At 69.5% G+C, this 55406-nt stretch carries 50 protein-coding genes and 2 pseudogenes (1 of these 52 only partly in view); 21 read left to right on the top strand and 31 right to left on the bottom strand.

The features are described from left to right. From ACH5AF_RS31250 to ACH5AF_RS31270, 5 genes are all read left to right on the top strand, one after another. Positions 1-1108, top strand: partial view of an XdhC family protein gene (locus ACH5AF_RS31250; RefSeq protein ID WP_398906336.1) — the 3' portion only. 44 nt of this gene lie to the left of the window's left edge; 1108 of the gene's 1152 nt are visible here — the last part of the coding sequence; its start codon lies off the left edge, out of view; it ends in the stop codon at positions 1106-1108. Between the two features lie 140 nt (positions 1109-1248). Further along, positions 1249-1878 carry an RNA polymerase sigma factor gene (locus tag ACH5AF_RS31255; protein WP_398906337.1) on the top strand — a complete coding sequence of 210 codons (630 nt, stop codon included), beginning with the start codon at positions 1249-1251 and terminating at the stop codon, positions 1876-1878. Beyond that, positions 1875-2600 (top strand): hypothetical protein, encoded by a 726-nt coding sequence (locus ACH5AF_RS31260; RefSeq protein ID WP_398906339.1) that lies wholly within the window; start codon positions 1875-1877, stop codon positions 2598-2600. The genes ACH5AF_RS31255 and ACH5AF_RS31260 overlap by 4 nt, the downstream gene beginning before the upstream one ends. 222 nt (positions 2601-2822) lie before the next feature. Further along, positions 2823-3263: a hypothetical protein gene (locus ACH5AF_RS31265; protein ID WP_398906340.1), complete on the top strand. Its 441-nt coding sequence runs from the start codon at positions 2823-2825 to the stop codon at positions 3261-3263. A gap of 119 nt (positions 3264-3382) precedes the next feature. Further along, a complete protein-coding gene (locus ACH5AF_RS31270) occupies positions 3383-4714 on the top strand; it encodes a pyridoxal phosphate-dependent aminotransferase (protein ID WP_398906342.1) in 1332 nt (443 codons plus the stop codon). Between the two features lie 120 nt (positions 4715-4834). On the opposite strand, the gene ACH5AF_RS31275 is transcribed toward ACH5AF_RS31270, so the two are convergent. From ACH5AF_RS31275 to ACH5AF_RS31300, 6 genes and pseudogenes are all read right to left on the bottom strand, one after another. Then, complete coding sequence (locus ACH5AF_RS31275) at positions 4835-6124, bottom strand: acetyl-CoA carboxylase biotin carboxylase subunit family protein (protein ID WP_398906344.1); 1290 nt, start codon at positions 6122-6124, stop codon at positions 4835-4837. Then, the gene (locus ACH5AF_RS31280) at positions 6121-7464 is read right to left on the bottom strand and encodes an MFS transporter (RefSeq protein ID WP_398906346.1); all 1344 of its coding nucleotides are present in this window, start codon (positions 7462-7464) and stop codon (positions 6121-6123) included. The genes ACH5AF_RS31275 and ACH5AF_RS31280 overlap by 4 nt, the downstream gene beginning before the upstream one ends. Before the next feature lie 85 nt (positions 7465-7549). Next, positions 7550-8623 carry an amino acid--tRNA ligase-related protein gene (locus ACH5AF_RS31285; protein ID WP_398906347.1) on the bottom strand — a complete coding sequence of 358 codons (1074 nt, stop codon included), beginning with the start codon at positions 8621-8623 and terminating at the stop codon, positions 7550-7552. A 35-nt stretch (positions 8624-8658) separates the two neighbouring features. Then, positions 8659-9195, bottom strand: coding sequence for a YbaK/EbsC family protein (locus ACH5AF_RS31290; RefSeq protein WP_398906348.1), 537 nt, complete (start codon positions 9193-9195; stop codon positions 8659-8661). 330 nt (positions 9196-9525) lie between these two features. Then, positions 9526-9716: pseudogene (locus tag ACH5AF_RS31295) on the bottom strand (hopanoid C-3 methylase HpnR); the annotation flags it as partial. 294 nt (positions 9717-10010) lie between these two features. After that, positions 10011-10571 carry an NAD(P)H-dependent oxidoreductase gene (locus ACH5AF_RS31300; protein WP_398906350.1) on the bottom strand — a complete coding sequence of 187 codons (561 nt, stop codon included), beginning with the start codon at positions 10569-10571 and terminating at the stop codon, positions 10011-10013. A gap of 116 nt (positions 10572-10687) precedes the next feature. Here ACH5AF_RS31300 and ACH5AF_RS31305 point away from each other — a divergent pair, with 116 nt between their 5' ends. The 3 genes from ACH5AF_RS31305 (at position 10688) to ACH5AF_RS31315 (ending at position 12373) form a co-directional block, all read left to right on the top strand. Then, complete coding sequence (locus tag ACH5AF_RS31305) at positions 10688-11350, top strand: TetR/AcrR family transcriptional regulator (RefSeq protein WP_398906351.1); 663 nt, start codon at positions 10688-10690, stop codon at positions 11348-11350. A gap of 188 nt (positions 11351-11538) precedes the next feature. After that, entirely contained in the window at positions 11539-11874 is a 336-nt protein-coding gene (locus tag ACH5AF_RS31310) for a YnfA family protein (protein ID WP_398906352.1), read from the top strand. Between the two features lie 262 nt (positions 11875-12136). Then, positions 12137-12373, top strand: a complete 237-nt coding sequence (locus ACH5AF_RS31315; protein WP_398906354.1) for a hypothetical protein — start codon at positions 12137-12139, stop codon at positions 12371-12373. A gap of 28 nt (positions 12374-12401) precedes the next feature. Here the strand turns inward: ACH5AF_RS31315 and ACH5AF_RS31320 are convergent, their stop codons facing one another. Continuing rightward, positions 12402-13544 (bottom strand): magnesium and cobalt transport protein CorA, encoded by a 1143-nt coding sequence (locus ACH5AF_RS31320; RefSeq protein WP_398906356.1) that lies wholly within the window; start codon positions 13542-13544, stop codon positions 12402-12404. Between the two features lie 160 nt (positions 13545-13704). On the opposite strand from ACH5AF_RS31320, the gene ACH5AF_RS31325 reads away from it, so the two are divergent. After that, the gene (locus ACH5AF_RS31325; protein ID WP_398906358.1) at positions 13705-14835 is read left to right on the top strand and encodes a winged helix DNA-binding domain-containing protein; all 1131 of its coding nucleotides are present in this window, start codon (positions 13705-13707) and stop codon (positions 14833-14835) included. 166 nt (positions 14836-15001) lie between these two features. Here the strand turns inward: ACH5AF_RS31325 and ACH5AF_RS31330 are convergent, their stop codons facing one another. Continuing rightward, positions 15002-15841 (bottom strand): response regulator transcription factor, encoded by an 840-nt coding sequence (locus ACH5AF_RS31330; protein WP_398906359.1) that lies wholly within the window; start codon positions 15839-15841, stop codon positions 15002-15004. A 163-nt stretch (positions 15842-16004) separates the two neighbouring features. Between ACH5AF_RS31330 and ACH5AF_RS31335 the strand changes: the two are divergent. Beyond that, positions 16005-16361 (top strand): annotated as a pseudogene (locus tag ACH5AF_RS31335) (AMP-dependent synthetase); the annotation flags it as partial. Continuing rightward, positions 16358-17962: an AMP-binding protein gene (locus tag ACH5AF_RS31340; RefSeq protein WP_398906360.1), complete on the top strand. Its 1605-nt coding sequence runs from the start codon at positions 16358-16360 to the stop codon at positions 17960-17962. The pseudogene ACH5AF_RS31335 and the gene ACH5AF_RS31340, both read left to right, overlap by 4 nt. A 75-nt stretch (positions 17963-18037) precedes the next feature. Here ACH5AF_RS31340 and ACH5AF_RS31345 read toward each other — a convergent pair whose 3' ends face one another. Next, on the bottom strand, positions 18038-18817 hold the full coding sequence (locus ACH5AF_RS31345; protein ID WP_398906362.1) for a TIGR04222 domain-containing membrane protein: 780 nt from the start codon (positions 18815-18817) through the stop codon (positions 18038-18040). Between the two features lie 113 nt (positions 18818-18930). Further along, positions 18931-19671 (bottom strand): hypothetical protein, encoded by a 741-nt coding sequence (locus tag ACH5AF_RS31350; protein ID WP_398906418.1) that lies wholly within the window; start codon positions 19669-19671, stop codon positions 18931-18933. A gap of 297 nt (positions 19672-19968) precedes the next feature. On the opposite strand from ACH5AF_RS31350, the gene gcl reads away from it, so the two are divergent. Then, complete coding sequence (gene gcl, locus ACH5AF_RS31355) at positions 19969-21756, top strand: glyoxylate carboligase (RefSeq protein WP_398906363.1); 1788 nt, start codon at positions 19969-19971, stop codon at positions 21754-21756. Positions 21757-21842: 86 nt separating this feature from the next. Then, a complete protein-coding gene (locus ACH5AF_RS31360) occupies positions 21843-22421 on the top strand; it encodes a YdeI family protein (RefSeq protein ID WP_398906365.1) in 579 nt (192 codons plus the stop codon). Between the two features lie 507 nt (positions 22422-22928). Here ACH5AF_RS31360 and ACH5AF_RS31365 read toward each other — a convergent pair. The 3 genes from ACH5AF_RS31365 to ACH5AF_RS31375 form a co-directional block, all read right to left on the bottom strand. Further along, positions 22929-24386, bottom strand: a complete 1458-nt coding sequence (locus ACH5AF_RS31365; protein WP_398906366.1) for a catalase — start codon at positions 24384-24386, stop codon at positions 22929-22931. Between the two features lie 467 nt (positions 24387-24853). Further along, positions 24854-25768 carry a 2-hydroxy-3-oxopropionate reductase gene (locus ACH5AF_RS31370; protein ID WP_398906368.1) on the bottom strand — a complete coding sequence of 305 codons (915 nt, stop codon included), beginning with the start codon at positions 25766-25768 and terminating at the stop codon, positions 24854-24856. A 33-nt stretch (positions 25769-25801) separates the two neighbouring features. Further along, positions 25802-26641: a TIM barrel protein gene (locus tag ACH5AF_RS31375; RefSeq protein ID WP_398906369.1), complete on the bottom strand. Its 840-nt coding sequence runs from the start codon at positions 26639-26641 to the stop codon at positions 25802-25804. A 246-nt stretch (positions 26642-26887) separates the two neighbouring features. On the opposite strand from ACH5AF_RS31375, the gene ACH5AF_RS31380 reads away from it, so the two are divergent. The 3 genes from ACH5AF_RS31380 to ACH5AF_RS31390 are packed head-to-tail and all read left to right on the top strand — an operon-like array spanning position 26888 to position 30516. Then, positions 26888-28102, top strand: a complete 1215-nt coding sequence (locus ACH5AF_RS31380) for a tyrosine-type recombinase/integrase (protein WP_398906371.1) — start codon at positions 26888-26890, stop codon at positions 28100-28102. A 13-nt stretch (positions 28103-28115) separates the two neighbouring features. Continuing rightward, positions 28116-29354 carry a hypothetical protein gene (locus tag ACH5AF_RS31385; RefSeq protein WP_398906372.1) on the top strand — a complete coding sequence of 413 codons (1239 nt, stop codon included), beginning with the start codon at positions 28116-28118 and terminating at the stop codon, positions 29352-29354. Next, positions 29293-30516, top strand: coding sequence for a tyrosine-type recombinase/integrase (locus ACH5AF_RS31390; RefSeq protein WP_398906374.1), 1224 nt, complete (start codon positions 29293-29295; stop codon positions 30514-30516). The genes ACH5AF_RS31385 and ACH5AF_RS31390 overlap by 62 nt, the downstream gene beginning before the upstream one ends. 183 nt (positions 30517-30699) lie before the next feature. Here the strand turns inward: ACH5AF_RS31390 and ACH5AF_RS31395 are convergent, their stop codons facing one another. From ACH5AF_RS31395 to ACH5AF_RS31465, 15 genes are all read right to left on the bottom strand, one after another. Then, on the bottom strand, positions 30700-32094 hold the full coding sequence (locus tag ACH5AF_RS31395) for a Mucin-2 (RefSeq protein WP_398906375.1): 1395 nt from the start codon (positions 32092-32094) through the stop codon (positions 30700-30702). 136 nt (positions 32095-32230) lie between these two features. Beyond that, positions 32231-32452 carry a hypothetical protein gene (locus ACH5AF_RS31400; RefSeq protein WP_398906377.1) on the bottom strand — a complete coding sequence of 74 codons (222 nt, stop codon included), beginning with the start codon at positions 32450-32452 and terminating at the stop codon, positions 32231-32233. Between the two features lie 140 nt (positions 32453-32592). Beyond that, a complete protein-coding gene (locus ACH5AF_RS31405; protein WP_398906378.1) occupies positions 32593-33378 on the bottom strand; it encodes a hypothetical protein in 786 nt (261 codons plus the stop codon). A 46-nt stretch (positions 33379-33424) separates the two neighbouring features. Next, complete coding sequence (locus tag ACH5AF_RS31410) at positions 33425-34201, bottom strand: hypothetical protein (RefSeq protein WP_398906379.1); 777 nt, start codon at positions 34199-34201, stop codon at positions 33425-33427. Next, positions 34198-35469, bottom strand: a complete 1272-nt coding sequence (locus ACH5AF_RS31415) for an MCE family protein (RefSeq protein WP_398906380.1) — start codon at positions 35467-35469, stop codon at positions 34198-34200. Before ACH5AF_RS31415 ends, ACH5AF_RS31410 begins: the two co-directional genes overlap by 4 nt. Continuing rightward, positions 35466-36758, bottom strand: a complete 1293-nt coding sequence (locus ACH5AF_RS31420) for an MCE family protein (protein WP_398906381.1) — start codon at positions 36756-36758, stop codon at positions 35466-35468. Before ACH5AF_RS31420 ends, ACH5AF_RS31415 begins: the two co-directional genes overlap by 4 nt. Beyond that, positions 36755-37912 (bottom strand): MCE family protein, encoded by a 1158-nt coding sequence (locus ACH5AF_RS31425; protein WP_398906383.1) that lies wholly within the window; start codon positions 37910-37912, stop codon positions 36755-36757. Before ACH5AF_RS31425 ends, ACH5AF_RS31420 begins: the two co-directional genes overlap by 4 nt. Next, on the bottom strand, positions 37909-38913 hold the full coding sequence (locus ACH5AF_RS31430; protein ID WP_398906385.1) for an MCE family protein: 1005 nt from the start codon (positions 38911-38913) through the stop codon (positions 37909-37911). Before ACH5AF_RS31430 ends, ACH5AF_RS31425 begins: the two co-directional genes overlap by 4 nt. Further along, entirely contained in the window at positions 38910-39962 is a 1053-nt protein-coding gene (locus ACH5AF_RS31435) for an MCE family protein (protein WP_398906386.1), read from the bottom strand. Before ACH5AF_RS31435 ends, ACH5AF_RS31430 begins: the two co-directional genes overlap by 4 nt. Continuing rightward, a complete protein-coding gene (locus tag ACH5AF_RS31440) occupies positions 39959-41227 on the bottom strand; it encodes an MCE family protein (RefSeq protein WP_398906388.1) in 1269 nt (422 codons plus the stop codon). Before ACH5AF_RS31440 ends, ACH5AF_RS31435 begins: the two co-directional genes overlap by 4 nt. A 6-nt stretch (positions 41228-41233) precedes the next feature. Continuing rightward, a complete protein-coding gene (locus ACH5AF_RS31445; protein ID WP_398906390.1) occupies positions 41234-42052 on the bottom strand; it encodes an MlaE family ABC transporter permease in 819 nt (272 codons plus the stop codon). A gap of 3 nt (positions 42053-42055) precedes the next feature. After that, positions 42056-42826, bottom strand: a complete 771-nt coding sequence (locus ACH5AF_RS31450; protein WP_398906391.1) for an MlaE family ABC transporter permease — start codon at positions 42824-42826, stop codon at positions 42056-42058. Next, entirely contained in the window at positions 42823-43788 is a 966-nt protein-coding gene (locus tag ACH5AF_RS31455; RefSeq protein WP_398906393.1) for an ABC transporter ATP-binding protein, read from the bottom strand. Before ACH5AF_RS31455 ends, ACH5AF_RS31450 begins: the two co-directional genes overlap by 4 nt. A gap of 1139 nt (positions 43789-44927) precedes the next feature. Continuing rightward, positions 44928-45962 (bottom strand): sigma-70 family RNA polymerase sigma factor, encoded by a 1035-nt coding sequence (locus ACH5AF_RS31460; protein ID WP_398906394.1) that lies wholly within the window; start codon positions 45960-45962, stop codon positions 44928-44930. 128 nt (positions 45963-46090) lie between these two features. Further along, positions 46091-47128, bottom strand: coding sequence for a lytic transglycosylase domain-containing protein (locus tag ACH5AF_RS31465; RefSeq protein WP_398906396.1), 1038 nt, complete (start codon positions 47126-47128; stop codon positions 46091-46093). A gap of 845 nt (positions 47129-47973) precedes the next feature. Between ACH5AF_RS31465 and ACH5AF_RS31470 the strand changes: the two genes are divergently transcribed. Together ACH5AF_RS31470 and ACH5AF_RS31475 are read left to right on the top strand one after the other, a co-directional pair. Next, positions 47974-48222, top strand: coding sequence for a hypothetical protein (locus tag ACH5AF_RS31470; protein ID WP_215177421.1), 249 nt, complete (start codon positions 47974-47976; stop codon positions 48220-48222). Then, entirely contained in the window at positions 48219-48617 is a 399-nt protein-coding gene (locus ACH5AF_RS31475; protein ID WP_398906398.1) for a helix-turn-helix domain-containing protein, read from the top strand. The genes ACH5AF_RS31470 and ACH5AF_RS31475 overlap by 4 nt, the downstream gene beginning before the upstream one ends. Before the next feature lie 128 nt (positions 48618-48745). On the opposite strand, the gene ACH5AF_RS31480 is transcribed toward ACH5AF_RS31475, so the two are convergent. The 3 genes from ACH5AF_RS31480 to ACH5AF_RS31490 all read right to left on the bottom strand — a co-directional run bounded on the left by ACH5AF_RS31480 (position 48746) and on the right by ACH5AF_RS31490 (position 52310). Next, a complete protein-coding gene (locus tag ACH5AF_RS31480) occupies positions 48746-49483 on the bottom strand; it encodes a tyrosine-type recombinase/integrase (RefSeq protein ID WP_398906400.1) in 738 nt (245 codons plus the stop codon). A 1197-nt stretch (positions 49484-50680) separates the two neighbouring features. Then, on the bottom strand, positions 50681-51538 hold the full coding sequence (locus ACH5AF_RS31485; protein ID WP_398906401.1) for a helix-turn-helix domain-containing protein: 858 nt from the start codon (positions 51536-51538) through the stop codon (positions 50681-50683). 19 nt (positions 51539-51557) lie between these two features. Further along, complete coding sequence (locus ACH5AF_RS31490) at positions 51558-52310, bottom strand: DUF6879 family protein (protein ID WP_398906403.1); 753 nt, start codon at positions 52308-52310, stop codon at positions 51558-51560. A gap of 172 nt (positions 52311-52482) precedes the next feature. Between ACH5AF_RS31490 and ACH5AF_RS31495 the strand changes: the two genes are divergently transcribed. The 3 genes from ACH5AF_RS31495 to ACH5AF_RS31505 form a co-directional block, all read left to right on the top strand. Then, positions 52483-52698: a hypothetical protein gene (locus tag ACH5AF_RS31495; protein WP_398906405.1), complete on the top strand. Its 216-nt coding sequence runs from the start codon at positions 52483-52485 to the stop codon at positions 52696-52698. Positions 52699-54467: 1769 nt separating this feature from the next. Beyond that, positions 54468-55085 carry a hypothetical protein gene (locus ACH5AF_RS31500; protein ID WP_398906407.1) on the top strand — a complete coding sequence of 206 codons (618 nt, stop codon included), beginning with the start codon at positions 54468-54470 and terminating at the stop codon, positions 55083-55085. A gap of 39 nt (positions 55086-55124) precedes the next feature. After that, the coding region (locus tag ACH5AF_RS31505; RefSeq protein ID WP_398906409.1) for a transposase at positions 55125-55406 on the top strand (282 nt) is incomplete at its 3' end.

Genomic DNA, 55406 nt, shown 5'->3' on the forward strand with positions numbered 1-55406 from the left:
CCGTTCGTTCGCCGTCGCGACCGTCGTCGCCGTCGGGGGCAGCGCGCCGCGCCTGCCCGGCGCCGCGCTCGCCGTCGACAGCGAGGGCACGGCGATCGGCTCGGTCTCCGGAGGCTGTGTGGAGGGCGCGGTGTACGAGCTGTGCCAACAGGCGCTCCAGGACGGCGAAAGCGTCCTGGAAACCTTCGGATACAGCGACGAGGACGCGTTCGCCGTGGGCCTGACCTGCGGCGGCGTCATCGACATCCTCATCACCCCCCTGACTGCGGACGCTCCCGGCCGGGACGTGTTCGTGGCCGCGCTGGCCACCGCCGCCCGTGGGGAGGCGGCGGCGGTCGCGCGGATCACCGACGGCCCCGCCGAACTGGCCGGACGCGCACTGCTCGTGCACCCCGACGGCGGCTTCGACGGCTCCCTCGGCGGCCATCCGGAACTGGATCGCACGGCCGCCGGCGAGGCCGCGGCCATGCTGGAAGCCGGCCGCACGGGGACCGTCGTCATCGGCGAGGACGGCTCGCGCTGCGGCCGGCCCCTGACCCTCCTGGTCGAGTCGAGCGTGCCCGCCCCCCGAATGATCGTCTTCGGTGCCATCGACTTCGCCTCCGCCCTCGTACGGGTGGGCAAGTTCCTCGGCTACCACGTCACCGTCTGCGACGCCCGGCCCGTGTTCGCGACGCCCGCCCGCTTTCCGGACGCGGACGAGATCGTCGTCGCGTGGCCGCACGAGTACCTGTCGCGTACCGAGGTTGACGGACGCACCGTGCTGTGCGTGCTCACCCACGACGCCAAGTTCGACGTGCCGCTGCTGGAACGCGCGCTGCGGATGCCGGTCGCGTACGTTGGCGCCATGGGCTCGCGCCGCACCCACGAGGACCGCAACAGGCGCCTGCGGGACGTCGGGGTCACCGAACTCGAACTGGCCCGGCTGCGTTCCCCGATCGGTCTCGACCTCGGTGCGCGCACGCCGGAGGAGACGGCCCTGTCCATCGGCGCGGAGATCGTGGCGAACCGCCGCGGCGGCAGCGGGGTCTCCCTGACCGGCGCGCACACCCCGATCCACCACGACGGCCCCGACGCCGTCGCGGGCCGGATCGGGTCGGTGGCGTAACCGTCTTTTCGTCCGTCGACCTCACCGACGCCGGCTGTGACGTTTCTGCGAAGCACGGCGCAGAAATGTGTGCGGGGGGCACACTCGCGCGTCATGTCATGGGCATGTCGTGACTGGCGGCGCACGAAGAAGAGGAACGCGTGGGCAAGGAGCGGGGGGACCGACGGGCGCACGCACACGACATGGAACTCGGTGACGCGGTCGCGAGGGCGCAACAGGGCGACGACGCCGCCTTCTCCAGGGCCTACCGGATCGTCCATCCCCCGCTCCTGGGCTTCCTGCGCGGACTCGTCGGCGACGACGCGGAGGACGTCGCCTCCGACGCATGGCTGGAAATCGCCCGCGACATAGGGCGTTTCCGTGGTGACGGCGCCGGCTTCCGTGCCTGGACGGCGAGCATCGCGCGCAACCGGGCCATCGACCATCTGCGACGGCTGGGGAGCCGCCCGCGCGCCACCTGCCTCGAGCACGACCTCGCCGAGATGCCCGCCCGTCAGGACACCGCGCAGGAGGCGTTAGAAGCCGTCTCCACCCAGCAGGCCCTTGCCCTCATCGCCCGACTGCCGCGTCAGCAGGCCGAGGCCGTGCTGCTCCGGACGGTCATCGGACTCGACGGGGTCACCGCCGCTCGGGTGCTCGGCAAGCGGCCCGGCGCGGTCCGTTCCGCCGCCCACCGCGGTCTGAAACACCTGGAGAAGCACCTCACCCCGCTCCGGGGCCGGCGTCGTGTGACAGATTCGGGCCCCCATGCGCTGGGAGGTGCGAGATGACCGAAAACCGATCTGCAGACGCCATGGGCTCCGGAGCCGAGCCGCAGCGGCCCACGACCGCGGCGCTGGACGAGCTGCTGGCGGCCGCCGCGCGCCCGGCGCCCGTCGAGCCGGCGGCTGCCGAACGGGCGCTGGCGGCGTTCCGCGCCGCGCGTGCCGACGGCGCACTCGGCCTGGCCACCCGGCCCGAGGACGACTGGCGTCCCGTCACCCGGCCGAAGACCCGCGCAGGCGCGATCAAGGCAGGCATCGGCGCGGCCGTGGCCGGGGTGTTGCTCGGTGGAGTGGCGATGGCGGCCGGCACGGCACCGTTCACCGACCGGCCGGCCCGGTCGCCGGAACCGGGCGCTTCGTCCGGCACGGGAGAGGACAACCCGGACGCCGTCCGGGACTCCGTCCCGCCCGCCAAGGGCGCGACCGGGGGTCCCGCGGGCGAGCGCCCGCCGGCCGCGAAGGACGAAGCGGCGCACTGCCGCGCGTACGACGGCGCGAAGCGGCGCGACGCCGCCCGGGCCGACGCGATGCGCAAGCGGCTGGAGGAGGCGTTGGGCGGCCCACAGGCCGTCGCGGACTACTGCGCACGGCTGCCGGCCGGGTCCGGCGCGGAGGGGAATGCGGCCGCCGACGCCCCGAAGCCGTCCCACCCACCCGCCGCCGACGCCCCCGCCGCGGCCCCCGGCAAAGCGAGGGACGAGCATCGCCGGCAGCTGCTCAAGGACTGAACACGCCGACCGTTCGTCGGGTGTTGCGGATCCCACGACGCCCGAACGGCGGTGATGGTTGTACGCCCGGGCCCCGGAGTTCTGTGAGAACAGACACCCGACACCGGCCGTGATGCTTTGGCCGCCGATTTCGCTGGGGCAGACGAGCTGTTCATGGCCATGGGTGGGAGGAATCGGATGCCGTTCGAAGGGCATGCAGAACAACTTCCGGACGCAGACGGCATGCAGGAGCATGCCGCAGGCTTCGTCGCCGATATGAGCGAGCGCAGCAGGCTGCCGCTCGACTACACCGTGTCGAGCCTCAGACTCGTGGACTTCGTCGTCGACGGACTCAGACGCGGCGGAACGGACCGCCCAGATGTCGACCGCTTCCTGCAGGGCCTCGGCGCCTACGTCGGCGAGGTGATCGTCCGCCGCGCCGGCGCGCGCTGGGTCGACCTCGACGCGGGCCAGCGCGAGCTGTTCGGCCAGCCCGTCGGCATCCGTATGCCCGACGGCCGGGTCTGGAACCCGCTGGGCAAGGTGGTCAAGCGTTTCGAGCACGGCGCCTCGGAGTCCGTCGAGCGCTTCTACCTGCTGCTGCACGGACGCCGGACGCCCGGCAGGCGCGGCCCTGCGCCCCGGCCCGCCGGCCGCGCGGACCAGCAGAGAGCCGCCTGCTGACCGCGGTACGCCTCCGGCGGGGCGCGACGGCGGTTGGTTGAACACCGGGCGGATCCCTTGCGTACCTGTGGACGGCCGGGCGGATCCGCCCGGCCGCCCACAGGCAGGGGAGGCACGTCTTGGCCGCCGGCAACGTCACCGCGCTGTTCCGCGCGTCCACCGCGCACAGCCCTTCGTACTTCTCCCTGGACCGGGCGGGCGGTGGCACCGGGGAGATCACCGACTTCTGCATCCCCTGCAACCCGTACTTCCCCACGCCCGCCATGTTCGACGAACTCGGCGGACGCCTGCGGGAGATCCTCACCTACTACCCGAGCAGCGCCGACACCATCACCGCCGAGCTCTGCCGGCTGCTCGGTCTCAACCCGCAGACCGTCGCCATGGGCAACGGCTCCACCGAACTGATCACCTGGATCGACCACCTGCTGGTGCGCGAGTCCCTCGCCGTGCCCGTACCGACCTTCGGACGCTGGACCGACCAGCCCATGGAGACCGGCAAACGCGTCGACATGCTGCTCCTGCCCGAGGCCCGCGGATTCGCCCTCGATCCCTCCTCCTTCGTGCAGTTCATCCGGACCAGGGGCTCGCGCGCCGCCGTCATCTGCAACCCGAACAACCCCGACGGCGGACTGCTGACGAAGCAGCAGGTGCTGTCCCTGCTGGACGAGTTGCAGGATCTCGACCTGGTCGTGGTCGACGAGTCCTTCCTCGAATTCGCCGACGGGGGCCAGGAGACGAGCGTCGCTGCCGAGGCCGTTCTGCGGACCAACGTCATCGTGCTGCGCAGCCTCGGAAAGAACTTCGGCCTGCACGGCGTGCGCTTCGGCTACCTGGTCGCCCATCCCGGTCTCGCCGGGCGGATACGCGACGCGCTGCCGAAGTGGAACCTCAACTCCTTCGCGGAGACCGTCGTCTTCATGATGGCCGAACACCGTCACGAGTACGCGCAGAGCCTGCGCCAGGTGGGCCGCGACCGCGAGGAGATGATCTGGCGGCTCTCCCAGGTGCCCGGGATGACCGTCTACCCCTCCCAGGGCAACTTCGTCTACGTGCGCCTGCCGGAAGGCGCGGACGGTTCGGTCCTGCGCGACCGGCTGCTCGCCGAACACGGTGTCCTGATCCGCGAATGCGGCAACAAGATCGGCAGTTCCAGCCGGTTCGTGCGCCTGGTGGTGCGCCCCGAGCCCGATGTGCAGCGGCTCGTGTCGGCGATGGAGCAGGTGCTGTACGGGCGGCAGACGCCGGTCCAGGCGCCCGCGCCCCCGCCGGAGCCGGTGCAGCCGATGCTCGCGCAGGCCGCTCCGCTCGCCCTCGCGCAGCAGCCCGTCGCCGCCCACGGCCTCGCCGCGGCCGACGGCAGAGGCCGCACCGGCCTCCCGGCGCCCCGGGCCATGGACGCCGGGTACACCTCGGGCGCCGCCATCGTCGACCGGCTGATCGCACAGGCGTGATCCCCGCGGGCCCGGGGTTCCGCCACGGGCCCGGAGGCGCGCCACGGGCCACGGGGCCGGAGGCGCGCCATGGGCCCGGAGGCCCCCGCCCGGAGGTCACCCACGGACCTGTGGGTCCGCCTACGCGTAGGTGAACGGCTGGTATTCCGCCAGCAGACGGAAGTCCCGGTACAGCGCGTCGAAGTCCCGGTTCCACACCAGGAACGTGCCGCCCACCGTCACCAGGTCCGACGTCCCCTCGACCCGGTCGCCGGGCCGCACCGTCCACCGCATCTCGTACGAGCTGTCGATCTTCGGCTCCAGCCGGTCGGCGACCACTCCCGCGCGCAGCGGCATGCAGGCGTCGAAGCAGTACACCTGCTCGCCCTGCCACGGACGGCTCGGGACGCCGCTCTCGATGCCGAACGCGACGTTCACCAGGGCCTGGCCGTAGTGGCGCTGCATCGCGGCCAGGCCGGACAGGCCCTTGAAACGCGCACCGACCTCGAGGAACACCAGCTCGTCGTCCCCGGTGAGGAACAGCTCCAGGTGCGAGGCGCCGTCCGGCCTGCCCAGCGCGTCCAGCGCCTCGCCGGCGAAGGCGACCATGCGTGCCACGCGCGGGTCGTCGTCGAGGAGGTTGATGTCGGCGTTGACCCGGCCACCCGCGACGTCCGCCGAGTTCACCAGATACTCCGTGACACCGCCGAAGACCGTCGTGCCCGCCGCCGAGATGATGTTGACGCTGTAGATGCGGCCGTCGATGAACTCCTCGTACTCGTACGCCCGTCCCAGATCGCCGTCCGCGGGAAGCGCGGCGAAGGCGTCGTAGCTCTCGACGGTCACCACGCCGATGGATCCCGCGGAGTCGGTCGGCTTGAGGACGAACGGCAGCCCCACCCGGCCGGTGATGTGCTCGAAGTGGGCGCGCACGCCTGCCCGGTGGCGCTCCGGGTCCCAGGCGCCGAACACCGGGGCACGCACACCGGCGGCCGCGACCCGCTGCTTCATCTCCAGCTTGTCGAGGAAGGGAATCACATCGGCCGGACAGGGCCCCGCGAGTCCCAGGCGCTGCCGGATCTCCGCAGCACCCAGCACGTTCTGCTCCAGATACGTGTGCACGGTCAGCCGGTCCCGGCTCGTGCCCCGCAGCAGGGCGGCGACGACCTCCGTGCCCGCGTCCACGTCGATCTGCGCGATGTTGAGAGGCGACGGGTCCGGCTCCAGCGTCGGTACGACATGCACCTCGTCGAACCAGCCGCGCCAGACGTCGGTGAGGTGGGCGGCGTCGAGCGCGGTGAAGACCCCGACGAGCCGTACGGCCGCCCGGTCCTCGAACAGCGCGGGGTCGAACGCCTCGAGCCCTCGGGTGCCGATGAACACGGCGGTGTGCGGCGCGGCGTGCGCGGGGGCCGGATCGGCGGCGGTCATGCCGTTTCCTCCTTCATGGGGCGCCCCTCGGCAGGGGACGCGGATACGAGCGGACGCGCGGGTACCGCGGTCGCCGGACGGGAGATGAGCGGCTCCGAAGAGCCGGGGGCGGGGCGCCGCCTGCGGCGCCGGGCGGCGTACTCCCAGCACACGACGAGGACCGCGATCACGGACACGTCGATGCCGATGGACCATTCGACGCCGATGGTGTCCATGCCGCGCGAGAAGGCGAAGCCGGACACCGCCATCAGGCTGTAGTACACCGCCGTCAGCAGCCCGACGACCGAGGACACCCGGGAGTCGGGGGAGTGGGAGATCAGCCTCTTGTACTGGTGGGCCCAGACGACCTCACCGGCGAACACCAGCAGCACGAACACCGCGAGCGCGGGCCCGAGGCCGCCCTGCGCCAGCGGAAGCACCGCGTACATGAGGGTCGCGAAGCCGATCAGCGCCACCGTGAGACGCCCCTGCAGGCGCTCCGGCACCTTTCCCCGCCGGCTCAGATACTGGTAGACGAAGACACCCGCGAACACGGCGAGCCACTCGGCGGTGAAGAACACCGCCATGCCCGAACTGCCCATGCCGAACCAGAGTTCCGGCACCGCCGTGATCAGCACCTCGTACGTCGCCTGGAGCGCGGTGACCGCGAGGACGATGTAGAAGAAGGCGGACGAGATGACCGGGCTGCGGGCGATGACGACGGCAGCCGAGCGCAGGTTGGCGACCACGTTCTCCCTCACCCCCTCGCTCTCCCGCCGGGTGGCCTCGATGCGCTGCCGGTCGGGCCGCACCAGGGCGAACAGAGCCGCCGACAACAGGAACGTCGCCACGTCCAGGAGTACGACCGTGCGCAGGTCGACGAGGCCGAGGACGAAGCTCCCCACCGCTCCGGCCGCGGCGATGGCCAGAAACAGGCTGGAGTTGAAGACCGTCGAGTACGTGTCGGTCTGCTCCTCGTCGAAGAACTGCACCAGCGCCTTGACCCGGGCCGCGTTCACCGCGCTGTTGAGCAGAGCACGGGCGAAGACCACACCGACGGCGAGCGGGAACATCCGGGGCGACAGCGCGGCCAGGAACAGCAGCGTGATGGCGGCGGCCACCACGTTGAGCGCCACGAGGAGTCTGCGGGCGTCGGCACGGTCGATGTACCGGGTGGCGAGCAGACCGACGAACAGGTTCGCGATCCAGTCGGCGGCGAAGACGGCCGACGCGAGGGTGGCACTGCCGGTCTCGCCGTAGACGAACGCCACGTACGAGATCATCAGCAGCTTCGAGCCGAACAGCGAGATGAACGACGCGACGTAGGACAGAAGGAAGTTGCGGTTCAGATAGACGCCCATGGCATGGTCCTCGGTATGCGTGCGGACGGGGCCCGCGGCCGTCGGCGCGCTGCGGGCCCCGCTGTTCACACGGTGGAAGCGGCGATCACGGGCGGTGCACGCTCTCGGGCCACTTCTTGTCCTCGTCCACCCGCGACACCAGGGGGACGTCGCGGATGTCGTCGTGGTTGAGGACCCACATCAGGAACCGCTCCAGGCCCATGCCGAAGCCGGAAGTCCGCATGGGGAGTGCCTGCTTCATCTCGGCGTACCAGGCGTAGTCGCGCTCGGGCACCTGGTGCATCGCCAGCGCCTTGCGGATCTGCTCCGCATCGGCGTGGCGCTCGCCGGAGCCGACGACCTCGCCCATGCCGAAGAAGAGGTCCGCGTTGGCCGCGGTGCGCTGCTCCTCGTCGCCGAACGCCTGGTAGAAGGGCACCGAGAGGTGGTCGAAGTGGGTGACCCACATGAACTCGTTGACCATCTCCATCAGCTTGTGCTCACCCCGGCGGGTCAGGGTGCGCCAGCTGCCCTCGTCACGGACGCAGCCGTCATCGCCCTCGAGGAGCGACACGGCCTCCTCGAAGGTGATCCGCGGGAAGTGCCCCTTGTGGTCGACCATGCGGCTGAGGTGCGAAGTGTCGCCGGCCGCCTGCTCGATGCGGTCCCCGTACGTCTCCAGGGCCGCCCCGGCGAGCGCCTTGACGTAACCCTCGACGTAGTCGATCAGGTCGTCGATACCACCCGGGATCTCCGCCTCGCTGTGGCTGTACTGGTTCAGGTGCGTCGTGTCGGGCTCCTCGCCGCGGAACGACGGCATGATGTTGTAGCAGCCGCCGGGGGCGAGACGCATGCCGTACTCGAGCATGAACTGGTTGGAGTCCGGCAGGTAGGTGTCTACCCCGTTCACCGTGACCGGCACGGGCTCGGAGTCGCTGCCGAGGCCCGTCGGGCACGTGATCGTGCGGACCGTCAGCGGCAGGTAGAGCGCCTTGAGCCCGCGCGACGCCGCATACTCGGCGGTGGTGGAATGGATGAGGTCCTGAAGGTCGGCTATGAGCTTGTACCACGGCGATTCGAGCGCTTTAAGAAATGCGCCCGGTTCATTCCCCCACGCATGCGGCGGCCGTACGGCAGCGGGCTTGACGGAGGCAGTCGTCGTCGTGTCCAGAATTGTCATTCTTCCCACTCCAGTTCAATGAAGATCGGAACGGATCAGCGAAGTGCGTCGGCGGCGCTCATGGCGATTGCGGCGATGTGCGGCCGGGTGATGGACACGAAGTCCTCGGAATAAAGTGCGACAGAAAGGTCGAGGCGTGCGGCATTGAAGAAGATCTCCTTCTGCCGCAGCAGTTCCGGATCCACCACCGCTTCCAGGTCGGGGTGGAACGAGAACGGCGTGATCGAGCCGCACACGGCGCCCGCCAGCTCTTCGGCGGTGTCACGCTGGGCGAAGGAGGCGTCCTTGCCGCCGTAGAGCAGCCGTATTCCCTTCAGGTCCACCAGGCGGTCGCCGGGGACGACGGCGAGGACGTACCGGCTGCTCCGCTTGGTGATCTTGACGCGGACGACGATGCACTTGGCCGCCTGGTTCAGCGGATGACCGCGCAGCCGGCTGGCGACATCCGTACGGCCTTCCGGTGCGTGGTGCAGCAGCCGGAAACGTGCTCCCTCGCTTTCGAGGAGTTCCAGAATTCGCGCGCAGACCCCGGTGTCTTTGTTGAGGTCCAGGAGTTCGGATGGCGGAGCCATGTCATTTCCCCCAGCTGGCACACCGAAACGATCAATTGTTTGACCGCCGAGTATGCGAATGACGTTAAGGGGGAGGCCACTTGGCCGAGAATCTGTGCCAGGGGACTTCATCAGGTTTCCGGCGGACGCCGGTCAGGCCCCGGGCGAGCCGCCCGTCCACCCGGTACGCCGCCGGCCTGGAGTTGTTCACCGCAAGCCGCCTCAGGGGGTTTCCGGCTCGGGATCGGTGAGCAAATGCAGGTGTGACAGCGCCTTGGGATGGATGAACAGGTCCTGCCGCACCGGCGGCGCGGCGCGGCCTCGGGCATCGGCAGCTCGTATCGGAGGGGGGCGGGCCGCGGTGTGCCGGCTCGCCGTGCCCGGATACGGCGTCATCACGGTGAGGTGCACGATCTCCGGTACGGAGAGGGCGAATTCACGGTGAGCCCGGAGCCGTCCGCGTCCCAGGCGGGGTCGACGATGGGGTTGATCGCCACGATGACGCCCATGCGGTGGGTCGTCTCCAGGGCCCGGACCTTCTGCCGTCTCGATCCCGCCCCTCGTCGGAGCCACGCCGCCGCCGTCCGGTGAAAGCGGCGGCCGCGCATCGGCGGGCGTTGGTTGACGGGGTCTGCCGTGCACCGGCCGGCGTGCACCGGTGCGCGCTCGCGCGGCCCTTGGGGCCGGGGGTGCCCGTGTGGGGCCGGACCGGGCGCGTCGGCGCCGGACCTCGTCCCGGGCGGGCGGACGGGGACATCGCCTCACGCGGCGGATACGGCGACGGCCCGGCCCGGCGCGGCGATCGTGCCACACCGCGCCGGGCCGGGCCCGGTGAATCAGGCAGCCGCGGGAGCCGCCTGAGCGCTCACCTGCTCGATGACCTCGGTCAGGGAGGCCACCACCTCGGCGTCGTCCGCCGGGTGCGTCGAGGCGAAGCGCGTCACGGAGCCGGGGATGGACAGCTTGACGTCCTCCAGCACTGCGCCGCCGGCGATGCCGGCCGCCTTGCGCGCCTCGTCCTGCGCCCAGACACCGCCGTACTGGCCGAAGGCAGTGCCGACGACGGCGACGGTCTTGCCTGAGATCGCCCCGGCGCCGTAGGGACGGGACAGCCAGTCGATCGCGTTCTTCAGCACGGCCGGCATGGTGCCGTTGTACTCGGGCGAGAACAGCAGGAGAGCGTCGGCGCGGCCGGCGGCCTCGCGCAGCGCCGCGGCGGCGGCCGGTACGGCGCCCTCGACGTCGATGTCCTCGTTGTAGAAGGGCACGTCCGCGAGCCCCTCGAAGAGCTCGACGTCGACGCCCTCGGGAGCGTGCTTGACGGCGGCCTCCGCGAGCTGCCTGTTGTGCGAGCCGGAACGGAGGCTGCCGACGAGGGAGAGGATGCGAACGGACATGGAGAGCTCCTGGGCAGACAGATGGGGAGATGAAACCGGACCGAGGTCCGGTTAAAGTTGTACCACCTATCCGGACCACGGTCCAGTTTCTTTGATTCCCGGGCTACGCTGGATCCATGACCGGCCCCCTCCCGCCCCTGCCCCTGCTGAACCCCGAGCCCGACCGTGTGCCCGGCGCGGCGGATCCGGCCCTCGCTGGGCCCGGCGAACGGCCGGCGCTGCGGGCCGACGCGGCGCGCAACCGCACCCGGCTCCTGGAGGCCGCCTCAGGGCTGGTCGCCGAGTGCGGGGCCGCGAACCTGACCATGGAGGCGCTGGCGTCCGCGGCCGGCGTCGGCAAGGGAACCGTCTTCCGGCGGTTCGGCGACCGGGCCGGTCTGTTCCTGGCCCTGCTCGACCACCGTGAGCAGCAGCTCCAGGCCGCCTTCCTCTCCGGCCCCCCGCCGCTCGGCCCCGGTGCCCCCGCCGAGGAGCGGCTGCACGCCTTCGGGCCGGCCGTGCTGCGCCACGAACGCGACCACCACGGCATCATCCTGGCCGCCCGGACGGACCCGGTCCGCCCGTACAGCGTGCCGGCGGCGCGGCTGCGCCTCACGCATGTCTCGGTGCTGCTGCGCCAGGCCGGCACGCCGGGCGATGTCGAGCTGATCGCGCACACCCTGCTCGGCTACCTCGACACCGCCCTGGTCCACCACCTTCTGGTGGAGCGGGGCCTGCCGCTCGACCGCCTGGAGGCAGGCTGGCACGGGCTCGTCGACCGGCTGGTGACGGCGGGCTGACTTCCCGCGACGCAAGCCGGAACGGAGCGCGCTCACCGCCTTCACCATTCCGCTGTCGGGCGTCGGAGGAGTGGGTCGGGAGCCGGTCGCCTCGGCGCCATGTGGCTACGATTTCGGCCGAACGCCCATGGCGGCCTCCGCGCCCGTGCAGATCATCGGGCCGCCCCACGACCCAAGGACGTACTCCCGTGCTCGTCGCCCGCTCCATCGCCCTGTTCGCCGTCGCGGCAATCCTCGAGATCGGCGGTGCCTGGCTGGTGTGGCAGGGCGTGCGAGAACACCGGGGGTGGCTCTGGGCCGGAGCGGGTGTGATCGCGCTCGGCCTGTACGGATTCTTCGCCACGCTCCAGCCCGACGCACACTTCGGGCGGGTCCTCGCCGCGTACGGCGGCATTTTCGTCGCCGGATCGATCGCCTGGGGGATGGTGGCCGACGGCTACCGGCCCGACCGCTTCGACGTCGCCGGCGCCCTGATCTGCCTCGCCGGAATGGCGGTGATCATGTACACCCCGCGCGGCCACTGACCCCGACCGTCTCTTCTCGCCACGCCGGGCACGATACGGCCCGCCAGCGACCAGGTGACGACCCGCAGGTGGCGACCAGCGGCCAACCCGACGGCGACCGGGACGCCCCTTGTGCACGTCATCCGGTCGGTCGATCCAGGAGGGCGGCAGCGTGGCGGCGACCGTGACGAAGCCGGCGAACCGGCGCGCGCCCGGCCGCACCGCCGCCCGGTCGGCCCGTGCGGGCGGTAGGCCAGCCACTGGTCCGACGGTGCGCGCGTCCGTGGACACTTTCCTGGACTCGGCGAAGACCAAGGGCAACCCGAACACGAAGCGCGCCTACGCCGACGCCCTCGACCGCACCGCCGAGCAACTCGTCCCGCAGCGCCCGCTGCCCGAGGTCACCGACACCGAGGTCGCAGCCGCGCTCACCGCGCTGTGGGCGAGGCGGCGCCCGCGAGGTGGAAAGATTCTCCCCAGGGCCTGGAAACAACCCTCCGGGAGTGTTCGCGAGTGCTGAAATCGATCAACCCATCCGACACTGCTGTCTACAGCCAGTCGCGCCGCTTGAAGACGAAGTACAGGCTCGTGCACACCAACGCCATCAGGCCGATCGCGAACGGATACCCGAACGTCCAGTTCAGCTCCGGCATCGCGTCGAAGTTCATGCCGTAGATCGTTCCCACCAGTGTGGGTGCGAACAGAATCGCCGCCCACGACGAGATCTTCTTGATCTCCTCGTTCTGTTCGAAGCCCGCCTCCGCCAGCGCCCGCATCTCCGCGTTCTGTTGCTGGGTCACAAGCGTCGCGTTCACCGTGAGGATGTCGGCGAGCGCCTGGCGGAAGCCGTCCACGCGTTCGCTGGTGTGCGTGACGTGGTCGGCGACGTCGCGCAGATGGCGCTGGAGTTCCTCCTGCGTGCCGTACTTCGCGAAGCCGGCCATCAGCGCGTGCAGCATCGCGACCAGGGGGCGGGTGGCGCGCTGGAACTCGACCATCTCGCGGGCCAGTTCGTAGATGCGGCGCGAGACCGCCGGGTCGCCGCCGAAGACCTCGGTCTCGATCTCGTCGATGTCGTTCTGGACTCCGGCGATGACCGGGGCGTAGCCGTCGACCACCGCGTCCAGGATCGCGTAGAGCACGGCCTCGGGGCCCAGGGCGAGGAGTTCCGGTGTCTTCTCCATACGGTGGCGCACCGCTGACAGGTCGGGCGCGGCGCCGTGGCGGACCGTGATCAGGAAGTCCTTGCCGACGAAGACGTGCAGTTCGCCGAAGTCGACCTCCTCCTGGGCGTCGAGATAGCGGGCCGCGCGCAGCACGACGAAGAGCGTGTCACCGTAGCGCTCCAGTTTGGGTCGCTGATGGGCTTCGAGTGCGTCCTCGACAGCGAGTTCGTGGAGGTCGAACTCGCCCGCCAGCGAATGCAGTTCCGCCTCGCTCGGGCGGTGCAGGCCGATCCACGCCATGCCGCCCGGGTACCGGCGCAGCTGGCGGAACGTCTCCGCCAGCGACTCGGGGGCCGCCACCCGGCGTCCGTCGCGGTACAGCACGGCCTGCACCACGCTGCCGTGCTCGTCGCGGACGGGAGGGGCCGCGGGCGGCCCGGATCCCGGTGCGGCATCCGCGGGGCGCGTCTCGGCGGGTGGCGCGGGACGGCGGCGCCAGTGGTGCCGCCTGGGGGAACGTGTCATCGAGGATCTCGCCTCCCGCCTCGTCGTACGGCCGCGCTGCTGCGCGCCTGCCCCGGTGCAGGGTATCCGCACCGGATGGCCCGACCGGGTGACGCCCGACGAGGACCATCCAGGACCATCGAGGACAGAAACTGTCCGCAAGGCTCGTTAGCGTACGGGCATGGCGACGAAGACGACGTATCCCCGGCTCGGCACCCGCGCGCTGAACCGCGCCACGCTGGAGCGCCAGCTGCTGCTGCGACGCGCACCACGTTCCGCAATGACGGCCGGAGACGCCGTACGGCATCTCGTAGGACTCCAGGCGCAGAACGTGAAGCCGCCCTACTACGCGCTCGCCGCGCGGCTCGCGGACTTCGACCCCGAGGAGCTGTCGGCGGCCATGGCCGACCGCCGGGTCGCCCGCATGGTGACGATGCGGTCCACCATCCACACGCACACCGCGGACGACTGCATGACGTTGCGGCCTCTGGTGCAGGCCGCGCGGGACCGTGAGCTGGGGCAGTTCAGGACCGGGCTCGCGGGCGTGGACCTCGGGCGGCTCGCGGCCGTGGCGCGCGAGCTCGTGGAGGAGCGGCCGCGGACGATGAAGGACCTGAGGGAGGCGCTGATCGCGCACTGGCCGGACGCCGACGCCTTCGCTCTCGCGGTCGCCGCCCGCTGCACCCTGCCCCTGGTGCAGGTCACCCCGCGCGGCCTGTGGGGAAGGAGCGGCCAGGTCGTGCTGACCACCGCGGAGCACTGGTTCGGCAGGGAGCCGGAGCCTGGACCGGCACCCGACGACACCGTGCTGCGCTACCTCGCGGCCTTCGGGCCCGCCTCGGTCAAGGACTTCCAGACCTGGTCCGGGCTGACCCGCACACGCGAGGTGTTCGACCGGCTGCGACCCGGGCTCCTCGTCTTCCAGGACGAGCACGGCACCGAGCTGTTCGACCTGCCGGAAGCGCCCCGGCCCGACGCGGACACCCCGGCGCCGCCCCGCTTCCTGCCGGAGTTCGACAACCTGCTGCTGTCCCACGCGGACCGGAGCCGGGTCGTGCCCGTGGAGTACCGGACGCGCACCTGGAAGGGGAACCAGGCCCACCGCACCGTCCTCGTGGACGGCTTCCTGGCCGGCGTCTGGCGGCTGGAGGAGACCAAGGACACCACGACGCTGACCGTCCAGCCGTTCGCCCCGCTGACTCGGGCGCAGCGCACCGAAGTGGCCGAGGAGGCAGCCGCGTTGCTCACGGTCATGTTCCCGGCGGCCGCGCACGACGTCCGGCTCGGGGAGGTGGTGGGTGAGGCCGGTTGAGAGCGGGGCAGGGTGGCGCACTCCCCGGCGCTCACGTTGTCCGCGCCAGGACCGGTGACGGCGCCCGCACCCCTCGGTGCTCACGGCGCACACCTGCCCGGCCCCCGCCGTCCCAGGACACTCACGGTGACCACGCGTCCAGAGCCCCGCGGGCCTCAGCCGGGCGTCACGGCAGCAGGCCGTTCCGGCGGGCCGCCGCCACCGCCTCGCCCCTGCTGTGCGCGCCCAGCTTCCGCATCGCCGAGCGCAGATACGCCTTCACCGTCTCCGGTCTGAGCCCCAGCCGCTCCGCCGCCGCCGCGTTCGTCGCCCCCGCAGCCACGCAGCTGAGCACGTCCACCTCCCGGGGCGCGAGCGACACCCCGCCGACGACGCGCGACGCGTCCGGCCCCGCGGCGGTGGCGAGCCGGCCGCAGGCGTCCAGCAGTTCGCCCCGCAGCGCCGGGTCCGCGATCCGCGGCGCCAGGGCCCGCAGCGCGCCGTGTGCCTCGCGTACCGACTCCCATGCCCCGGGCCGGTGCTCCCCGACCGGCGGGCGGGCCTCGGCCAGCAGCCGCTGCACCTCGTCCCGTACGGCCAGTGCCTGCTCCACGTCCCGCGCGGCCGCCACCGCCGCGTCGAGGACGCGGTCGCCCAGCACCAGCGGATGGCGCAGCGCCCCATACAGCACGCCCCGCACCTTGCGCCGTACGACCACGGGCACCGCGACCATCGAGTGCAGGCCCTCCGCCGCCACCGCCGCGTCGTACTCGTGGCTGATGTGCCGGGCAGCCGGATAGTCGGCCACCGCGCATGGCCGCGACAAGGCCATGGACCTGCCGCCGAGGCCGTTGCCACGGCAGATGGCCAGGCCACGCAGCGCACTAGTCGCCGCGCCGTTCAGCTCGGCGATGCGCAGCTGCCGCGTGTCGTGCAGCAGACCGCCGAAGGCCACCGGTAGCCCGGTGGTGCGCCGCAGCCGCAGCAGCGCCGCGCGCATCTCCACGGCTTCGTCGGTTACCGGCATGCCGGCCTCTCCTTCCGGTGTCCCGCGGCTCCTCGGCGGTGTCCCGCGGGGACGACACCCCCGTTCGGGGGTAGTGAGACCCAGGTCACCGATTACACGATGTCCGTGGCCGGTCCCGCAATGAGGAGGAAGCATGACGTCTGGCGGCGCGACGGAGAGGTTCCGGGCTGCCCGGGACTTCAAGGCGTCCGACTACAAGATCTCGCCGTTCGAGCTTGAGAGCGCGCTGCTGGAGCACGAGGCGGTAGCGGAGGCGGCGGTCGTGCCCGCCCCCGACCCGGTGCGGCTCGCCGTGCCGAAGGCGTACGTCGTCCTCGCCGACGGCTGGGAGGCCGGGCCCGACACCGCCAAGGTGCTCTTCGCGCACTCGCGCACGGTCCTCGCCCCGTACAAGCGCATCCGCCGGCTCGAATTCGCCGACCTGCCCAAGACGGTGTCGGGGAAGATCCGCCGGGTGGAGCTGCGCCGGCTCACCGCGGAGGGGTCGGCCGCCGAGAACGTCGAGGGGGACCTGCGATGAATCGGTCCTATGCACACGGTACGAGCGGCACCCCACTGCTGGGCGACACGATCGGCGCGAACCTGGACCGCGCCGTCGCGGCCTGGCCCGACCGGGAGGCGCTGGTCGACGTGCCGTCGGGCCGCCGCTGGACGTACGCCGAACTCGACGCCGCCGTACGCCTGCTGGCGCGCGGCCTGCTCGGCTCCGGGGTCGCCAAGGGCGACCGGGTCGGCATCTGGGCCGTCAACTGCGCGGAGTGGGTGCTGGTCCAGTACGCCACCGCCCGCATCGGCGCGATCATGGTGAACATCAATCCGGCCTACCGCGCCCACGAGCTGGAGTACGTGCTGAACCAGGCCGGGATCTCGGTCCTCGTCGCCTCGCAGACGCACAAGACCAGCGACTACCGGGCCATGGTGGACACCGTACGCTCCTCGTGTCCCGGGCTGCGGTCCGTGCACTACATCGCGGACGCCTCCTGGGACGCGCTGCTCGCCGCAGGGGCGTCCGTCACCGAGGAGCGGCTCGCTGCCCGCGAGGCGGAGCTGTCCTGCGACGACCCGGTCAACGTCCAGTACACGTCGGGGACTACCGGGTTTCCCAAGGGGGCGACCCTCTCCCACCACAACATCCTCAACAACGGGTACTTCGTGGGCGAGATGATCGCCTACTCCGAGCAGGACCGCATCTGCATCCCCGTGCCGTTCTACCACTGCTTCGGCATGGTGATGGGCAACCTCGCGGCCACCTCGCACGGGGCCTGCATGGTCATCCCCGCGCCCTCCTTCGAACCGGCCACGACGCTGCGGGCCGTCGCGGCGGAGCGGTGCACGTCGCTGTACGGGGTGCCGACCATGTTCATAGCGGAGCTGAACCTCCCCGACTTCGCCTCCTACGACCTCGGTTCGCTGCGCACCGGCATCATGGCCGGCTCCCCGTGCCCGGTGGAGGTGATGAAGCGGGTCGTCGCCGAGATGAACATGGCGGAGGTGTCGATCTGCTACGGCATGACGGAGACGTCCCCCGTCTCCACGCAGACGCGCCGCGACGACGACCTCGAACGCCGCACCGGCACGGTCGGCCGCGTCATGCCCCACGTCGAGGTCAAGGTCGTCGACCCGGTCACCGGCGTGACACTGCCGCGCGGAGAGGCGGGTGAGCTCTGCACGCGCGGCTACAGCGTGATGCTGGGCTACTGGGAGGAGCCCGAGAAGACGGCGGAGGCCATCGACGCGGGCCGCTGGATGCACACGGGCGACCTGGCGGTGATGCGCGAGGACGGCTACGTCCAGATCGTGGGCCGCATCAAGGACATGATCATCCGGGGCGGCGAGAACGTGTACCCGCGTGAGATCGAGGAGTTCCTGTACACGCACCCGAAGATCGCCGACGTACAGGTGGTGGGTGTGCCGGACGAACGGTACGGGGAGGAGATCCTGGCGTGCGTGATCCCGCGCGACGCCGATGACGCGCCGACGCCGGAGGAGATCACGGACTTCTGCCGCGAACGGCTGGCGCACTACAAGATCCCGCGCCGGGTGGAGATCGTGCGGGACTTCCCGATGACCGTGAGCGGGAAGGTCCGCAAGGTGGAGCTGCGGCGGCGCTTCGGGCGGTGACGGGCGTCGCGCCGGGGCTGGGAGCACAGCCCCCACCCCCTTGGACAGCCACGTCGTCTCCTGCTGCCCGTGCCCTCAAGGGCCTCCGCAGCTCACGCCGCCCGAGGACGGCTCGGGCGGCGCGATGCCCCCGTCGCGGCGGCGGCCCAGCAGGCCGCCGCCGCGGGCGAAGTGGGGGAGGTGGAGTTCCAGCGCCCTGTCGCCGTGCAGTGCCACCGACATCTGGACCCGTGGCACGCTCGCGCTGCCGCGCAGCGGGCGGTCGGGCAGGGGGTGGGCCTCGTGCAGTGAGGCCAGCAGGCGGCGTGCCGCCGGTGTCTGCCGGGGGACGAACCACAGCGCGACCGCCCCGGCCACCGGCACCGCCGAGGCCATCGTCTGCGGCAGGGAGCCTGGCGTGACCACCAGGCCTGTGGCGACCGTCAGCGGCACCGCGCACAGCAGCGCACGGGCCGTGCGCCAGCGCCGGGCCGGCAGTAGCAGTCCTTCCGCCGCGCACTCTTCGCGCAGGGCCTCCAGCGCGCGCTGCACCCGGGGCACGGTGAGGAGCACCCGTATGCCGGCCGGGCGGCGCAGGGAGGTGCGGACGGCGAGTTGCAGGGGGTCGCGGACCGCCGTCCCCCAGCCGTCGATCCTTACCGTCCCCTTGCGCCCGTTGGTGACGACACCGCGCTGCTGGAGGGCGACCAGCGCCACGGTCACGGCCGCCCGGCGGCCGCCGCGCAGCAGTGCGACGCATTGGGGCGGGGGAGCGGCGGCTGCGCCCGGCCCGGGCTTACCGGCGCGCAGGAGCACCGCCGCCGCCGTGAGCAACGAGCACGCCACGCCCGTGAACCACCACATGTCGAGGGGCATCCCGCCCACCTCCCCCGAGAGGCCGTAGGGGATATCTGCCCAGGTGCGCGGGGCTTCGAAGCCCGAAAGGGCCGATTTTGAGCTTTACTTGAGATTCGGACCGGTTCCGGCACCTACGTACCGATCGTGATCAGTTCGTCCGCGGGTGCGTTGACAGGCTGCGGGCAGCCCGTGAGGTCCATGACGAACAGCGGGATGCCCAGCCTGTCCGCGCGGGCCCGCGCATCGTCCGCGTAGCCCGCCAGGGAGAAGAAGACGCTCTGGGCGGACGCGCTGAGGCCGTTCAGCCACAGGCACTCGACGGCGCGGAGGCCGGTCGCCCGGGTGGACGAGTCGACCTGGGCCACCACGCCCGCCCCACGCAGGTCGATGCCGGACACCGGTCTGGCCTCCGGCTGGACGACGTCGTGGAAGCCGAGCCACCGCAGATACATCGCGGCGGCCGTCACCGCGTCGCGTGCCGTGCGGATGGTGACCGGCCGGAAGGAGGGCCGGGCGGCCGTCGCGGTGCGGGGCAGGGGTATGTGTGCGGGGCGGGACCCGTCCGGACCTCCGCCGGCGACCGGCCCGCCCTCGGCCGTCGGGGCGGCGCCGTCCACGGGGTGCACCAGCATGCGCAGCACGGCCCCGCAGGGGCAGCCCAGCTCGGGCTGCGGCCACTGGTCCCGGCGCTCGCAGGAGAGGCAGCGGACGCTCACCCAGTCGTCGTTCCAGGTGCGGCGGGTGATCGGCTCCGGGGTTGCGTCCCGCATCAGCGGCGGCACGAGCGGCGCGCCGCATGCGCACGGGTACACGGGCGGTGCGTACAGATGCTCGCGCTGGCAGGCCGGGCAGCGCACCGGCACGCTCTCGATCATCACGGCACCTTCCCCTCGCGGCTGCCGTCCATCGTCCATCAATGGCCGGGAGTTGGCGAGCACTTCGCGGACTGCGCCCCCTGTGTTCCGCGGCTGCTCCGGCGCCACCCCGGCGTCCGCCCCTGGTGCCCGCCCCGTACCGGTCCGCCCTTGACGCCGGACCGGAGGCGTTTTACATTGCTTCCGTATAGCAGAACTAGATTTCCGTATTGCGGAATAGAATACACCGACGCGGGACGACGCTCTCAGGTGGCGCGACGGAGCGGATCCCCAAGGCCGGAGCAGGAGCACCCCATGCCTCGTATGACCGCCGCCCGAGCGGCCGTTGAGATCCTCAAGCGTGAAGGCGTCACCCACGCGTTCGGAGTGCCGGGCGCCGCGATCAACCCGTTCTACAGGGCGCTCAAAGAGGGCGGTGGCATCGACCACACGCTCGCGCGTCACGTCGAGGGCGCCTCGCACATGGCCGAGGGCTACACCCGTGCCGACGCGGGCAACATCGGTGTCTGCGTCGGTACCTCCGGCCCGGCCGGCACCGACATGATCACGGGCCTGTACTCCGCGATCGCCGACTCGATCCCGATCCTGTGCATCACCGGCCAGGCGCCGGTCTCGAAGCTCCACAAGGAGGACTTCCAGGCCGTCGACATCGCCGCGATCGCGGGGCCGGTCACCAAGAAGGCCACCACCGTCCTGGAGGCCGCCCAGGTCCCCGGCGTTTTCCAGGAGGCCTTCCACCTGATGCGCTCCGGCCGTCCCGGCCCGGTCCTCGTCGACCTGCCGATCGACGTCCAGCAGACCGAGATCGACTTCGACCCGGAGACGTACGAGCCGCTGCCGGTCTACAAGCCGCAGGCCACCCGCGCCCAGGCCGAGAAGGCCATCCGGTTCCTGCTGGAGTCCGAGCGCCCGCTGATCGTCGCCGGCGGCGGCATCATCAACGCCGACGCCTCCGACCTGCTGGTCGAGTTCGCCGAGCTGACCGGCGTCCCGGTCATCTCCACCCTCATGGGCTGGGGCATCATCCCGGACGACCACGAGCTGAGCGCCGGCATGGTCGGTGTGCAGACCTCGCACCGCTACGGCAACGCGACCTTCCTCGAGTCGGACTTCGTCCTCGGCATCGGCAACCGCTGGGCCAACCGTCACACCGGTTACAACCTCGACGCCTACACCAAGGGCCGGAAGTTCGTCCACGTCGACATCGAGCCCACCCAGATCGGCAAGATCTTCGCCCCGGACTACGGCTTCGCCTCCGACGCCAAGGCCGCCCTGGAGCTCTTCATCGAGGTGGCGAAGGACCTCGAGGCCGAGGGCAGGCTGCCCGACTTCAGCGAGTGGGCCGCCTCCGCGCAGGAGCGCAAGGCCACGCTGCTGCGCCGTACGCACTTCGACAACATCCCCATGAAGCCGCAGCGCGTCTACGAGGAGATGAACAAGGCGTTCGGTCCGGAGACCCGCTACGTCACCACCATCGGCCTCTCCCAGATCGCCGGCGCGCAGATGCTGCACGTCTACAAGCCGCGCCACTGGATCAACTGCGGCCAGGCCGGCCCGCTCGGCTGGACCATCCCGGCCGCTCTGGGCGCCGCCACCGCCGACCCGGAGACCCCGATCGTCGCGCTCTCCGGCGACTACGACTTCCAGTTCATGCTGGAGGAGCTGGCGGTCGGTGCGCAGCACAAGATCCCGTACGTCCACGTCCTGGTGAACAACGCCTACCTGGGCCTGATCCGTCAGGCGCAGATCGGCCTGGACATCAACTTCCAGGTCAACCTGGAGTTCGAGAACATCAACACCCCCGAGATCGGCGTCTACGGCGTCGACCACGTCAAGGTCGTCGAGGGCCTCGGGTGCAAGGCGATCCGCGTCACCGACCCGAACGAGCTGGGCGCCGCCTTCGAGGAGGCCAAGAAGCTCGCCGCCGAATACAGCGTCCCGGTGGTCGTCGAGGCCATCCTGGAGCGCGTCACCAACATCTCGATGAGCAAGACCGTCGACATGAGCGACGTGACCGAGTTCGAGGAGCTCGCCACCGAGCCCGGCCACGCCCCGACCGCGATCAAGCCCCTGAAGGTCTGACCTTCGCCCAGTATCCGCAGTACCGCAGGGCCCGGTCCGCACCGCGCGGACCGGGCCTTGTCGTACCCGGGCGCTAGCGTGACCGGATGGACATGATGGACGGACTGCCGCTGCTCGCGTTCGCCGGGCTGCCGGAGCTGGAGGCGTGGCTGGAGGAGAACCACGGGACGGCGCCCGGCCTCTGGGTCGCGCTCGCGAAGAAGGGGTCCGGGGTGCCCTCCCCGAGCGCGGGCGACGTCAAGGACGCGGCGCTCTGCTTCGGTTGGATCACCGGGCTGCGGCGCTCGTGCGACGAGGTCCGCTATCTGCAGAAGATCACCCCGCGACGGCCGCGGAGCAGCTGGTCCCGGGTGAACGTCAAGCGGGTGGCCGAGCTGACGGCCGCCGGCCGGATGCGGGAGCCGGGGCTCGCGGAGGTCGCCGCGGCCGAGGCGGACGGCCGCTGGGAGGCCGCGTACGCGTCGCAGCGCGAGGCCGAGGTGCCACCCGACCTGGCCGCCGCACTGCGGGAGAACCCGCGGGCCCGCGAGGCCTTCGAGAGCCTCGGCAGGTCGGACAGGTATCAGGTGGTCCTCGGTCTGCTGAAGGCGAGGACGGACCACACTCGCAGGGCCCGCCTGGAGCGGACGGTCGGAGCGCTCGCGGCGGGCGCGAGGGCGGGCTGAGCGCCGGGTGAGAGGGCGAGCTGAGCGCCGGGCGTGCCCGCATGCGGAACAGGGTCCGGCCTCTGTGCGAAGGCCGGACCCTGGTCCCCCAGCGCGTGGTCCGGGACCGTACCGGATCAGGCGCTCCGTCTGTGCAGTTGATGCCGCCCGACGGTGCGAGGTCGGCGCGACAGGACGTTCGCGCCGCCGGGCGGAGTCCGGGTGGGGTCGCAGCCCGAAGCCTGAGCATCAGGGTGCGAGCGCGGCGTCGGGGACGGTCGTTCGCGCCGCCGGGCGGGTCCTTGGGGTTGGCCGGGGACCGCGGTGGGGCGATTGGCCGCCGGCCCTCCTCACGTCAGGTCGGAGAGGGAGACCGGTGCCTTCACCACCGCACTGGCATCGCAAGGCCGCCGCGGTCCTCAAGCTGTCCGCACCGGTGACCACCCCTCATCCGGGCCACCGGTCCGGACCGCGTACCGCCGCCGACATGAGGTCGACCGCGGTACGCCGTCTGTGACCAGTCCTCGACTAGTCCTCGCGCAGGGCGCGGACCGCCTCCTCCACGCGCTTGCCGTAGTCGGCGTCGGCGGCGTGGAAGTGGGCTAGGTTCTTCTCGATCACGTCGTCGCGGGTGACCTGGGACAGGCCGCCGGCGATGTTCGCGACCAGGCGCTGCTTCTCCTCCTCCGACATCAGGCGGTAGAGCTCGCCCGCCTGGAAGAAGTCGTCGTCCTTGACGTGCGCGGGCGCCGCGTGGGTGCCGATCCAGCCGGTGACGGCCAGCGGTGCGGACAGCGCCGCGTCCGTCTGGGCGGGGCCCGCGTACGAATTGGGCTCGTAGTTCTTGTCGTGGCGCGAGCCGTTGCGCGTGGCCATCAGGCCGTCACGGCCGTAGTTCTCCGCCACGGTCGCCTTGGGGGCGTTCACCGGCAGCTGGGTGTGGTTGACGCCGAGACGGTAGCGGTGGGCGTCCGCGTAGGCGAAGAGGCGGCCCTGGAGCATCTTGTCCGGGGACGGGCCGATGCCGGGCACGAAGTTGTTCGGGGAGAACGCGGCCTGCTCGACCTCGGCGAAGACGTTGTCCGGGTTGCGGTCGAGGACGAGACGGCCCACGCGCCGCAGCGGGTAGTCGCTGTGCGGCCAGACCTTGGTCAGGTCGAACGGGTTGAAGCGGTACTCGGCCGCCTCCGCCGCCGGCATGACCTGGACGTAGAGCGTCCACGACGGGTTCACACCGCGCTCGATGGCCTGCAACAGGTCCGTCTGGTGGGAGTTGGCGTCCTGGCCGACCAGCTCGGTAGCCTGCTCGGAGGACAGGCAGCGGATGCCCTGGTTGGTCTTGAAGTGGTACTTCACGAAGAAGGCTTCGCCCGCCTCGTTGGTCCACTGGTAGGTGTGGGAGCCGTAGCCGTTCATGTGACGGTACGAGGCGGGGATGCCGCGGTCGCCCATCAGCCACGTCACCTGGTGCGTCGCCTCCGGGGCGTGCGCCCAGAAGTCCCAGACACTGTCCGGCTCCTGACGACCCGTGAAGGGGTCGCGCTTCTGCGAGTGGATGAAGTCGGGGAACTTGATCGGGTCCTTGATGAAGAACACGGGGGTGTTGTTGCCGACGAGGTCGTAGTTGCCCTCTTCGGTGTAGAACTTCACCGCGAAGCCGCGCGGGTCGCGGACCGCGTCGGCGCCGCCCAGCGAGTCGGCCACGGTCGAGAAGCGCAGGAAGGTCTCGGTGCGCTTGCCCACCTCGGACAGGAAGTCGGCCTTCGTCCAGCCGGTGACGTCGTCGGTCACCTCGAAGTAGCCGTACGCGCCGCTGCCACGCGCGTGGACCACGCGCTCCGGGATGCGCTCACGGTTGAAGCGGGCGAGCTTCTCCAGCAGGTGCTGGTCCTGCAGGAGCAGCGGGCCACCGACGCCGGCGGTGGCGGAGTTCTGGTTGTCGGCGACGGGGGCGCCGGACTCGGTCGTAAGCACGCGCTTCGACATCGTGACCTTCCGTACGGGAGCTGCACTGGCTGACGGTCCGAGGAGCGTAGGTACGCGGCGGAGGAAGCGTCAACAGTTTGTTGAAAGTGGTGGATGGGTGGTGTTCCGGTCGGCGCCGACGCCTGGGCGCGACAGGACAGGTGTCAGCGCCGGTGCCGACCGGAAGTTTGCGGGGCCGTGGCCGGCCTGGGCCGGGGGCTTCGGTGGTTGCTGCCCGGTGGGTGGCTGATCAGGGGGTGGGCCCGGGGTTTGCGGGGCCGTGGTCGGCCTGGGCCGGGGGCTTCGGTGGTTGCTGCCCGGTGGGTGGCTGATCAGGGGGTGGGCCCGGGGTTTGCGGGGCCGTGAGCAGCCTGGGCCGGCGACCCGGGCCGTGGTCGGCCTGGGCGGGGGCTCCGGTGGGTGCTGCCCGTTGGGTGGCTGATCACGGGGTGGCGGCTCGTGGCCTGTGTTCCGGGGTGGGTCGCTCGTCAGACCTCGCGACCCGAGAGGCGCTCGACGGCGCGCAGCAGGGCCGAGTGGTCCAGGCCGCCGTCGCCCTGGGCGCGCAGGGAGGCGACCAGTTGGGCCACGACCGCGCCGACGGGCAGGGCGGCGCCCACGTTCCGGGCGGCGTCGGTGACGATGCCCATGTCCTTGTGATGGAGGTCGATCCGGAAGCCCGGCCTGAAGTCCCGGTTCAGGAAGTTGTCCTTCTTGCGGGTCAGCACGGTCGAGCCGGCCAGACCGCCGTTGAGGACGTCCAGGGCCGCGGCAAGGTCCACGCCGGACTTCTCCAGGAAGACCACGGCCTCGGCGCACGCCTGGATGTTGACCGCGACGATCAGCTGGTTGGCGGCCTTCACCGTCTGGCCGGAGCCGTGCGGGCCGCACAGCACGATGGTCCTGCCGAGAGCCTCCAGGATCGGCTTGGCGGTCTCGAAGTCCGCCTTGTCGCCACCGACCATGATGGACAGCACCGCCTCGATGGCCCCCGCCTCGCCGCCGGAGACCGGGGCGTCGAGGACGCGGATGCCCTTGTCGGCGGCGGCCTTTGCCAGGTCGATCGAGGTCTGCGGGGTGATCGAGGACATGTCGATCAACAGCGCGCCCGGCTTCGCGTTCTCCAGGATGCCCTCGGGGCCGTAGGAGATCGCCTCGACCTGGGGCGACGCCGGCACCATGGTGATCACGACGTCCGCGTCACGGACCGCGTCGGCGATCGAGGAGGCCGCGGTGCCGCCGGCAGCGGCCAGGCGTTCCAGCTTGTCCTGCTCCAGCGTGAAGCCGGTGACCTGGTAACCGGCCTTCAGCAGGTTCTCGGACATGGGGGAGCCCATGATGCCGAGTCCGATCCAGGCAACCGCCGGGCGGGTGGGGCGGGAGGAATCAGCAAGAGTGCTCATGAGGGTACCTCTCTCAAAACGCTTGCAGGTGGGTCAGTTGGCCGCTCGGGCCGCCGCCGGCAGCCAGTCGAACGACTCGGCGCTCGGGCGGTCGCCGGCCTTGTACTCCAGGCCGACCCAGCCCTCGTACCCGGCCTTCTGCAACTCGTCGAGGAGCTGCTCCAGCGGGAGTGAGCCGGTGCCCGGCGCGCCGCGGCCCGGGTTGTCGGCGATCTGGACGTGGCCGGTCTTGTCGGCGTAGGCGGCGATGACCCGCGAGACGTCCTCGCCGTTCATGGACAGGTGGTAGATGTCCAGGAGGAACTTGGCGTTGCCGAGGCCCGTCGCCGCGTTCACCTTGTTGACGACCTCGATCGCGGCGGGCGCGCTCACCAGCGGGTAGAGCGGCGACTCCGGCTTGTTCAGGGTCTCGACGAGCAGGATCGCGCCGATGCGGTCGGCCGCGCGGGCCGCGAGGACCAGGTTCTCCAGCGCGAGTGCGTCCTGGACCTGTGGGTCCACGCCCTCGACGCGGTTGCCGTAGAGCGCGTTGAGCGCCTTGCAGCCCACCGAGGCGGCGAAGTCGGCGGCCACCTCGATGTTGGCCCGGAAGCGGTCGGACTCCTCACCCGGCACGGAGAGCGCGCCGCGGTCGGGGCCCGGCAGCTGCCCGGCGTAGAAGTTGAGGCCCACCAGCTGGGTGCCGGCGTCGTCGAGCGCCTTCTTGAGGGCGTCGAGCTGCGCCTGCGCCGGGGTGGGGGTCTCGATCCAGGGCCACCACAGCTCGACCGCCGTGAAGCCCGCTGCGGCGGCTGCCGCAGGGCGCTCCAGAAGCGGGAGCTCCGTGAAGAGGATCGAGAGGTTCACATCGAAGCGCTGGTCCGCGTATCCCATGAGGGCTGTGCGCTCCTTCCGTATTGCGGAAGTTTCTTTCTGCTTAATGGAATTCTGGCCAGTGAGGGTCTGAGCTGTCAAGACGCACACGCAAAAAAGCGCCCCCGAGCGGGGACGGCATGGCCGGTGAGCCTGTGCCGTCCCGGCCCGGAGGCGCGGGTGGGGAGGGTGCGAGAGGTGGTCTGTTAACTGCACTATCTGGTTGAACTGGTCGCCTCGGGGGGCGTGTTTGGTGAGCATGCTGGGATGCACGAGACTCCTTCGCTTCATCGAGATCTGATTGACGGGCGGGTACGGCTGCCACGGGTCGGGGCTGTGGTCGCGGGTACGACACCGTCGCTGCCGTGGCTGGTGGTCGACGCCGCAGGCCGTGAGATCGAGCCGGTCAGCGCCTACCTGCGGGACCGGATGCTCGGCGACGCCAGTACGGCGACCTGCCGGAGCTACGGCTACGACCTGCTGCGGTGGCACCGGGTGCTTTGGGCCCTGGACGTGGGATGGGGACAGGTCACCGAGGCCGAGACCGCCGCCCTGGTGGGCTGGCTGCGGCATGCCCGCAACCCTCAGCGCGAACGACGGCACCCCGGCAGCCACCCGGCCGGGTCCGTGAACCCGAAGACGGGCAAGCCCACCCTGCGGGCCGGATACGCGCCGTCGACGATCGCCCACAACCTGACGGTGGTCCACGGCTTCTACGCCTTCCACCAGCCCTTCGGTCGCGGGCCGGTGGTCAACCCAGTCCCGGAGAGCGCGGCCCGCCGGGCCGCGCTGGCCCACCGTTCGCCGTTGGAGGTCCGCAAGCAGCACCGGCGGGCCCGGCTGCGGCCGAAGGTGCCGGTCCGGCATCCGCGGTCTATCCCCGATGACCAATGGGACGGGTTGTTCGCACAGATGAAGTGCGTCCGGGACAAGGCACTGTTGTCGAACTACCTCGCCTCCGCCTCGCGGGCGTCCGAGCTGCTGGGAGTCGGCCTCGGAGACATCGAGTGGACCAAGGGCCAGCTCTGGGTGATCTCCAAGGGCACTCGGGCCCGGCAGCCGGTCCCGACCTCCCCGGAGGGGTTGGCCTACCTGGCCGCTTACCTGGAGGAGGATGGGCTGCCGCCGGAAGGGGTGCCGGTCTGGCGGACCCGCCGGGGCGAGCCCCGGCCGCTGACCTACTGGGCGGCCCGCCGCGTTTTCCAGCGGGCCTGCGAGGTTCTCGGGGCGAACTGGACCCTGCACGACCTTCGGCACACGGCCGCGAAGCGAATGGCCCGCGATCCGGAGCTGAAGCTGCACGAAGTACAGACGATCTTGCGCCATGCGCATATCAGCACCACCGAGCTCTACACGGCCGTCGGCCTGGACGACCTGCTGGACAAGCTCGGGGCCTACTACGCACGGCCGGTTCAGCCGGTGTCGTGGCCGACCCAGTACGCCGCAGACGACATTGAGGCGGTGTTCGGTGCCGGGCAGTGAGGTCGGAAACAGCATGCGACTGAAGGGCCCGACGACGAACCGGGTCCGCCGCCACGACGCCGAGGCGCCTGTTCTGGACGGCATTTACAAGCCGACCGCGATCCTCCCGGCCCCGCCTCCGCCGCCGTCCCGGCCGCCCCGCTCGTTGGGCGACTTCAGCACAGCGCCGGCGGAGGACATCGCCAACATCGCGGCTGATCACTTCTCCCAGTCCGAGGCCCTGAAATGGAAGCAGCGAGGCCCCATGCGGGCCTTCCTCGGCCACCTCGCTGCCTTCCCCGGAGACACGTGGCAGGAGCGATGGGAAGCCTCCGGCCACGACGAGGGACGACCCGTCGGGGACGCCGCCGGCGACAACAGGCCCCTGCGCATGAAGCTGAACTGCGCGGCCGGCCAGGCGTTCGCCCTGCGACTGGTGCGTCCCACCCTGCTGGGCTTCCGCAGCAACCGCTTCTCCCACTACTCGCCCTGGTTCCGCGGAGTCGCCCAGGACCCCTTGCTGGAGGAGTTCTGCCGACGGGCCGACCAGCTGCCCATGAGCCAGGCCCGCCGAACGCGGACCAAGTTCGACGTCTGCTGCGCGTTGACCGTCTTCGGCATCGACCTGAAGGACTTGACCCCCGAGGCCCTGCTGCACTACGCCGTCGAGTCCCGCAAGCACGAGTTGGCCGGGGATACGACCAGCTTCGCCGGCACCCTGGCCTGGCCGATCCTGCACGAGATGGGCCACTTCCCCGCGTCGGCTCCCCGCAGCCTGCGCGGCGCCGTCACCCGCGGGCAGGTCTCCGTCGAGGAAGCCGTCGACCGCCACCAGCTCCACAACCGCGAGATGAGAGACCTGCTGGTCGAGTACATCCGCCGCCGCTCGGCGAACCTGGACTACTCCACCCTGCGAGGACTGACGAACCTCCTGATCAGGACCTTCTGGAAACAGATCGAGAAGATCAACCCCGACCAGAAGGACCTGAAGCTGACGGAGGAGACGTTCACGCAGTGGAAGGAATGGCTGATGGTCCTGCCCGACGGCAAGCCACGGCTTGACGTCGACGGGCCACTGATGGCCGTACCTCGACCTGCAAAGCTGGGCCGCCGCCGAGCCGGAACGCTGGGCGAAGTGGGTCGCCCCCTGCCCGATCCGCGACGCCGACCTGCGATGGTTCCAGGTCCGCCGACGCCGCCTGCAAGAACGCATGGCCAACCGCACCCGCGACCGCCAGCCCCTCCTGCCGATTCTCTCCAAGTACGTCAATGACAGGTGGCACCGCCTGCGGACCCTGCTGGACGCCGCCCTCACGGTCGAGATCGGCGAGGAGTTCGCTGCCGAGGGCGTCACCTGGCTGCGCGTCTCGACCATGGACCAGCGGCACAACCGCCCGCCGGTCCGCGCGGTGAACCGCGCCACCGGCGAACTGGTCCACGTCTCGCGGGACGAGGGTTATGCCTTTTGGCAGTGGGCCATTGTGGAGACCCTGCGGCTGGCGGGCCTGCGGGCCGAGGAACTGATCGAGCTGACGCATCTCAGCGTCCGGCAGTACCAGCGGCCCAACGGCGAGGTCGTGGCTCTGCTCGTCGTCACACCCTCGAAGAGCGACCGCGAACGGATCATTCCCATGTCCGCCGAGCTCTTCCACGTGGTCGCTCAGATCATCCGGCGCCACCGCAACGAGCACGGCACCGTCCCGGTCTGCGTCCGCTACGACAACCACGAGAGGACCTGGAGCGAACCGCTGCCCTACCTGTTCCAGAACTTCCACGGCGGCACTCAGCGCGGCATGGCCAGCATCACCGTCTGGCGCCTGATCGGCAGAGCATGCGACGAACTCGCACTGACACACCCGCAGTTCAAGGACATCAGGTTCGCACCCCACGACTTCCGAAGGCTCTTCGCCACCGAGCTGGTCAACAACGGCCTGCCGATCCACATCGGCGCCGCTCTGCTCGGCCACCTGGATATCCGAACCACCCGCGGCTACGTCGCGGTCTTCGACGAGGACGTGATCAGCAACTACCACCAGTTCCTCGCCCGGCGCCGGGCCGAACGGCCGAAGGAGGAGTACCGGGACCCCACCCCGGAGGAGTGGACCGACTTCCAGGAGCACTTCGACAAGCGCCGCATCGAGCTCGGCTCCTGCGGCCGGCCCTACGGAACCCCCTGCGCACACGAGCACGCCTGCATCCGCTGCCCGATGCTCAGCATCAACCCCAAGATGCTGCCCCGCCTCAACGAGATCGAGGAGGACCTCCTGGCCCGCCGCAAGCGGGCCCTCGCCGAGGACTGGCAGGGCGAGATCGAAGGAATCGAATTGACGCTCAACTTCCTGCGCAGCAAACGCGAGCAGACCAGCCGCTTCCAGCGAGTCGGGACCGTTGACCTGGGACTTCCTCATCCCCGGCCCCCTCTCACAACACAGTGATGAGCAACGCAGACACCAGCAGAGCGGTCTGATGCAGGGCCTGATCGGTCAAATACATGCCGTTCATCCCGGCCGCCTTGAGCTCCGCGAAGCCCTTCGACCCGCAGTGCTCCAGGAGCCACCTGGCTGGCCACCGGCGATCGAAGAACGCGTGCGTGACCGCTGAGAGGTTCCGCCCGGCGGTCAGGCGGAAACGCCAGCCCGGTCCAGGACGGCGGCCATCTCGTCCTCGGGGAGCGCCGGGTTGGCACCCGCGCTGGATGCCAGTTCGGGGACGAGGAGGGCCTCGCGGAGCCGGTGGAACGGGAGGCGCGGGTCGCGGGCCGCCGCCTGACGCGTCCAGACAACGGGGTCGTGGCTGAGCCGTTCGATCAGTTCCGGCGTGGCGGCCGGATCCCGTACGGCCAGTCGGCGGTAGTTCCCGTCGGGGTGGTTCGCGTAGCGGGTGGCTAGGCCCTCGCGGGGGAACCGAGGGTGCGTCTCCGCCATCCAGGCGGAGAACGTCCCACCCAACCGCGCAAACACCCGCATCAGGACCTCCTCCGGAGTGTCGGGGTGGTGAATGCCCAGGAGGTTCTCCACCACCGGGTCCTCGACGCGTGCAAGCAGGCGCAGCAGGTCAGGCGGCAGATGGGGGCTTCGGGCGGCGGCGCGCTGGAGCAGCGGGTGAGCGGAGGTCGCGGCCCGGCGCATTACCTCGGGGTCGGCGAGCCCATCCCGTACCCACCGCACGCCGTCGCCCCTGTCGAGGTCCCCGGCCGTGAAGTCGATGGCCATGCGCCGCGTCTCGTCCAGCTCGGGCCGAAGGGAGACGGCGAGCCGTACGGCCTCCTCGGGGTCTACGGCGAGCCGCTCTACGAGGTCGGCGGGCAGCGACGGGTTCTCGGCGAGGGAGGTCAGGTGCGTCCGCTCGGCGACGCACCGCTCGGCGCCGGCACGGTCAAGGAGTCCGCGGCGCAGCGCCTCGGCGGCGGACTTCGGGTCGCGGAGGAGTTCGGCGGTCACGCGGGCGTCCCGTCGGCACTCCTGCAGCTCGGCGGCCCGCCGCACCTCGGGGTCGGGGTCGGCCAGCAGTGCCGACCGCTCGCCCGCCGACAGGGCCTCCCATGCACGCACGGCTTCCCGGCGCGCTGCCGCACGGTGATGAGTGGCCATCGATGCCACGAACGATGGCGCCAGATGAGGCGACTCCAGCAGGGCCGCGCGTACGGAATGATCGGGGTCGTCGAGCAGGCGGGCGCCCACGGCATCCGGGAGCGGCGCGACCTTTGCGCGCGGATCGTACACCTCGGGTCCATATGCGAGAGCTGCCCGCACCTTGGGAGAAGGATCGTCCGCGAGCCGAGCCCGCTGTGCAGGCTCCGCCATGGCACTCATGGCGAAATCGATCCGGGCCCCCGGGTTCGGGTGGGCCATGATCAGCGCGACGGCCGACTCGGGGAGTCCGGGCCGGTGAAGAACGTCACGGGGCGGACGGTCACCGTCTGCCCCGAAGGCGAGCAGGCGCAGCAGCAGCGACTCCGGCAGCGCCGGATTTCGGGCCACTCCGTCCAGCGCGGATGCGTGAAACGCCACCATGATTCCTCTACCCCCTGTGTCTTCCCCGATCGGTCCACGCCCATGATCTCGTATGCCATACACGACATCTGTCGACCACCGTTGCACCGGTTCTTGAGGCTTTGACCAGCACAGATGCCTACCGAGGGGAGGTCTCCTAGGTCACCAGCCCAACAGAAGCGACGTGAGCCAGGCACGCACCCCAGCCCTTGCGAGGGTTCACGCCGTCGGCGACATCCGTCGCCGACGGCGCGGCCTTGCCCGCGGCCTGCCGGTCGGTCTGACCGATCACGTGATCTGCCAAGTTGTGCCCGACCGCGAGGACTGTGCACACCGCCCCGAACGTCGCCAGCGTCGCGACCTGCTCGATGCTCGTCATCGGGCACCCCCAGCAACCGCGTTAGTACAGAGAAGGGGACGGGGTGCGAAAGAGGGTGGGGGAGACGGGGAGGGGAAGGTCCGTCGGACACGGGCCGGGGAAGGGAGGGCCCGTGTCGCACGGATCAGGGCCCGACGCCCCTACAGAGCGTCGACGGCACTCACCTTCCAGCCGGTGTCCGTACGCGTCATCGTCATCCGCACCCGGTTCAGGTCGACACGCGAGCCCGTGACCTGGGTGCTGGTGGTGACCTGGTTGACGAACAGCAGGACGACGACCTTGTCCGGCGACGCCGACACCACCGACGCGGCCGGGGCGCCGCCGTCCGGCGGGCGTACCACCGACGCCTTCACCGTGCCGCGGTACTTCTTCGCCGTCGGCGCGACCACCGTCTTCGTGGTCCTGCCGTACTCGTCACGGAAGGAGCCGGTCAGCCAGGTGCGCGCCTCCGCGAAGTCCTTGTCGAGCCGCCGGTGGTCGTACGACAGCACCGCCGGTGCCGCCTTGCGGGCCGCCGCCAGCGCCTCGGTCCGCGCGGCGTCGGCACCGCTGCCCCGGGCGTACTCCAGTCCCAGCACCCCGGACGCGACCAGGGCCGCCACCAGCAGCAGTGCCAGCGCGGCGCACACCCGGCCGCGTGTGAGCCGGCGGCCCCGCGTGACCTCCGCGGCCACCAGCACCCGCCCGACGTGCTGCTCCTCGGGCCTGCGCGCCTGCGAGACGTCGTCCGGGGCCTCCGCCGGGACCTCGGTGAGAGGCACCGCACGGGAGGCCGCCGCCAGGCCCGAACCGTCAGGACCGTCCGAGGAGCCGCCCGCACCGGTCCTGACCCGCTCGGTCCTCTTGGCCGCCGCCCGCGCGGCGGCCGCCATCGTGCGATGCCCCGCCGACGCGGCACCACGCCCCCGGGTGGTCGGATTCGCCATGGTCCTGCTCCTCACTGCTGGTGGTACGGGTGGGGCGTCGGTGCGGTCAGCCGACGAACTCGACATTGGAGGTCAGCCAGCGGCCGCCCTCGAGCACCAGGTCCAGCTGCAGCCGGTAGGTGCGTGCCTGTCCCTCGGGAGCCGCGGTGTTGGTCACCTTGCTGTCGGCGACCACGAGCACGCGGGCCGACCGCTGGTCCGCCCGCGCGATGCCCGCCTCCAGCACCTGGCCCTGCGACACCGACCTGTTCGCGGCGACGAGCTTCGTCAGCTCGGCCGTCTGGGCGGCGAACTGCTCCTTGAAGTCGCCGGTCGCCCCCTTGAGGACGTTGGCGCTGTCGCGCTCGTAGTGCCGGTAGTCCAGCGAGGTGAAGTTCAGTGCGGACTGACGGGCGGCGGCCAGGATGTCCTGGTGCCGCTGCGTCTCGGCACGCTGCTCGTACACCTCGACGCACAGCCACCCACTCAGCGCGGTGACGACGACGGTCCCCACGGCGAGCGCCGCGGCCGTCAACCGGCCGTGCGCCACCCGGTCGGCGGCTCGCTGCAGCCCCCGCAGGCGGGCCCCGCGAGCGCCCGCCACCTCGCCCTCGTCAGCGTCTCGCGCCCCCGGAACGTCCGAGTCGTCCTGCCCACCGACGGCCTCCGGGGCCTCCGGCTCGTCCTGCGCGTCCGCGGTCGACGATTCCCGCGCCGCCTGAGCGCCCGAGCTCTCGGGGCTCGCGTCGGAGCGGGCCTGCGTCGCGACCCCGGCCGCCTGTGCATCCGGCGCCTCCGGCGCCGCCTCGCGGCGGTCGCGCGCCGCCGTGGCGTTGTCGGTCATGCCATCGGTCCCACGAGCAGCCATTGCCACGAGTCCTTTCCGAACGTGCTCTGTTCGCCGCCCGTCGAGCCGATCTCGACGAGCGTGCCGCCCGGCCCGGCGAGGGTGCCGGTCTCCGGATCGTACGGAGTGACGTGCGCCGCCTGCCGCGCGCCGCCGAACCCCGAAGCGCCGGGCGCGTTCTGGGCGCCGCGCACCGAGGTAACGCTGCCGCGCGGCTCGGTGCAGCGCGCCTTGGTGTTGGCGGGCCGCCCCGAGGTGTCCGCCGGGTCGCGCCGCTGGGTGCCATAACCCTGACGGCAAGCCGGCGGTTCGTCGGCGTTCACGACCATGCCGAAGTGGGTGGTGCCGTCGCCGGGGATCACGGTGTAGCTGCCGGCGACGATCACCGGGAACGTCACCATCGCCTGCTCCACCCCGGGCAGGCGGGCCACGGTGACCTGGCCGCCGCTGATCAGATTGGAGAGCAGCACCGGCAGATGCGTCTCGTTGGACTTCAGCAGCGAGTCGACCTCCTGCGCCGCCGGGGCGCTGTTGCCGACCAGCCGCCTCAGATCGCCGTCACGCGCCTTCAGCTCAGCGGTCAGCGCGGCCAGGTCGCGGGAGAACGACGTGATCGCCGATCCCTTGTCGCTCTGGGTCTTCAGCACCACCCGCGAGTCCTCGATGAGTGAGGTCGTCTCCGGCAGGTTCTCCGAGGCCGACTCGACCAGCAGGTTTCCGGAGTCCACCAGCTTGCTCAGATGCGGCCCGGTGCCGGCGAAGGCCTTGCCGAGTTCGTCGACCGTGACCCGCAGATCGTCCTTGCCGACCGATTTCACCAGCCGGTCCAGGCTGAGGACGGGCGCCGTCGTGGGCAGCGGGACCCTGGTGTCGGCGCGCGGGATCCGGCTGCCCTGATGCAGATACGGGCCGCCGGACCGGCGGGGCTGGAGGTCGACGTACTGCTCGCCGACCGCGGAACGGTTCGCCACCACGGCCAGCGTGTCCGCCGGTATCCGGGTCCCGTCCTCGATGTCCAGCGCCACCGAGACACCGTCCGCGCCGCCGAGCCGCAGGTCACCGACCCGGCCCACCGGAACGCCCCGGTAGGTGACCTCGGCGCCCTGGAAGATGCCGCCGGAGTCGGCGAAGTCGGCCCGCACGGTGTATCCGCGGTCCAGCAGGCTGTCCACCAGGCCGGTGTACTGGGCGCCGACGTAGGAGCACCCGACGGCGGTGACCGCGGCGAAGGCGATCAACTGGGCCCTGACCGTAGGTGTGATCACGGCTGCATCCCCTTCAGCATCAGCTCGGCCAGTGCCAGATCGATCCCCGCGGGCAGCCGGCGTCCGTCGCCGGACGCCTCCTCGTAGGAGGCGTGGCTGCCGGTGCACACCGGCGGACACAGCGGTCCGTCGCCGCCGGGGGGCGGAGGAGCGCCCGGCGTCGGTGCGCCGGGAACCGAGGGGGGCCCGGACGGCAGAGGCGCTTGTGGCAGACCGGGCACCTCGGGCGTGCCGGGAACCTCCGGCAGCCCCGGCTCTCGCGGGCTGCCGGGCTTCTTCGGATCCTCCGCGAGGTTGCCGTAGATGCTCGCGAGGTCCAGGTCCGCGGTGATCTTGAGGTTGACGTAGTCGCCCTTGATGGCGCCGGTCGCGTTCCGTGGGAACGGATAGGTCGTCAGGATCTCCAGCGAGTTGGGGAGATCGCTGCCGGCCTTGTTCAGCTCCTGCAGGATGGGCTGCAGGCTCTTGAGGTTGGCCACCGTGTCCGCGCGGGAGGTGTTGATCACCTTGGTGCCCGTCTTCCCCAGCTCCGAGAGCGAGGTCAGCATCGCCGTCAGATTGCGGCGCTGGTCGGCCAGGACCTTCAGCGCGCCGGGCATCGTGTCCACGGCCTGCGCGATCGTCTTCTTCTCCGCGGCCAGCCGCTTCGCCAGGCGGTCGATGCCCTTGAGCGCCCGCACGATCTCCTTGCGCTGCTCGTCGAGCCCGCCGATGAACGTGTCCAGCTCGCCGAGCAGGTCCTTGACCCGGTTCTCCCGGCCCTCCAGCGCCTTGTTCAGCTCCACGGTGATCGTCTTGAGCTGCGCCACACCGCCGCCGTTCAGCAGCGCGGAGAGAGCGGAGAGCACCTCCTCGATCTCCGGGTTGCGCCCGGTGCGCGACAGCGGGATGCGCGCACCGTCGGTGAGCCGCCCGCTGGGTTCGATGCCCACCGGCGGGGACAGGGCCACGTACTTCTCCCCGAGCATGCTGGTCTGCCGCAGCTCGGCGATCGCGTTGCCGGGCAGCTTCACATCGTCGGCGATACGCAGCCGCACCCGGGCGTGCCAGCCCACCAGTTCCACCTTCTCGACCGCGCCCACGGTGACGTTGTTGACCTTCACCGCCGACTGCGGGACCAGGTCGAGGACGTCCCTGAAGTCGGCCGTCACGTGGTAGGCGTTGCCGTCGGCGGCCGCGCCGCCGGGCAGGTTCACGTCGTACAGGCCGTTGAAGTCGCAGCCGGTGAGCAGCACGGAGCCCATGGCCGTCACCAGGGCCACGGCCCTGCGCCTGCGGGGTGCACTCATGCGCGTGCCTCCAGGATTCCGCCGAGCGTCCGGTCGACCTGGCCGGTGCCCGACACGGGCCCGGAGGCCGGCACCTTGGGCAGCGAGTCGAACAGCTTGTCCAGCTCAGCGCAGTCGGGGTTCTTTCCCCCTGCGTCGCCTGTGGTCTTCAGCAGCGAGCACAGCAGCGCCGCCGGATCCTGCGGATGGTCGGGGTTGTTGCGGGTGTCGAGGGTTCCGGACGAGGGGTTGTACGCGTTCTGGAGGTTCGACAGGCCGGTGGGCGCGACCTCCAGCAGCTCCGCCAGCGCCGCCCGCTGGGTGACCAGCACCTTGGTGACCTTGCTGAGTCCCTTCACGTCCTCGGTCAGCGCCGTCTTGTTGTTCTTCACGAACCTCGACACGTCCCCGAGCGCCACCCCCAGGTGCTTGAGCGCCGCCGCGAGATCCTTGCGCTCCCCGGCGAGCTGATCGGCGACCGCGGCGAGACTGTCGTTGAACGACCGCACGCTCTTGTCGTCGGCGGCGAGCGCCGCGGTGAACACCTGCAGATTGCGTACGGTGCCGAACAGGTCCTGCCGGCCGTCGGACAGCGTGGTGACCGCGAGGGACAGGTCCTCCACCGTCTGGTGCATCTGTTCGCCCTGGCCGTCGAGGTTGTCGGCGCTCACTCCCAGCAGACGCGAGAGCGAGCCGTCCTTGTTGGCACCCTTCGGACCGAGCGCCTCGGCCGTCGTGTGCAGGCTGTCGAAGACCCGGTCCAGCTCCACCGGCACCGCCGTGCGGCTCTGAGGGATCACCGCGCCGTCGCGCATCACGGGCCCGCCCTGGTACACCGGCAGCATCTGTACGTAACGGTCGCTGACGACCGAGGAGTTGATGATGGCGGCCTGGGCATCGGCGGGGATCTTGCGCCCGGGCTCGTACGCGAGCTCCACGCGCACCCGGCCGCCCTCGGGGACGATCTCGGTGACCTCACCGACGCGTACGCCGAGCACCCGCACGTCGGAGCCCGGGTAGATGCCCACGGTGCGCGGGAAGTACGCCGTGACGCGCATCGGTTCCTCGCGCGGCCACAGTACGACCCCGGCGCAGACCAGCAGCGCCGTGGCGACGGCGGCGGCCGTCAGCCGGGCCGTACGGCCCTTCGGGTTGAAGCGGATGCGGCCCTTCATCGCGACCCTCCTGTCCGGGGGACCACCGGTGCGGCGACCATGTTCTGGATGTAGCTGTCGAACCAGCGGCCGTTGCCGAGGGTGTTGGTGAAGACCCGCACGTACGGGGCGAGCAGAGCGACGCTGCGGTCAAGACTGGCCTGGTTGCGCTCCAGCATCCGCACCACCTGGTTCAGCCCTTTGAGCGCCGGGCCTATCTCCTTCTCGTTGTCCTTGACGAGGCCTGACAGCTGGATGCCGAGCGCAGCCGAGCTCTTGAGCAGCGCATGGATGGCCGCCCGGCGACGGGATATCTCCTTGAAGAGTGCGTCGCCGTCCTTCACCAGGGTGGTGAACTCACCGGAGCGTTCCGCGAGCACCTTGGTGACCGAGTTGGCATGCTTCAGCAGCTCGCGCAGGTCCTCGTCACGCGAGGCCACCGTCTTCGAGATCTTCGACAGTCCCTTGATCGAGGCGCGTACCTCCTCCGGCGAGTCCTCGAAGGTCGTCGAGATGGTGTCCATGGCCTTCGCCAGCTGCTCGGTGTCGACCTTTTCGCTGGTGGTCGTCAGATCACTGAACGCCTGGACGACGTCGTACGCCGGGGTTGTGCGCTCCAGCGGGATCTCGCTGCCGGGCCGCAGCTGTCCGGACCCCTTCGGCTGCAGGGCCAGGTACTTCGAGCCCAGGATCGTCTTGATCCGGATGGCCGCGCCGGTCCTCGTGCCGAACTTCGGGTCCCCCTTGACGCGGAAGACGACCTTCACATGGTCGCCGTCGAGATCGACCTCGTCGACCTTGCCGACCTTCACGCCGGCGATCCGCACCTCGTCACCGGGCTTGAGCCCGCCGGCCTCCGAGAAGGCTGCGCTGTAGGTGTCGCCGCTGCCGATGACCGGCAGGTCGTCGGCGTTGAACGCGGCCGTCGCCAGCAGGGCCAGCGTGGTGAGGCCGACCGCGCCGATCACCACCGGGTTCCTGTCGCGGAACGGGCCGAGCCTGGGCAGGTGCCGTTTCGTCATCCGCCGCACCTCGCCCGTGCCACGTGCAGCTCCGGAGTGATCACCTCTCTGCTCTTCGGCAGCACGATCCGGCCGTCGAAGTCACAGAGGTAGAAGTTGAACCAGGAACCGTACGAGGCGGTCCCCGTCAGCTTGTTGAGCTTGTTCGGCAGCCGCTTCAGCACGCCCTCCACGGTCTTCTCGTTGTCGTTCAGCGTCTTGGTGAGGTCCCTCAGCTCGGCGATGTCGCCCTTCAGCGGCGGCCTTGCGTCCTGGAGCAGACCGGAGGTCGCCTCGGTCAGCGCGCCGATGTTCTCCAGCGAGGACCCGATCGGCTTGCGGTCGGCGGACAGTCCGGAGATCAGTCGCTGCAACTGCTTGAGCAGCCCGGAGAACCGCGCGCCGCGCTTGTCGAGGGTCTGCAGCGTGGTGTTGAGGTTGTCGATCACCGATCCGATGAGCTCGTCCCGGTCGGCGAGGGTCGTGGTGAGGGACGCGGTGTGCGCGAGCAGGCTGTTGACCGTTCCGCCCTCGCCCTGCAGCGTCTTGACGATCTCGGTCGCGAGCTGGTTGACGTCCTTCGGGCTGAGCGCGGCGAACAGCGGCTTGAAGCCGCCCAGCAGCGCGTTGAGGTCGAGCGCCGGCTGCGTCCGCGCCAGCGGGATCGTCCCGCCCGGCTCCAGCCTCGTCCCGTCGCCCGCACCCTCGGTGAGCGCGATATAGCGCTGGCCGACCAGGCTCCGGTAGCGGATGACAGCACCGGTGCTGGTCAGCAGCGGCCGGTCGTGGGAGACGGTGAACGTCACCTCCGCCAGGGTGCGGTCCTTGATGCGGCCCCCCTTGATCCTTATGGCCTCGACCTCGCCGACCCGCACCCCCGCGACGCGGATGTCGTCGCCCTCCTCCAGGCTGGTGACATCGCTGAACACCGCACGGTAGGTGTGCTCCTGGGTGAAGGAGAGGTTGACGATCGTCGCCGCGAGCAGCGTCGTCGCCAGGATCGTCACCACGGCGAAGAGAATGAACTTGACCAGCGGTGCCGCGGTCGCGGTGGCTCCTGATGACTTCATGCCACACTCACCGCCGTCCCGCGCGCCATGGGGCCGAAGAGCAGCGTCGCCACCGCGGGCACCTGGTCGGCGGACACCCCGAGGACCGGCGCGACCAGCGAGCCGATGGCCCGCTGTTCGGCCGCCGTCGCCGAGACCGGGCCGGCTCCGGCCGGGCCGCCGGCAGCGACGTTCTTCGTACCGTCGTCGAGCTTGGGGTGATTCGCCGGCACAGGCGGGTTGGGGAGGTCTCTGCAGTTGGGGCCGGAGCGCTCGGCATAGCGCGGTTCCTCACCGGGTTGGTACGCGGGTCGCGGATGGACGAATTCGAGGGTGATGCGCATTTCGCCGCCCCTGAAGGCCTTATCCGACTCCCTGTTCTGGCGCTCCAGGCCGTCCAGGAGGCACGGGTACTCGGGCGAGTAGCGGGCGAAGAGGTCGAGGGTCGGGCGGGAGACGCGGCCCAGGGTGATCAACCGCTCCCCGTTGTCGTCGAAGAACTTCTCCGCCGTGCCGGCGACCTTCGCCGTTCCCGTCAGGGCGGCGGCCAGCTGCTCGCGCTTCGCCACGATCGTGCGGCTCGTGGTGACGGAGTTGCGCAGGATGTTCATCAGGTCCGGTGCCGCGTCCCCGTAGACCTCGGCGACATCGGCGAAGCGGGAGATGTCCTCCTGCATGGACGGCATATGGGGGTTGAGCTCGCGCAGATAGCGCTCCAGCCGGACCAGGTTGTCGCCGATGCGGTCCCCGCGCCCTTCCAGCGCGGTGGAGAACGCGTGCAGCGTGGCGTTGAGATCCGCGGGCCGCACGGTGCGCAGCAGGGGGAGCAGGTCGTTCATCAGGTGCTGCACCTCGATGCCGGCCCTGGTGCGGTCCTGGGTGATCACGTCACCGGCCCGGATGTGCCTGCCGGACGAGCCGGACGGCGCCACGAGATCGACGAACTTCTCACCGAAGAGCGTCTTCGGCAGCAGCCGTGCCTGCACATCGGCCGGGATCCGTTCGACGTGTTCCGGCTTCAGCGCGATGTCGAGCGTCGCCTTCTCCCCGTCGGCCCGCACCTCGCGGACCTCGCCGACGAGCAGTCCGCGCAGTTTGACGTCGGCCCGCGGGTCGAGCTGGTTGCCGAGCGTGTCGGCCTCGAGCGTGATGCGCACCACCGAGGTGAACACCTGCTGGTACGCGGCCACGGAAAGCGACAGCAGCAGGGCGATGACGGCGAGGAACACGATGCCGTACAGCCGCAGCCTGCCACTGCGCGCCGCGGCGCCTCCTTCGATGCTCATCGGCCCCTACCCCGCTATCCGTACGGTCGTGTTGGCGCCCCAGATCGCCAGGCTGAGGAAGAAGTCGAGAATGTTGATCGCCACGATCGAGGTCCGCACCGCACGCCCGACCGCGACGCCGACACCGGCCGGGCCACCGCTCGCGTAGTAGCCGTAGTAGCAGTGCACCAGGATGATCACGACGGCGAAGACGATCACCTTGCCGAAGGACCACAGCACGTCGACCGGCGGCAGATACTGCTGGAAGTAGTGGTCGTAGGTGCCGGTGGACTGCCCGTAGTAGCCGGTGGTGATGGTGCGGGCGGCGAAGTACGAGGACAGGAGCCCGATCACATACAGCGGGATCACCGCGACGAACCCGGCGATCATCCGCGTCGTCACCAGGAACGGCAGCGACGGGACGCCCATCACCTCGAGCGCGTCGGTCTCCTCGCTGATCCGCATCGCGCCCAGCTGCGCGGTGAACCCGGCCCCGACCGTCGCGGAGAGGGCCAGGCCCGCTACCAGCGGGGCGATCTCACGGGTGTTGAAGTACGCGGACAGGAACGCCACGAAGTTCGACGTGCCGAGCTGGTTGAGCGCCGCGTATCCCTGCAGGCCGACCTCGGTGCCGGTGAAGAACGACAGGAACGCGATCACACCGACGGTGCCGCCGACGACGGCGAGCGCGCCACGGCCGAAGCTCACCTCCGCGAGCAGTCGCAGGATCTCCTTCTTGTAGCGGCGCAGGGTGCGCCCGGTCCAGGCCAGCGAACGGCCGTAGAAGGACAGCTGCCTGCCCAACTCCTCGAGCTGCGGCGGCAGCACACGATTCAACAGCGGCATCGCTCAGCCCCTCTGCGGAACGATTTGGAAGTACACGGCGGTCATCACGAAGTTCGTCACGAACAGCAACATGAAGGTGATGACCACCGACTGGTTCACCGCGTCACCGACGCCCTTCGGACCACCCTTCGCGGTCAGCCCCTTGTACGAGGCGACGATCGCGGCGATCGCCCCGAACACGAGTGCCTTGAGCTCCGCCGCCCACAGGTCGGAGAGCTGGGCGAGTGTGGTGAACGAGGCGAGATAGGCACCCGGAGTGCCGTTTTGCAGCACCACGTTGAAGAAGTAGCCGCCGGCCACGCCGACCACCGACACCAGGCCGTTGAGCAGCACCGCCACCAGCATCGTGGCCAGCACCCGCGGCACCACCAGGCGGTGGATCGGATCGATGCCGAGTACCTGCATCGCGTCGATCTCCTCGCGGATCTTGCGCGCACCGAGGTCCGCGCAGATCGCCGTGCCGCCCGCCCCCGCGATCAGCAGCGCCGTGACGATCGGCGACGCCTCCCGCAGCACGGCCAGCACCGAGGCCGCGCCCGAGAAGGACTGGGCGCCCAGCTGCCGGGTCAGGCTCCCGATCTGCAGGGCGATCACCGCGCCGAACGGAATGGACACCAGGGCGGTCGGCAGGATCGTCACACTCGCGACGAACCAGGCCTGCTGGATGAACTCCCGCACCTGGAAAGGGCGTTTGGGGATCGTCCGCAGGACGTCCAGGCCCATCGCGAACAGGCTGCCCGAATGCCGCAGGGCGCCGATGGGGGACAGACTCATGCGCCCGCCTTCCCGTTGCCGCGCACGGCGGCCCGCACCTGTCGCAGCGCCTCGCGCTCGGCGATCGCCTCCCAGCGAGGAGGCCGGTCGATTCCCTTGGTGGGCAGCAGCCGCGGCGTCAGCTCGGGCAGGCCCGGCGGCGGACCGTCGTCGCCCGTGGCCCCCAGCTGGGCGAGCTCCTGCTCGACCTGGGCGGCGTCCTTCTCCTCCGCCATCCCGATCGGCCCCTGCATCCGTCCGTTGAGGAACTGGCGCACCACCGGCTCCTCGCTGGTGAGCAGCTGCTCCCGCGGGCCGAACATCACCAGCTCCCGCCGGAACAGCAGCCCGATGTTGTCCGGCACCTGCCGGGCGGAGGCGATGTCATGGGTGACGATGAGGAACGTGGCGTCGATCTGGGCGTTCAGGTCGACGATGAGCTGGTTGAGATAGGCCACGCGCACCGGGTCGAGCCCCGAGTCCGGCTCGTCGAACAGGATGATCTCCGGGTCGAGCACGAGGGCGCGGGCGAGTCCGGCGCGTTTGCGCATGCCGCCGGAAATCTCGCCGGGCAGTTTGTCCTCGGCGCCGATCAGGCCGACCATGTCCATCTTCTCGAGGACGATGCGGCGGATCTCGCTCTCCGGCTTGCGGGTGTGCTCACGCAGCGGGAAGGCGATGTTGTCGTAGAGGTTCATCGATCCGAACAGCGCGCCGTCCTGGAAGAGCACACCGAAGAGCTTGCGGACCTCGTACAGGTCGTGTTCGCGCAGCGTGGTGATGTCCGTGCCCGCGATCTTGATCGAGCCGCGTTCGGGCCGGAGCAGTCCGACCAGGGTCTTCAGGAAGACCGACTTGCCGGTGCCGGAGGGCCCGAGCATGACCGAGACCTCACCGGCGGGCAGGGTCAGAGAGACGTCCTGCCAGATGACCTGGTGCCCGAAGGACTTCGTGAGCCCTTCCACACAGATCTCGACACCCATCCGGTACACCCTTCAGCTGTGGAGCGGTCCGACACCTGCTCTACGGGGAGGGGCGCCGCGTCCGTCGCGATGACTCGGAATTTTTTTCGGGCGGGTTACGGGAGGGTGAGCGGGGGCGCTTTGCGGCCGATTTGCTCCGGGGCTTTCGCCGTACCGCCCTCCGGGCGGTGTGGTGCAACGCCGGCGGGTGGAAGTTGCCCGCGGGGGCAGCTTCAGCCTCGTGGGCGTTCGAGGCGGTGGGACCCTGGATGCCTTGCGGGCGCGGGTGGGGTGTCGCCCATGGCAGCGGTGCGTGGGGTGCGTCCCAGGATCGCGGGGCGTGGTTGGGGTGCGTCCCAGGATCGCGGGGCGTGGTTGGGGTGCGTCCCAGGATCGCGGGGCGTGGTTGGGGTGCGTCCTATGGTCGCGGGGTGTACGGGTGCGTCTCATGTCCGCAGGGTGTGGTTGGGGTGCGTCCCATGGCCGCGGGGTGTAGTGCGCGCGGCTCATGGCCCCTGTGCGCAGGGGGCGACGCCTCCGATGCCCGCGGGGCGTAGGTGGAGTGCGCCCATGGCCGCGGGGCGTGGTTGCGGGTCTCTCGATGCCCGCGTGGGTGTAGGTGGGAGGAGTGCGTCCCACGGCCGGGATGCGCGGCAGGGTGCCCATACCGCGGGGGCAGGGCGTGTTTCCCGTGCCTGCGGTGTGTGGGTGGGTTTCCTGCGGCCGCGCGGTGTTGGGTACCCCAATGTGCCGCGGGTGGTAGGTGTGGGTGTTTCACGCCACCGGGCGTGGTGGGCAGCCTTTCCCACGGCCGCAGGGAATGGGGGGCGCCTCCCTGCCTGGCCGCTGTGCGTAGGTGGGTGTCTCCCATGGCCGCAGAGCGTGGTTGCGGGGTCTTCCCCATGGCCGCCGTGCCGTGTGGTGCATCCCATGCGTGGGCCGTAGGTGTCGGCGCTCCATCCTTCGCAGGGCGCACGTGGAGGCTGCGGCCGCGCCACAGGGCGTGGATGGGGTGCCTGCCACGGCCACCAGGCCGTAGGGGCAGCTCCGGGGGCGTAGCCCCCGGTTACTGCATGGGGCACTTCGCCTGGCGACGCCGGCGGACCCCCACGCACGGCCTCAAGCCGAGCGGCCCTTCCCGTTACGGGCCTGACGGCAGCTTACGGGCCTGACGGCAGCGGCAGCGGCGCCGACGGCACCGGTACCGACGCGGACGGCACCGGCGGCGGTGACACCTCCGGCAGCTGCACGCTCATCGATGTGACACCCGGGACCGGCACCTCAGGAACCTCGACGCCCTCCGGCAGCACCGGCAGCCGCGGCACCGCCGACGTCTCCAGCGGCAGCGGCGGCAGGGACACCTCGGGCAGTGACACCTCCGGCAGCAGCTTCGAGCTCCATTCCGCACCGTCCGACGGCACCGGCCCCTGCCGCGAGCCGAAAAGAGACGGCGAACCCGTCGGCCCGGGCCCCGGCACGGTCGGGGCGGTCGGCTCGGAGGCGACCGCCGGCGTCGCCGGGCGGGGCAGGGTGGGTTCGTCCCCGGACCGGTACGGCAGGACGAGTCCCGCGACCGCCAGCGTCGCCGCCGTCGACGCGATGGCGACGGCCTGGGCATGACCCCCGCGCGGGCGGCCGCGGCCGCACAGCCACAGGACCACCCCCAGGGTCGCGGCCAGGGAGTTGCGCAGCGTCCGGCGGGCCCTGGCGAGCAGCGACTCGACCGTCCGGTAGCTCAGGCCCATCTTCATGGCAACCTGGCCGACGTCGAGATCCTCCGACTTCAGCCACAGCGCCTCCGCCTGCCGGACGGGCAGCTCACCGCTGCGTACGGCAAGCCAGCGCGCCTCCGCCCGGTCGCAGACCGCCTCGTCGACGGGCACCGGCCGTGGCGGATGCAGCGTCGGGCTGGTGCGGACCTCGGCCTCGCGGTTGACCTGGCGGTGTCGGTCGATGCACAGCCGCATCGTCACGGTCGTCAGCCAGGCGCCCAGCCGCTCGTCGTCCAGGTGCGGATGCTCCGCGGCGCGGAGCATCGCCTCGTGCACGGCGTCCTCGGCGTCCTCCATGCTGACGGACCGGCGCCGGGCCACCCTCAGCAACTGCTCCCGGTGGCTCCAGGCGCGCTCCCAGCGCTCGCGCGCCCTGTCGGCGCCCGGTTCACCGAAGTGCTCAGGCTGTGTGTCTGTCGCCATGAGGGCCCCCTTGCTCTCACCACCGGCCGCGTGCTGTCCGGCGGATGGCGACATTACCGCCCGGTATCCGGAATTTGGAGGGGGAGGACCTCATCGAGTCCGTTCCGTTGTCGGAAGGGGCGTGCCGGTCAGTCCGCGCTGGTCAGCGAGGTGGTGGGCAGGCTCTTCCCGGTGCCGGGCATTGTAGGAACGGGGACGGGGACGGGGAGGGGGACAGGGGGCTCGGTCGCGCCGACCGGCTGCGTGGGGGACGCGGACGGCGACGGTGACGCGGACGGTGAGCGGGACGACGAGGGGGCGGCGGACCGTGCCTCGGTGGCGGGTGGGGGGCTGGACGAGGACGAGGGGGACGGCGGCTTCGACGAGGACGGCGCCGAAGCGGCCGGCCGTGTCCGTTCCGGTGCGGGGCGCGCCTCGGCGCCGTCGGGCACGACCGTGTGCCCGTCGAGGTAGTAGCTGAACCACGACCGCACGGTGAGCAGGTACGCGGTGGAGTGGTTGTAGCCGAGAAGCGCGCGGTCCAGGTCTCCGGCGTCCGCCAGGTCCCGTCCGCCCGCGCACAGGTAGCGGCCCGCGGCGAGTGCCGCGTCGAAGACGTTGCCGGGGTCCCGGCGCCCGTCGCCGTTGCCGTCGACGCCCCAGTACGCCCACGTCGAGGGAATGAACTGCAGGGGCCCCACGGCCCGGTCGTACGCGGTGTCCCCGTCGTACCGGCCTCCGTCGCTGTCCCGGATGAGCGCGAAGCCGTTGCCGTCCAGACGCGGGCCGAGGATCGGCGTGAGGGTGGTCCCGTCGGCGCTCACGCGGCCGCCGCGGGCCTGCCCCGACTCGACCTGGCCGATGGCGGCGAGCAGCTGCCAGCGCAGCCCGCAGCCGGGAGTCGTACGCGCCAGTTCCTCTTCGGCGGCCCGGTAGGCCGCGAGCACGGTGGCGGGCAGTGCGCCGACCGTCGCGGTGACCGCCGTTCCGGCCGGCCGTTGCCGCGCTGGGCCCGGCACCCGCAGCGGAGGGAGCTCCGTGCGGTACGCACTGTCCCCGGACACGCTCGGCTCCTGCGACCGCCCTGCGGACGCGAACGTCCCCGGCCCCTGCGAAGCGGTCAGCACGGCCATCGCCGCGGTCGCGACCATCGTCGCCCTGACGCCTTTGCCTGCACGCCCTGTCATTTCCCGACCCCTCCCTGCGGTTCCGTCATCTGCTCTACGCCCGAAGCAGCCGGGTCCGTCGCCCGCGAACCGCCGTTTTCTCCCGCGCCGCCGCCTAGGTGCCGACGGACCGGGTGGCGAAGGTGCCGCGCCCGCGATCTGTCCCGTGACCGGACGGCATGGGCATGGGCTGCTGCCGTGTCCGTCCCGTCTGCGACGGCCTGCACGCGGCCCTGTCCCGCGCGGTGGCCCCGGGGGCCCGTGCGCCGGTGCCTGCCGTCCGCGATCGGGGATGGCGGCGGCCGGACTGGACGGGCCGCTGCCACGCACCGTCTCGGCGACCGTCTGTACACTGCCGCGCCTCGCCGGGCGGCTGGGGCGTCGGATTCCGTGGGGCCGCTGCCGCGCGCTGGCCCGGCGCCGTATCGCGGTGACCGGGAGCCCGCGTCCGTGCGTCGGTGCACGCCGTCCGCGATTGGGGATGGCGTCGGGCCGGACTGGACGGGCCGATGCCGCGCGCCGTCTCGGCGACCGCGGGCACGCTGCCGTGTCCCGTGCGGTGACCGGGAGCCCGCGCCCGTGCGCCGGTGCCTGCCGTCCGCGATCGGGGATGGCGCCGGCCCGGACTGGACGGGCCGCTACCGTACGCCGCCCCGGCCGGATCGGCGCCGCCCCGGCGGACCGGCCCCGGCGGACCGGCCCCGGCCCACGCGGACCGGTCAGACGCGGACCGGCCACGCGGAGCGGCCACGCGCGGACCACCCGGGCACAGCCCCGGGGCCCGCCCGGCCCGCCTCCCCGCTGGGAAAGCCCGCCGCCCCGCCCGCCTCCCCGCCGGAAATGCCCGCCGCTACCGTGGGGGCATGGTGCGACTGAGAGTGGAGTTCACGACCGAGCCGTTCGACCTCGACGAACCGCCCGCCCACGCGCTGGCCGTCCGCGAGGTCGTTCAGGACGCGGGGCTGGACAAGGTGGACGTCGGGCCCTTCGGCAACACCGCCGAGGGTGGTGCCGACCAGGTGCTCGGTGCCGTCGACGCGTTGCTGCGCAAGGCGCTCGAGACCGGTGCGACCCGGGTGTCGCTTCAGGTCAACGTGGTGGAGGGGGAGGGATGACCGGCCCTGGGGAGCACGCGCTCGCGCAGGCGGTCAAGCCGCTCGTCGACGCCATGGGTGGCGTGCTGATAACGCCTGGCGAGGCCCGTGAGGACGATGTCGTGCTGAGCTGGGAGGGCGAGGAGGTCGTCGCCGTACGCCTGCCGCAGCTCGCGGACTCCCTCGACCACATCCTCGCGGCGCTGGAGCGGCAGCACGGCAGGCCGCTCGCCGAACTCGACCGGAAGACAAAGCAGTCGGTCGTCAGGACACTGGAGGCACGGGGCGCGTTCTCCGTACGCCACGGGGTGGAGACGGTGGCCGGCGCGCTGGGTGTCAGCCGCTTCACCGTCTACAACTACCTCAACCGGGAAACCGCCCAGCGGGAAACAAAGCCGCAGGTCAAGGACACGTGAGAGGTGGTCGGTTCCCGGTTATGCGGGCGACCGTCTCACAATTTCTCACAAACACCTATCCGAGCAACCGGTCGAAGGCCGCAGCCGCCACCCGCAGATGCTCGGGATCGATGGTGACGTACACCCGCTTAGTGAACGCGGCGTTGGCGTGACCGGCCCATGCCGCAAGCACTGTGTCGGGCACGCCAGTGGTCGCCAGGAACGTGAGAGCGCTGTGGCGGGGCATCGTACAGACGCACCTTGCGCACGCCAACCAGATCCATCATGCGATAGGCGTGGTAGCGCAGCCGCTCTAAGGTGAAGAGTCGTCCCCACTTGTCCACCAGGAGGTAACCACCATCCTGGTAGGCCTCGCCTGCCTTCAGCCGTTCGGCAGCGTGCCTCGTGTGAAATGTTTTGAGCGCCACAAGCACCGGAGCAGGAAGCGGCAGTGCGCGCTGGCCAGCCTGCGTCTTGGTCTGCTTCTCCTCGACCACCGTGCCGACAAGTGTGCGAGTCATCTCGACCTTCAACACCCCCGCCTCAAGGTCAACGGCACTCCACTTGAGGCCGCATACTTCGGCTGGGCGAAGCCCAAGAAGGGAAAGAAGCATCGGCGCAAACAAGCGGTCGGCCTTGACCCCGTGCAGAAACTCCTTGACCTCTTCCTCGGTCCACGGTTTGCGAGCGGCCTTCCGCTGGGCTTGCTCTCTCCGAAGCTGCCTCGGCACTCGGGTGAACTGAGCAACATTTCGAACCACGAGTTTACGACGGACTGCCTCATTTAGCGCTGATCGGATCCTGCTTAGCGCCAGTTCGACCGAGTACGCGCCAACACCGTTGCCGCTACGACCTGTGGTCATCATCCAGAGGACCAGCTCATCCATGTGTTCTTCGGTCAAGTCAGCCGCGCCGAGGCCCGCGCGAGACCATGTCTCTCCTCCGAGGTGGGGCTGACTCCCCCCGTCATACACCCCCCGAACCCGCTGGCCAGTGGGCCGTTCCTTCCAGCTAGAACGTCCGAAGGGCGCTTCCCTACTGCCCTCTTGGTGTACCGGCTGATGTACCGGCCTGAAACGGTACGCCACCCGACCACCAACCGGCATGAGTACAGAAGCTACTCGATCACCCTTTCCGATCAACTTCTGTGCTCATGCCGCGCCCATCGACATCCATAACGTAGCCTCGACGGCGTTTGTACCACGACAAAGAAACCCCCTTAGATCCCCCTTGGAGGCTCCCTATTCTCCGCTCTCTTCACTCCCTCGTTTCGCTTCGCCTTCCTATCGACGCTGACGCGTCGCTTTTCAAAGAAGCCATGCGTCAGACGTGAGTCGATGAGGTAATTCGGATTGGCTGGTGATCTCCAGCGTCCTAGATTGATCCATTGCATAATGGATAGATCTCGTTGCGTCGGTTACTCGGTCACTCGATTACGGCAGGCTAGTCCGTCTTTATTCGCAAACCTCAAAGAGGAAGACGGCGGCTGCCTTGTCTGCTCTATTTAAGAGCTAAGCAAATATGAAAGATCTTGTGCGGTCGCTTCGTCGCCCGGTCGGATATACAGGGGATCTTTGAATGAAGACAAACCTAAAGGCCACGCTTCTTGAAGTAGTCATCGAGGGCTTCGCGAACTATCCGACTCATACTGCCATCACCGGTTCCATCCATCTGTTCGCGCAGTGAGAGCTTCTTTAGCGTTTCGAGTTGATCCTGCCCCTACTCAAAACCTCACACGCTTTCCCTTACGGGCAAGGTCGGCGGCAAGTGAGATCGTAGAAGATGTTTTCCAACGCCTCCTTTCTGTGAGGCAACTGCAATAACCATAGGTAAGTTAAGGTTCATTCCGGCGGAATTTCTTCAAGATGTATCCAGGATAGCGAAAATTGGACATCTATGTCAATAAGGAATAATGGCCTAGCCTGTAGAGCTTCCCCTCCTTCCGACGAGAGGATGGCGCGGCTTCTCTGCGCGTCAAGGACTTCGCAAGCCTGCTACCGCCAGGCCCTTGACCCGAGAGGGAGCGCCGCAGAGGACCTATCAATTAAGGAGGGAAGGGTAAAACAATGTCTAGATGTCTAGATTTAATGGGAATTAAGTGACCGTCGTGCAGCGGTGATCAAATTCTGTGCATCTGTGCCGTGCACCGCGGACTCCTGAAGGGTCTTCCAGACCCGAAGATAGGTGGCGATGCTGTCGGCGTCGTCGATCCACAGCTCTGCATGCCAGTCCTCGACGACCACAAGACGTTCGTCATAGACCCAGAAGCTGTTGCCCGGCCAGATCTTCAAGGAGGCGCTGAAGGGGATGATGCCAAGCTCGACGGTGTCCAGACCAATGACGCCGGCGAGATGGTGAAGCTGCGCTGCGAGAACGGATGGCGGGCAGACCAGGGAGCGCAATGCGCCCTCCCACATCATGATCCGGTACTTCCTGCTTGGTCGGTACAGCCCTTCTTGCCGCTGGATCCGAGCGCGCACGGCATCCTCGGTGTCCCTCGGTGATCGCATGAGATCAGCGTGCCGGACGAAGACGTGTCGGGCGTAGTCCGGGATCTGCACCATGCCGGGAATCAGGCAGTTCTCCCAGATGGTGAGGACTCGTGCCCGGTTGTGCTCAGGCGTGACTGCGTCCTGAACGGCTCGATGCCCTGCAGCCAGCTGGCGACGCCAGGAGCGGATGTGTGACTCGAACCCGCGTAGGCGGGCGAGCAGCTCGTCATACGTCTCGGGTTGACCTGTTCCGTCTGCCCACGCGCGCAAGTCTTCAGCTGTCGCCGTCTGCTTACCGTTTTCGAGCTTGCTGATCTTGACCTTGGTCCATCCGGAGCCAAGCCGCTCCGCTAGCTGTGTACCGGTGAGTCGGCCTCCAGGCGCCGTGAGTCGAAGCTCCCGGAGCCGGATCCCGAGATCCTCGCGTGCCTTCTGATAGTCCGTGCTCACTGGTACGTGCTCACCTGCTTTACTCCTTCGCGGCCAGCTGCGCCACGAAGTCCTTGTACGGGGTCGCGTAATGCATGGCAACATCACGCAGCCGGTTGTACTGGTTGACCCGTGCGGGTTCGGTGATCAGTTCGACGCCCGTGAGGTTGTCATCGTCGTCCCAGAGACACAGGGTGACGATGTGTGAGTCGAAGATCCAGAAGTCTTCGTCAGGGAGGTTGATGCGCTTTGCGTCGTCCCTCCACATGTTCCGGACGTCTTCGCCAAGATCGTCGTTGTGCTCGGCATGCGCGAGTAGGTACTGCTGCCCCTCGGTCGGAGGGTTGTCGACGATGCGGACCCGGCCGACGTACACGCCGTCTCGTGTCTTGGCGCTGATGGTACGGGCCCACGGTGAGTCCATATCCCACGTGGGGGTCTCGCCCCGGACGAACTGGGCATAGGTGTCGGTGGCCCGGTCCACGGCGTAGCCCTTGCGCATCTCCAGGTGCCAGGCGCTGTGTTGGAAGTTCTCAAACATGCCAGCGAATGTGTCCGGATCGAGGATGCGTGGCTCAGTGTCTCGGTCTTTGGGGCTGAAGTCGATCAGCGTATTACGCGGGACCACGATCGGCACCTCGTCCTCGTCCAGGTGTTGAAGCTGGGCGATGTCGTCGGGGTTTGTGAGTCGCGGCCCATGCACGATCACCTCACCCGTGTCGAGGTCTTCGTGTACGGCGGGACAGGATCCGCCGCCTGAGCCGGTGCCGTTGAAGCGCAGTCGTCGCGCCATGACCAGTTCCTTTCATCGGGGACTGATCTGTCAAGCATTACCGAGGCCAACGCCCCGTGGAGGACGTTCGGTTGGGCTTCATGGATAACATCGCTTAACTTCGACGGGTCGTCAAGAAACTTCGAGAAACTCCACTATCGCCGGGCAACTCTCCCTTTCTACTGTCCCGTTCATGGCCACGAAGGACACAAACATAGAGCAGGACATCGACCCGTACGCAGTGGTGGAGACCTTGAGAGAGGCCCTCGACGCTGCCGCAGGAATCATCCTGCCGTCCCTGCGGGTCGACCCTGCGTCCCCGGAGCTCAAGCTCGTCGAGTTGGGACGCGTCCGTGCTGACGTGGCTGCCCGACTGGCGAGCGCGCTCCGGCGAGGGAGTCCTGAGTGATGATTCCCAGACTGCCTCTACACGCCTTGGCGGTGGACACAGCACGAGGCGACAAAATCGGTCAGGTGATGGGACACATCGGCGGCTACGTCAACTCCGGCCACCGGGTGGGGGAGTGGAGTGGGATGCCGACCCCGAGAAGGTCAGGCCGGCGACCGACACGGAAGCGCTACGCGCCCGCGTCACCGAGCTCAATCGGGCGGAGCGATTCACATGAGTACATCCGCTGCCGATCTTGAAACACGGTCTGCTGAGTGCGCGCTCGCTGCCCGGCCGGACTACCAAACTCTGCACACCGACTGTCGTCGCACTGAGGACGTTCCGCTTCCCGGTACCACCGGAATCTTGCTCATACGTCGCTGTATGTGTCCGTGCCACACCTACAATCGCAAGCCGTAGCCCGGCAGGCTCCTGGGCCTGAGGGTTTGGCCGGTGTCCTACATCGTGTTGGGAGCGGGAAGACCGTACGCTCGCCAGCGGATCGGGTAGCTCCGCCTGCCCTCAAGTGCCCGGTCAGGTCTCCCCGCGTCGGGCCCCGACGCGGGGTAGGTGGGTAAAACCTCAGGACCAACTGATCCCATCAGTGCTTACATGGCCAACACGGAAGGGCGAATGGGCTGAAGTTGGACGTGAGCCGTGCTCTGGTGGATGGACCGAGGAGCCGCACAAGAGCGGAACCTCAACCAAGGAAAAGAGCAGCCTCAATGCCCCGACCAGGATCAAGCGGTGGACCAATAGGGGAAGGCCGACACGGCATCCCGATCTACCAGCAGCCTGAACCCGACATGTCTCGCTTCTATCCGCCGGAGGTGGACGACACACCATCAACTGGTGGCAGTATCACGCCCCCGACACCTCCAGCCGAAGAACCCCAAAAAGAGGCATCTCCCTGGGATGGAAACTTGCTCCCAGAGGGAGCGATGAAAGCAGTCACGCGCTTCGATGCCGACGGGTGGCAACACATAAGCGTCATTGGTCCAGGTGCTCACGTTTCCTATGATCGCCGCAAGGACGAGATCAAGGGCGTACACGGAACGCTTCACGACATGCTGCGCCAAAGAAGCGACCTAATAATTCCGCCTGAAGACTTGGGATATCCAGAAGCTGATAAGTAGACCAACAGCCAAGATGGACCGGGCGGCTTCCTCATCGAGGTAAGTCGCCCCGGTCGCTTTGTAGGGCGGGTGAGACTTGAACGCACCATGCTTAACGTCTTGCGGCTCGTTTTAACGAATGTTCTGAACTTACCCGAGCTTTCAGCCGATTACCCGCAAGCTTTCATGCATCAGTAGCAAACCTCCAATGCGGCGGCGATCCAACGCCGCGTCGCCCTCCAAAGATCATTATATCAAATGCAATCAAGGCAACTATGAGCCACAAAAGCATGGAGCAAGGAAAAGCCGATTCCACCCAGACTACCGTAATCCTCAAAGCTAACCAACATTACTACGAGACAAAAAACAGTGACTGCACCATCACACAGCCCTCAAAACCCCGTCGCCAGACATTTATTGTGCGACATGGCGCCTACGAGAGGTTCCCAGCTACAGGCCCTACCTCCTTGACGAGAGGATGGCGCGGCTTCCCTGCGCGTCAAGGGCTTCGCACGCCGGCTCCGTACCTCCGCCGGTCCTTGACCCGAAAAGGATCCCCATCAGGTCCCACGCGATGCCTGCTTCACTCGAACGTACCGCACCACAATACGCTGAACGGGCGAAAGGTGGCTGAAACCGATGTGCCCATATCTGTTTCAGGAGATAAATCGGCGTATGCCAGCAGGTAAGGACGAAGAAGAACACCATGTGGCCGCCGAGGATGGATCTGCAGGACATCGACACAGATTTGCCAAGCGGATTGGTGGCCTCATCGGGATCCTGGCGGCGCTTGCCGGAATTATCGGTCTCGTAATTACGGTTATGGATCGTCCCGAGCCCTTGAAGGCCGAAGACTGGGCTTCTGAAGCCAACGCAGCCTGTGAGCGGGAGATTGGCGCACTTACCAGCGCAACCCTGAACGCGCAGACTGCATTACTTACCGTTCAGACCAACATCCAGGCCGGCACTCTTACTGATCAACAAGTCAAAGATGCTGCATGGTATTTCGATTCAGCGGCGGGAGCACTAAGAAAAATCAACGGGGAGCTCAGACGTATTAAGCGCCCAGGCGAAATCGAGAACGAAGTAGATGAGGTCATCGACAAAGGAGTGGAGCTTAGTAATGTGATGTCTCGCGTTGCTGTAAATCTAAGCCAGGTCAGTCTTTCAGAGCCCGCGCGATCGCTTGAGCTCCTCGGCGCGGCCAATACTGAAATCCAAAAAGCGGATCCTCTTCTCTCTCAATGGCAAGAAGGTCTCCAAGCTCTCGATGTCACCAGCTGTGACACTTAGACGTCATCTCATTTGGGGTCTGTTCGGTAGTCTGGCGTCGTGGGGATCGTTGAGCGTTTGGTGCCGGATGAGTTGTGGGAGCTGTTCGAGCGGGTGGTGCCGTCGGCTCCGTCTCGGCCGCAGGGCGGTGGCCGGCGTCGGTACGGGGACCGCGAGGTCTTGGCTGCGATCATCTTCGTGGCCACGTCAGGCTGCACGTGGCGGCAGTTGCCTCCGTCGTTCGGTGCGTCGGGGCCGACAGCCCACCGTCGGTTCACCGAGTGGAGCAAGGCGCGGGTGTGGGCCAAGCTGCACCGTCTGGTCCTGGACGAACTGGGCAGG

Source organism: Streptomyces sp. NPDC018833 (assembly GCF_044390825.1).
GTDB lineage: Bacteria > Actinomycetota > Actinomycetes > Streptomycetales > Streptomycetaceae > Streptomyces.

Bases quoted from the DNA above. Each gene is read 5' to 3' on its own strand.
- ACH5AF_RS31260 (WP_398906339.1), top strand. From the start codon at position 1,875: ATGACCGAAAACCGATCTGCAGACGCCATGGGCTCCGGAGCCGAGCCG.
- ACH5AF_RS31265 (WP_398906340.1), top strand. From the start codon at position 2,823: ATGCAGGAGCATGCCGCAGGCTTCGTCGCCGATATGAGCGAGCGCAGC.
- ACH5AF_RS31275 (WP_398906344.1), bottom strand. From the start codon at position 6,124: ATGACCGCCGCCGATCCGGCCCCCGCGCACGCCGCGCCGCACACCGCC.
- ACH5AF_RS31280 (WP_398906346.1), bottom strand. From the start codon at position 7,464: ATGGGCGTCTATCTGAACCGCAACTTCCTTCTGTCCTACGTCGCGTCG.
- ACH5AF_RS31285 (WP_398906347.1), bottom strand. From the start codon at position 8,623: ATGACAATTCTGGACACGACGACGACTGCCTCCGTCAAGCCCGCTGCC.
- ACH5AF_RS31290 (WP_398906348.1), bottom strand. From the start codon at position 9,195: ATGGCTCCGCCATCCGAACTCCTGGACCTCAACAAAGACACCGGGGTC.
- ACH5AF_RS31300 (WP_398906350.1), bottom strand. From the start codon at position 10,571: ATGTCCGTTCGCATCCTCTCCCTCGTCGGCAGCCTCCGTTCCGGCTCG.
- ACH5AF_RS31305 (WP_398906351.1), top strand. From the start codon at position 10,688: ATGACCGGCCCCCTCCCGCCCCTGCCCCTGCTGAACCCCGAGCCCGAC.
- ACH5AF_RS31320 (WP_398906356.1), bottom strand. From the start codon at position 13,544: ATGACACGTTCCCCCAGGCGGCACCACTGGCGCCGCCGTCCCGCGCCA.
- ACH5AF_RS31325 (WP_398906358.1), top strand. From the start codon at position 13,705: ATGGCGACGAAGACGACGTATCCCCGGCTCGGCACCCGCGCGCTGAAC.
- ACH5AF_RS31330 (WP_398906359.1), bottom strand. From the start codon at position 15,841: ATGCCGGTAACCGACGAAGCCGTGGAGATGCGCGCGGCGCTGCTGCGG.
- ACH5AF_RS31340 (WP_398906360.1), top strand. From the start codon at position 16,358: ATGAATCGGTCCTATGCACACGGTACGAGCGGCACCCCACTGCTGGGC.
- ACH5AF_RS31345 (WP_398906362.1), bottom strand. From the start codon at position 18,817: ATGCCCCTCGACATGTGGTGGTTCACGGGCGTGGCGTGCTCGTTGCTC.
- gcl (WP_398906363.1), top strand. From the start codon at position 19,969: ATGCCTCGTATGACCGCCGCCCGAGCGGCCGTTGAGATCCTCAAGCGT.
- ACH5AF_RS31360 (WP_398906365.1), top strand. From the start codon at position 21,843: ATGGACATGATGGACGGACTGCCGCTGCTCGCGTTCGCCGGGCTGCCG.
- ACH5AF_RS31365 (WP_398906366.1), bottom strand. From the start codon at position 24,386: ATGTCGAAGCGCGTGCTTACGACCGAGTCCGGCGCCCCCGTCGCCGAC.
- ACH5AF_RS31370 (WP_398906368.1), bottom strand. From the start codon at position 25,768: ATGAGCACTCTTGCTGATTCCTCCCGCCCCACCCGCCCGGCGGTTGCC.
- ACH5AF_RS31375 (WP_398906369.1), bottom strand. From the start codon at position 26,641: ATGGGATACGCGGACCAGCGCTTCGATGTGAACCTCTCGATCCTCTTC.
- ACH5AF_RS31380 (WP_398906371.1), top strand. From the start codon at position 26,888: ATGCACGAGACTCCTTCGCTTCATCGAGATCTGATTGACGGGCGGGTA.
- ACH5AF_RS31385 (WP_398906372.1), top strand. From the start codon at position 28,116: ATGCGACTGAAGGGCCCGACGACGAACCGGGTCCGCCGCCACGACGCC.
- ACH5AF_RS31390 (WP_398906374.1), top strand. From the start codon at position 29,293: ATGGCCAACCGCACCCGCGACCGCCAGCCCCTCCTGCCGATTCTCTCC.
- ACH5AF_RS31395 (WP_398906375.1), bottom strand. From the start codon at position 32,094: ATGGTGGCGTTTCACGCATCCGCGCTGGACGGAGTGGCCCGAAATCCG.
- ACH5AF_RS31400 (WP_398906377.1), bottom strand. From the start codon at position 32,452: ATGACGAGCATCGAGCAGGTCGCGACGCTGGCGACGTTCGGGGCGGTG.
- ACH5AF_RS31405 (WP_398906378.1), bottom strand. From the start codon at position 33,378: ATGGCGAATCCGACCACCCGGGGGCGTGGTGCCGCGTCGGCGGGGCAT.
- ACH5AF_RS31410 (WP_398906379.1), bottom strand. From the start codon at position 34,201: ATGACCGACAACGCCACGGCGGCGCGCGACCGCCGCGAGGCGGCGCCG.
- ACH5AF_RS31420 (WP_398906381.1), bottom strand. From the start codon at position 36,758: ATGAGTGCACCCCGCAGGCGCAGGGCCGTGGCCCTGGTGACGGCCATG.
- ACH5AF_RS31425 (WP_398906383.1), bottom strand. From the start codon at position 37,912: ATGAAGGGCCGCATCCGCTTCAACCCGAAGGGCCGTACGGCCCGGCTG.
- ACH5AF_RS31430 (WP_398906385.1), bottom strand. From the start codon at position 38,913: ATGACGAAACGGCACCTGCCCAGGCTCGGCCCGTTCCGCGACAGGAAC.
- ACH5AF_RS31435 (WP_398906386.1), bottom strand. From the start codon at position 39,962: ATGAAGTCATCAGGAGCCACCGCGACCGCGGCACCGCTGGTCAAGTTC.
- ACH5AF_RS31440 (WP_398906388.1), bottom strand. From the start codon at position 41,227: ATGAGCATCGAAGGAGGCGCCGCGGCGCGCAGTGGCAGGCTGCGGCTG.
- ACH5AF_RS31445 (WP_398906390.1), bottom strand. From the start codon at position 42,052: ATGCCGCTGTTGAATCGTGTGCTGCCGCCGCAGCTCGAGGAGTTGGGC.
- ACH5AF_RS31450 (WP_398906391.1), bottom strand. From the start codon at position 42,826: ATGAGTCTGTCCCCCATCGGCGCCCTGCGGCATTCGGGCAGCCTGTTC.
- ACH5AF_RS31455 (WP_398906393.1), bottom strand. From the start codon at position 43,788: ATGGGTGTCGAGATCTGTGTGGAAGGGCTCACGAAGTCCTTCGGGCAC.
- ACH5AF_RS31460 (WP_398906394.1), bottom strand. From the start codon at position 45,962: ATGGCGACAGACACACAGCCTGAGCACTTCGGTGAACCGGGCGCCGAC.
- ACH5AF_RS31465 (WP_398906396.1), bottom strand. From the start codon at position 47,128: ATGACAGGGCGTGCAGGCAAAGGCGTCAGGGCGACGATGGTCGCGACC.
- ACH5AF_RS31475 (WP_398906398.1), top strand. From the start codon at position 48,219: ATGACCGGCCCTGGGGAGCACGCGCTCGCGCAGGCGGTCAAGCCGCTC.
- ACH5AF_RS31480 (WP_398906400.1), bottom strand. From the start codon at position 49,483: ATGGATGAGCTGGTCCTCTGGATGATGACCACAGGTCGTAGCGGCAAC.
- ACH5AF_RS31490 (WP_398906403.1), bottom strand. From the start codon at position 52,310: ATGGCGCGACGACTGCGCTTCAACGGCACCGGCTCAGGCGGCGGATCC.
- ACH5AF_RS31495 (WP_398906405.1), top strand. From the start codon at position 52,483: ATGGCCACGAAGGACACAAACATAGAGCAGGACATCGACCCGTACGCA.
- ACH5AF_RS31500 (WP_398906407.1), top strand. From the start codon at position 54,468: ATGCCAGCAGGTAAGGACGAAGAAGAACACCATGTGGCCGCCGAGGAT.